The sequence below is a fragment of the Haloplanus rubicundus genome, from assembly GCF_003342675.1.
GTDB lineage: Archaea > Halobacteriota > Halobacteria > Halobacteriales > Haloferacaceae > Haloplanus > Haloplanus rubicundus.
In genome coordinates this window covers 3,314,343-3,368,116 of sequence record NZ_CP031148.1, presented here as the reverse complement: position 1 = coordinate 3,368,116, position 53,774 = coordinate 3,314,343, and the positions used below count along the sequence as shown (strand labels likewise).

Below are 53,774 nucleotides of genomic sequence, written 5' to 3'. Positions count from 1 at the left end.
AGTTCCTGCCCCCCGAGGAGACCGCCGACTTCTACGACGTCCTCCCCGAACCGTTCAGGCCTGGCGACTACACCATCACGGCCACGATCAACTACCTCGAAGACACCTTCGAGTCGAGCGAGGACGACGAGGTGGTCGTCTACGTCGAGGCACCGATGGAACGCGACACCGCGCTGGAGGCGATATGGCGGGCGGGCGAGAATCCCCCCGAGACGTTCGTGCGGGACGGCCGGCACGCCCGGGAAACGTCCATCGTGACGATAGTGCGTGCCTATCGGACGCAGGACCCCGAGTTCGACGCGCTCGTCGCCCGCAACGACCGGAACGCCAACGGCGTTCCCGACCAAAACCTCGATCAGGTGTACGACCACCTGCTCGCCTCGCCCGCCCGGGAACGGACGCTGGAGTACCTCTCCGAGGACCGCCGGAGCGCCCGCGTGGTGTACGCGGTCAAGGGCGACCGGACCGACGCCGCGATCACCGCGGACGCGCGAATCGTCGCGGAGCGCTACCGGATGGGCGCGACGGCGACGGGCAACATCGTCGTGTTCGAGGCCATCTCCGATATCATCTTCGCGTCCGCCCTCCTCAGTCTCGGGCTGGCACTCGCCGGGACCGCCGTCTTCCTCCTGTTCGTCTACTGGGTGCTCGAGGGACGGGCGTCGCTCGGCCTGGCGAACCTCGCTCCCATCGTCGTCACCGTCGCGTTCGTCGGCGGATCGATGCGCTATCTCGGCTTCTCGTTGAACGCCTTCACCGCCACCGTCCTCGCGATGACCATCGGTCTCGGCATCGACTACTCGGTCCACCTCACCCACCGCTACATCGACGAGCGACGCCTCCAGCCGACGGTCCTCGACGCCCTCTCTCGGAGCGTCTACGGCACCGGCGGCGCCCTCCTCGGGAGCGTCCTCACCACCGTCTTCGGCATCGGCGTCCTCGTCCTCTCGGTCTTCCCCGCTATCGGCGATTTCGGGCTCCTCACCGCGCTGTCCGTGATCTACGCGTTCCTGAGTTCGCTTCTCGTGTTGCCGGCCGCGCTCGTCGTCTGGGAACGGGTCTTCGGCGAGATGTTGCCACCCGAATCCCCGGCGGTGACGAACAGTTAACTGCGTCGCGCGGCTCTGTGGGTGCATGCCCGACCCACGCGTCGCGGCTGTCGGCACCTCACCGCTCGGCCGCACCGAGTTGACGGGGCGGGACCTCTTCAGCGCCGCCGTCGCGGAGGCGTTCGCGGACGGTCCCGACCCGGCCGAGGTGGTCGACGCCGTCTACGTCGGCAACCAGTCCGAGTCCTACGAACACCAGATCATGTACGGCACGCTCCTCGCCGAGTGGTGCGGGCTGCGCCACGTCCCCGCCGAACGCGTCGAGGGCTGTGCCGCCGCCGGCGCCCTCGCCCTGCGCCACGCCGTCGAGGACGTCCGCTCCGGCCGGCGTGATGCGGTGCTCGCCTGCGGCGTCGAGAAGATGACCGCGGGCGGCACCGCGGGGGCGACGAACGCGCTCTCGGCCGCCTTCGACCGGGCGCTCGAACAGCGCACCGGCGTCACGGCGCCGAGCCAGTACGCCCTCCTCGCCCAGCGCTACCTCCACGACACCGACGCGACGGAGCGGGACCTGGCCCGCATCGCGGTGAAGAACCACGCGAACGGCGCCGCCAACCCGCGCGCGCAGTTCCAGCGGGAGACGGACGTGGAGACGGTGCTCGACTCCGACTACGTGGCGCCGCCGCTGAAACTGTTCGACTGTGCACCGGTGACCGACGGCGCGGCCGTCGCCCTCGTCGCGAGCGAAGAGGTTGCGGCGAAGTTCGGGACCGACGGCCCCGCGGTTCGGGTCGCCGGCGTCGGCGCCGGCGCCAACAACATCGGCGTCGCCGACCGGGACCTCACGTTCGTCGAGGGTGCCCACGAGGCGGCGAAGACGGCCTACGACGAGGCCGGCGTCGCCCCCGCCGACATCGACGTGGCCGAGGTCCACGACGCCTTCACCAGCTGCGAGGCGATGCTCGCCGAGGCCGCCGGGTTCGCGCCCCGCGGCCGCGGCTACGAGAGCGCGCTCCCGCCCGCCGAGCGTTCGGACGGCTGGACCGACACGCACCTCAGCACGAGCGGCGGCCTCAAGGCCCGCGGCCACCCCATCGGCGCCACCGGCATCGCGCAGGCCGTCGAGGTGTACGAACAACTGACCGGCACGGCGACGCCGGAGCGACAGGTCGACGACGCGACGACCGGCCTGCTGATCAACGAGGGCGGCGTCGCCGACGCCGTCACCGTCGCCCACGTCCTCACCACATGACCGACCACGATTCATCTACGACCGCACCGCTCACCCGCGACGAGGTGACCGCCGACAGCCCCTTCACCCTCCCCGGCTTCTTCGCCGCGCTTTCCGACGGGGACCTGCTCGCCGCCGTCTGCGAGGACTGCGGGAAGCGACTGATCCCACCCCGCCCGGCGTGTTACGCCTGCGGCGGGCGACACCTCCACGTCGAGCCACAGCCGAAAACCGGGACCGTCGTCTCCTACACCGAGGTGCGGACACCGCCGTCGGCGCTGGCGGATCGGGCGCCCTACACCGTCGCCGTCGTCGAACTCGACTCCGGCGCGCGGCTGACGGGGCGCGTGACCGTCCCCTACGCCGAGACCGACATCGGGATGCCCGTTCGGCTGACGACCCGACCGCTCGACGACGACGAGCGGGAGCTGGCGCTCGATCACGAGAACGAGTGGCCGATTCACGAGTTCGAACCGGCCTGACGGGCGTCGCCGCCGCGGCGACGACGCCTCCGAACGCGGGGACGTGCGCTCAGTCGTCGTTCAGGATCCCCAACTCGTCGGCTTCTTCCTTGCCGGCCGACACGTAGCCGTCCGGACAGGGGTCGCTCGGAGTCTGATCCTCCTCGCTGAACTGACTCGTCGTCTCGACGGAGCTCCCGTTCTCCCCGGTTATTGCCTCCCCGGACGTGACCGGATCCTCGTAGAAGTACGTCGTGAAGTACGTGCTGTACTTCGCGACGAAGACGTCGATCCCCTCGAAGTCGTCGGTCCCGTTCTCCTCGGTGACCTCCCACTTGACCGCCGTCGCGTCGCCGTCATCGTCGGTGCCGGTGACTTCCGTCACGGTGATGTCGACGTCGACGTCTCGTCCCTCCTCGACGCAGGCCGCGAGGAAGCTGATCGCCTGTGATCCGTCGCCGGGCTCTCCGGTACCGTCGCCGGGATCCCCACCGGGATCGCCGGTCGGTTCGTCGTTCATGCCGGAGCCGTCGTTGTGGCGGCACTGCTCGGCGTAGAGCCCCAGGTCGAACGTCGCGGAGTCGGACTGGATCTCGTTGCCGTGGTCGACCGGCACCCACCACGCGAACACGACGGAGTGTTGGGTTCCGCCGGAGAAGCAGTTCCGGGCCCCGGCCGCGCCGCCGCCCTCCTCGGCGGGGATGTCGCCGTTAAGCGCGGTTCCGAGGCTCCCCTCGTTCAGCATGCCGAGGACGTCGCGGATAGAGCCGACGGTGATCGGTGACTCCGTGCCGTTCTGGTAGTTGTTGCCGTCGTCGATCCAGACCGCCGCCTGCACGACGTCGAGCAGTTCGACGACGCCCTCCTCCTCGTCGGGGTCGTCGGCCTCGGGTTCGGTCAGGCCGTTCTCGGCCGCAGCTCGAAGCGTGCCGTCCAGCCAGACGAAGCCGGGATTGTCACAGAGGACGAAGTCGAAGGTGATCTCGCCGAAGTCGCCGGGTTTCACGTCGTCGAGTTCGATCACGGGGCGGTCGATGCCATCGGCCTGACTGTTCGCCTCGCCGTCCACGCAGTCGAGCGATCCGTCGTTGTACGAGTCGTACTGCGTGTTTTCGAGGAACTGTTCCGCGTCGGTCTGGCTCTCGACGGCGATCAGCCACGCGTCGTTGGCCGGGAGGCCGACCTCGCCCGGTTCGAGGTCACCCGACCCGCCGACCTGTCCCTCGGGCATCCGAATGTCTCCCGCCAAGTCGTCGTCCTCGTCGGCGCTCCAGTCGGAGTAGTGCGCCGAATAGGCGACGCCCACGTCGAGCGTACCGGCGACGAGGGAGTTGTTGTCGAACGTCTCCTGATCGCTGAAGTACGCGCTCGTCCCGAGTCCCGCGCCGGCCGACGCCACCCCGATGGTGCCGAGGGCCGCGAGGGCCTTCCGCCGTGAGATGTCGAATTGATCGTCCATTGTGGTAGTCCTCGCTGGGTTCGCCGGGGGCGAACACCTTGGCACAGTTACACAGTCTTGCTGGATAAGTAACCGCTACCTTCGGGTGTCAAAACGGGTCGTTATACGGTGTATTGGGTCCCTAACGTTGGGGCCGTTGCGGACGAATTTCGGACGTTCGGGCGCTCAAACCCGCGAGTAGCGGGTTTGAACGTCTACGGCTCACTACCCTGTGCCGAACGCCGCCAGCCGCCGTTACTGCCGCCGCTCGTCCGCGACGGCGACGCCCTACTGCTTGCAGCCCGCGGTGGACGTGATCTCTCTGACCTGTCCCTTCTTGTCCAGTTTGACCGTGGTCGTGGCTTCCGGCTTGCAGCCGCCACCACCACCCCCTCCTCCACCGCCACCGATGACCCCGATCAGCCCTTTGACCGCACTCTTCGCCTTGTCCCAGAGCCCGCCGAGGAAACCCTTCTCGGCCGTCGTGACGGTGTCCGAGTCGCCGACGACGACCACGTCGTCCAACACCCCGTCCGACTCCCCGGCGCTCGTGAGAATGACGTTGTCGCGGACGGTCACGATGGCCCGAATCTCGTCTCCCCCGGGTGTCTCGAATCGCTTCGACAGTTGCAGGTCCCTGCGGGCCGGCACCGATTCGAACTCCAGCGTCGACGTGCCGTGACTTTCGCGTTCGACCATAAGTGACAATTGATCAAGTATACGCGGTCACTTATTGCGCGTCTGTCACTCGGATGATAAAAACGGGGAGACGCTCGTCGCGAGCGGTATCACTGCGTCTCGACTCGTACGAGCTTCGTCACGAAGCTGATACGCCCGGAGCGGGAATTACACCACAGGTTTAACTCCCCAACATTTGAAGTATAAGATACGTCATGGTCACTAACCCCGACCGCCGCCTCGAAATGCTCCGCGAACAGCTCGAAGGCGGCGAGCGTGAGGTGGCCGACGAGGATCGCGAACTCCTCCTCGCCTTCGACGACCGGATGGCGCTCCTCCCCTCCGAATACGGGAAGCAGCGCCGTGAAAAGCTCCTCCGGCACTGCACCGTCATGGCCGAGGGGGAGGGAAACACCCTCGCCGATGCCCTTACCGACAAAGAGGCGGCCGAGGGCATCGTCCGCTGGATTCACGACGAGCACGACCCCGAGGAGACCCCCGAGACGAACAAGGACTTCCGGATCGCCCTCCGAATGTTCGGGAAGCGCGTCGTCGAGCACGGCGCCGAGGCGCCGACCGACGACGACGGATTCCCCGAAAGTATGGGGTGGATTCCGACGACGACGAGTCGGAACTACGACCCGACGCCCGATCCGGCGAAGATGCTCGACTGGGATGATGACGTGCTCCCGATGATCGACGCCACGATGAACGCCCGCGACGCGGCGCTCATCGCGGTCGCCTTCGACGCCGGCCCTCGTGCCGGCGAACTCCTCGACCTTCGCGTCGGCGACGTATCTGACCACACCCACGGTTTCCGAATCAGCGTCGACGGGAAGAAGGGACAGCGCTCGGTCACGCTGATTACGTCCGTCCCGTTCTTGGAGCGGTGGCTCGCCGACCACCCGCGGAGCGACGACAGTACGGCGCCGCTGTGGTGTAAGCTCCGGAGCGGTGAGGAAATCAGTTACCAGATGGCCCGAAAGATCCCGCGACAGGCGGCCGACCACGCCGGCGTCGAGAAACCCGTCACCTTCACGAACTTCCGGAAGTCCTCGGCGTCGTTCCTCGCCAGTCGCGGCGTGAATCAGCCGGTCCTCGAAGATCATCACGGATGGACCCGCGGCTCGAAGGCTGCGGCGCGGTATATCTCGGTGTTCTCCGAAGCGAGCGATCGGGAGGTCGCCCGCGCCCACGGCGTCGACGTGAGTGAAGAGGAGCCCGACCCGATCGCCGCCGTCACCTGTCCGCGGTGTGGCCGCGACACCCCTCGAAGCGAGGAGTTCTGTATGTGGTGCCACCAGGCGATCGAGCACGGCGCCGTCGACGAGCTCGAAGAGGTTCAGGAAAGCCAGCGCCGGCAGCTCCTCGGCTTGGCGAAAGACCACCCCGAACTCCTCGACCGGCTTGAAGAGATGGAGCCGCTCGTCGAAGCCCTCGGCGGCGATCCCGACGTGATCAAGACGGCGCGGCGGTTCGTCGACGAGACCGACGAGTGAACTCACGTCTACCCCTCCGATTCGAGGCGGTCGAGTTCTCGCCGTAGCGTCTGAATCTCCGGGTCGCCGCCGTATTCCACGATCGCCGCGAGAGCGAGCGCACGAACGAAGTCGTCGTTTCCGTGCTTGATGATTCGCACCAGCGTCTCGCGGTTCTCGCGGACGTAGCGGTCGGGGTCGGTGTCGGCCGAGGCCATCTATCGACTCACCTCCCTGGCGGCCATACGACGACGGCGTTCGATTCCGAAGCGGCTCAGTCGATCCATGCTGTGGGTGGTCGTGCATCGTAGACTGACGACCGCGGTGAGCCGCCGGCGGTCACGGCGTCGACTCTGCCGAGGCGTTACCTCTAAGAGCCGCCGTGAGAGAGAAGCATGTGGTTCGTGTTGGGGCTTCCCTCCCCGACTCGTTTCTGATCGGTTAGCGTGTTGTGTGTCTGTATCTTGTCGATCCTTTTCAGTAGCGCTCGGCAAAAGCGTGCCGCCGGTCGGACCGATCACTCTCAACGCACCTCCTGGGGAGGGAGTACGGTCACAACCGTTGAGTCCGCTACGTCGTAGACGTAAAGCGCACCCGACTCCGGATGCTGCACGATTTGTCGATGCTCGCCGCGGGCTTCGAGCTGCACCGGCACCGCCTCGCTCACCTCACGGGCGATCCGCTCAGCCGGGTACAGGTCGGTGGCGTCGACGCGTTCGAGGAACCGATTTTCGGCGTGCAGCGTCACGTCGACACGCTCGGAACCGGATCCGGGAGCCTGCACGCTCACGCGAAATCCCTCCCGACGTGTTCGGCTTCATCGTCGTCGTCGTTCCCGTTATCAATCTTGTAGAGCTCGTAGCCGTAGGCCCTCACGACCCATTTGACACCATTCGGAACGTCTTCGAAAACGCTGCTATCAAGCTGCTGCTCCTCGTTCCGGATCGCCTCTACGTGGCGAAAGATCGCCCGCTCGTCGTCGAGTTCGAACACGGCCCGATAGTGCTCGTCGCCAACCCACTCGGCGAAAAGGAACTCCTCGCCGATGTAAACCTGCGTTCGCGGGATTGTGAACGTCCGCACTACGCACCACCTCCACTGTCGACGATTAGCCCCTCGGCACGGGCGCGAGCGTACCACTTCGCAACGCGGCGAGGGTGAGCCGGCGGACACTTCCAGAGGAAGCGTGCAACGCCTTCCTTGGCGTGCTTGGGCGGTTGGCCACGACGACAGGCGTCGACGGCCATGTCGCCAGCCAGCGTCGTCTCTTCGCCCGCTGTCGGACGCTGTGCACTCATCCCATTCGCCCCCGCTTACTGTCGGTAGTCGTTACTTGAGACGATCTTGACCGACTGCCTCGTTTACACCAAAATGCTATGAGGCAGGGGTGGGAACAACAGACCGACGACATCGCCTGGTATGCATTCCTCGGTGGCGCCCACGACCGCCGTCCGAGGTCGTCGTCGGCCCGGTGTTCCTTCACCGGGTTTCGTTTCATAATTCTTAGCGTAGCATCGCCTATGACCTCCGCTTCCGGTCTGATAAACTCCTACGACCTTTCACGTTACAAAATATCAATCTTTAGAGTCGTACCAATTTTCATTGAGGACATTCGGATCCCCATCCAAATCATCAATCGTCGATAAAACGGCTTTCAGGCGTTGTTCAACCGAAACATCCTCAGCATCAACAGTCATTACTTGGTCGGCTCTCATTGTCAGTTCATCGATGATTTTTTCATCAATGTTCGGGCGCATAGTCGGTACTTGTCATGTACTGGTATAGTTCTTATCCTGTTCTAAAGTAGGACTTATTCAGTACAACGGAGTACCCAGTTAGGACAGAACAGATGGTGTGAACGGAAAACCACAGGACGGCGGACATTCGACCCAACCCCTCGCCACAGTAGTCGCGACAGAGGGCACGACCATCGAAAGCACGGGCAAAAGCGCCGATACGGATAGACAGGAGGCCAATAACACACACAGAGAGGCAGAAATCTCACACAGAACGCACACACCCTATACCCTAAAGCCATATTTGCGCTCTCGCGTCGACCGCGCGGGCGGGCGCGGGACCCGGAAAGATGATCGGCAGTTCGATTTCGATTCCATTCGAGGTCGAGAGAGAACGCGCGAAGCTCCGATCGTGCTCACTCACCTGCTTCGCCGAGGCAAACCTCGACGATAACTCGAACATCGGTGAGACGAGGCGAGTGCTGTCCTTTCTCCCAGCGCCGCACCGAGTCAGGTGACACGTCGATCCGGTGAGCCACCTCACGAATCGTCAGCCCCGAGAGGATACGGAGCTCGCGCAACTCCTCGGGCGTCGGTAACTTCCACTCCGATGGATGAGGTTCAAGATCGCCGAACTCCGGGTCCGGCTCGTCGCGAGGATACCGGTTTCTGGTTTTCGACATTTTACTACAGGAACCCGCTGTCGTCACTGCCGCCGTCGGAGGTGACACTGAGGCCGCTGAACCCGAACGTGTCGTAGGCCGCTTCGAGGGCATCACGGCGATCGCCCTCGGCTTCGAGCTCGCGGAGCGTAGGTAGCTGCTCCGTGAACGCCGCCGCACCACCGAAGTCCGCCAGCGTCTCCTGACTCGGGGCCTGGGTCGGCGCGGCGCCGAACGCGAAGTCGGCGATGAACTCGTTGTAGTAGCCGACGCTGAGGGGGCGGTCGTCCTCAGCCGTCGCTCCTCCGAACCGGTCGGTGTCGATCTCGAAGTCGAACCCTGGATCGCGGTCGCGATCACGGTCGCGGCGGTTCGGAACGGTCGGCGGCGTGAATGGAGTGTAGGGAGTGCCACCTGTCGGGCCGGGGGGCGAGCCGGGTCCACTCCCACCCGACGGGGAGCCGGGCGACCCCGGTCCGCTCCCACCCGTCGGCGTCCCCGGCGATCCAGGGAGCGACAGTCCGGAGCCGAACCACGATCCGCCACTTCCACCCGACCCGCCGAGCGTCGACGTAAGCGACGGCATGAAATAGCCGTCGTCGCGGCCACTCGCGGCGCCCGATCCGGTTCCACCGCCGGCGGGCGCGCTGTCTTCGCTGCGCGGGGTCGGGTCGAGGAACCCGTCGTCCGCACCATCGGTCGGCGAGCTGACGCCCAGGAGGCTGTCGTCTTGGCTCGGAGTGTCCGACGCGCTGCCGTTACTCCCCTCGTCATCGCGAGGTGTCACGCCGAGTAGATCGTCGCCACCGTCGTCACGACGCGTCGAGTCGGTGAGGCCGTCGCCGGACTCGTCAGCCCCGTCGCCACCTCTGTCGTCGCTTCCACCGCCGTCGCGTGGCGTCACGCTGAGGAGGCCGTCGTCGCCCGCGTCGGTGCGGGGCGTGGCGTCGAGGAGGCCGTCGCTCGGCTCATCAGTAGTCTCGCCACCGCCGTCCGGGCCGTCGGCGCCACCACTCTTTTCAACATCCGGCAGCTCCGTCTCGGCGCCGGTCCCCGTACTTCCCCCGAGACCGAGCGGCGGCGTCACGGGGGTGCCCGACTCGTCGAGTTCCGACGAGTAGCGCGCGGAAATCTCCTCCCCGGTCTGCCGAGCGGTGTCGGCCGTCCGGGCATCCTCCGTATCCAGGTCGGTGCGTCCGGCCCGCTCGAACAGGTCAAGCGGGACGGCCCGCCCGCTCGGCAGCTCGACCGCGAGCCGGTTCCGCATTTGGAACCCACTTCCAGGTGGGTAGATCGCCTCTAACTCTTCGGTGCGACTCCCTGGCGGGCGGACGTAAGCCGTCCCTTCCTCAGCCGCCTCGTCGAGGAACTGCGCGCCGGATGTCCGCGGGTCGGGCCGTGTCCCTCCGTCGGGGTCGGGGATACGACGCGCTCCGGTCGCATCATCGGGCATCCCTTCGATTCGATCACCGCGGAAGCCGGCGAACCGGTCGCTGCCACCGGTGAAATCCGACGCCCTCGGGAAGCGGATTTCAGGCCGAGAGAGCCACGAACTCTCCGAATCCTGAATCCGGAGGGGTGAGGCATCCGGTGACGTGAACAACCCCGGAAGCTCCGACGACCCGCGGGCCGCCTCGAACTCGTCACCGAGATCCGCCTCGGTCGAGTGGAAGAGAACGCGGTCGGCATCGCCGTAGAGGGCGTCGAGCACGGTATCCGGGTTGTCCGCGGCGCGTTCACGCACCTCGGCGACAGCCTGTTCGGTGGGGGCGTCAGTGTCAGTATCGAAATATGGCAATGCGCCCTCGACACCCCGCTCGCTCGTAGTGTCCTCAAGCTGGACCGTCTCATCGGCCTGCCGACGCACTCGCGCCGAGCGAATCCGTGTCCCCAGGCCGCCCCCAGCGCGGACCGCCGCCGTTCCCACCACCGCCTCGCCGAGGAGGTTCCCCCCGGTCTGATACGGGCGGCGGCGGGCGCTGCGCGTCGTCCCTTGGAGGATCGCCCCGGAGGTATCGAGCGCGGTGTCGGCGACCGTTCCGGCACCGTACTCGTCGACAGTCTCGGGAAGATTCCGCCCGACCTGCCAGGCTGTATTGTAGATGAGCACGCCCTGCGACGGAGCGGCGGCGATGTTGCCGGGAACATTCCCGAGACCGCGGGCAAAGTTGCCCGCCTCGGCGTTCCCGGTGAGTTCGGTCACGAGGCGATCGGCCTCGGCACCGACGCCGAAGAACTCCTGGTAGCCCTCAGCACGTCGACGAACGTCGGCGACCGTCTCCTCGCTGAAGCGCCCTCGCCCCTCGGTGAGCGCGTCCGTCACGTCGGTGTTCACTGGATCGCGTGCGCCTGGATCAAGCCCCAGGGTTGGCCCGCCGAGGTCCACGGTGTCCCGGCGTGCAGCGGCGCCGGTGATGCCGAAGTACGGTGCCACCTCCTCGCTGTCCTGAAAGAGAGCATCGACCGCGAAGTCGACGGGTCCGACCGGTTCGTAAGGGCTCTCGACCGGCGTCGGCCGGCCGAGTTGGCGCTGTCCGAACCGCGTCACGGCCGCTCGAATCTCGCCGTCACTCAACCTCCGCTGCAGGTCGCGTTGCTGGTTCGGGCCGAGCGCCGCCACGTCCGTCGGCTGCGCCGGCGTCGACATCGGGAGTTCGCCTTCGTTTTCACCCCCACGACCGGGCGCGCTGTCGCCCGGGGCCGGGACGACGGTCTCGATCCCCTCGGGATTCCGCGTGACCCCGACGCCGCGGTCGGTCGTGTCGCCGACTTGGACGTTGCCGTCGCCCGTGTTCGCGACGGTGTCACCGTCCGGCGTCTCGGTCACGGAGGTGCCGCGATCCGGGTCGGTGTCAGGATCGTCGGTGCCGGTGTCACCCTGAGGAGCCTGGGTTTGGTTCTGGTCGCTGTCGCCACCCTCAAACGTCGTGTCCGAGCCGTCGTCGCCCGTGACGCCGCTGCCGGCGTCCGTGTCGCTGCCGCCGCCCGAATAGGTCGTGTCCGAATCCGATCCTCGACGGTCACCGCCACCGCCGACGACGCCCGACGTGTCGTCGTCGCTGCCACCGCCGTCACCCCATGAATCTGGCTGGTCGCTATCGCTATCGCCTCCACCGACACCACCTCCGGTATCGCCGCCGCCAGTATCCGAGCCGCCGGTGTTGCTGCTGTCGTTGCCCCCGCCGCCGCCGGAGAACGACGTATCCGAGCCGTCGTCGCCCGTGACGCCGCTGCCGGTGTCGGTGTCGGATCCGCCACCGACGCCGGAGAAGTCGTTGTCGCTGTCGTCGCCGGTCGAGCCACGACGCGCCATCTACTCCTCACCTCCGAACAGGCGAACTCCGGGGAACGGATCGTCGTCGCCCCCGTCGTCGCGGTTGTCCGCGGTGCCAGTAAGGCCGAACGGATCGGCGACGCTCAACCCCTCGCCAGCAACCGGATCGTCCCCGCCTTCCATCCCGAATCCGGCACTCACGCCGACGAAGGCTGGGTCGCTGGCTGCTCGCTCCGGTCGGTCGGATGCCTCGCCCTCGAACGTCAGCCCGGCACCCGTGGCCAACCCGTCGCCCTCAGCAGCCGCGGCGCGAGCCATGTCCGTGACGACCCGTTCATCACCGATGGTGCGCAGCGAGCCACCCATCGGCGACCGGACTTTGGCCGCGTCGGTCGCGCGCTTCGCGATCGAGTCCGTTTCCGTCCCGGTCGTCCCGTAGTCGCCGTCCGGTGCGCCTTCGTCGGCCTCGAGTGCGCGGAGGGTTTCTCGAGCTGCTGCTTTCACCGCGTCCGCATCCGCGCGCTCCTGAATCTCGGCCTCGGCGCGATCTTGTGCGCTCCGTGACGCCGATCCCGCCCGTTCCCTCAGCGCTCCGACGGTGCGTTGTTTCACCCGCGCGAGACGGCTTCCGCGGTCGTCTCTCGAATCTTGCCTTGCCATGTATCCAAATACTATGAACTGTAAAAAAGGGGTGTCGCGTAAATTTCGAGAGCGGGGAAACCAGCAGGCGAGGCCGAATCAGTTGCCGCCGGCGCTGCCGGATAGACGCACCTCTCGCCGGCAAATCGGGCATCGGAGGAGTTCGTTCGCCTTCGCGATAGACATGACCGTCTCGGCGTGCTCGAAGCGGTCGCCGGTGCAGGTCTGTCGACACACGGCAGTCATAATCCGATATCCGAGATCGCGCCTCTTCTTCGCGAAAGATCCTGTTCGAGATCCGGTTTGTCGTAGTACCGCCGAATCGTCTCGGGGATCGCGTCGACACGTCCCGAGACGACCTTGATATCGCACCCTCGATTCCGCATGTCAGTGATGCGCCCGGTCCGGATCGCGTGCGGGCTCACACTCGACGGGCATTTACTCTCGTGGCCGTGGCCTCGATACTCGCAGGATTGAGGGTCCTCGTCGTGCGGGCAACCGCCCCGAAGGCAGGGCTGGGTCAGCTCGTAGACGAGTCGCCGCACCGTCGTCGTCGCGTGCCGGCCGAACTTCGTCGTCAGTAACGGCTCGCGGCCGTAGTCGTCGGTCCGGTCGTTGCGGTGGAGTCGAATGTACGACGCGACGACGTCGACGGTTGACTCGTCGAGGACGTTTATCCGCTCGCTCGACTGCCCGTTCTTCAGGCGTGTGTCCGATTCCGGGCGGCTTCGGAACGTCACGGTCCCCTGACCAACGTCGAAGTCTTCCAAGTCGAGCGCCCGCAGGCCGCTGATCCGACAGCCCGTGTCCCACAGTAGGAGGAACAGGGCGTGCTCGCGGCTCGCCTTGTGGTACTCGTCGAGATAGTCGATGATCGCGTGAGCGCGCTCACGGCCGAGCATCACGTCGCTTGAATCGTCTCCTTTGGAAAGCGACGGGATGATTTGGCCCATCGACTCCGGGAGCGCCGGCTCGACGGCCTCCACCGCGACGCCGAACTGAAGGAATTGTCGAACCGTGCGGAGTTCGTTCTGCAGCGTCGAAGTCTCACACTTCGGGTGTCGGTGATCCCGATACGCTTTGATGTGCCGGCCGGTCACGTCGTTGAGGTTGAGGATGCCCTCGTCCTCACACCACGCGATGAACCGGCTGACTCGGCGCCGGTAGCTGTCGGCTGTGCTGCCTTTCGTCGAGTCAGCGACCACGTCGAGCCATTCATCGAGAGCCCTCTGTGGAATCATCGGTTCCAAGTCGTTACGATCCTGCTTCTGTGGGTTTTCGAGCGACATACGACGTTGGTCTATATCTGAGCCAGTGGCCTTCATCGGTCGGCGGCCTCCCGAGCGTCCTTGAGCTCGTCGACGCGACCGTACCAGCCACAGTCGTCGCACTCGTAGCGGTCGGTGTCTGTCTGTGTCGATCGCCGGTTCATCTGCGGTCCCGAACAGTCCGGGCACCGCCACCGCCACGGATTGGACGGGTCGCGACGGGCGGCGTACGCCGGCGTGATCGACGCGCTCATGGCTCCGCTCCTGCCCGTTGTTGTCGATCCAGTTCGTCGACGGCCGCCTCGATCTCGTTGACGACGCGCCGCGCGTCGTCTCTATCGAGGACCACGCACTGACTGAGAGCGTCCGACCGGATCGAGACAACCACCAAGTCCTCAGCTGCCTCAGCCGCGACGGTCGCCTCGTGAACCGGTGCCTGCAGCTCAACGTGCGTAGCCGGCGTCCCACAGTCGTCGGTCATCGGCCGCCGCCCTCCTCAGCGAAGCGGGCGGCCTCGACGATTTGCTCGGCGAACGCTCGCGCGCGGTCGGGCTCGAACGCCAGCGTGAGGTGGGCGCCGTCGAGCTTCGCCTCGATTTCGACGGTTCCCGGTTCGTCGTCGAGCCACTGACCGCGCACCTTCACGGGACCGCGGCCGTCGATCCCTTGTAGGTCGAGATACTTCCAGGCCGGCGCCGTGCCGACGGTCGTCAGCGCGGCGCCGGTGTTCGCAGCGGGTTGTGCGTCCGTCTCAGTCGCCGGCTCTTTGGTGTCCGGCGGCGTATCCTTTTCTGCCATCGTTAGGGTGGCACCGGTCGAGCGGCGTGTCCGCGCCGCCGGCCTTTGATGACGCCGTCGTATCTTATTCCACCAAACATGGTGGTGAAATCAGAGTGGACGCCGTCCGACCGTTTCCGGTGCGTAAAGGTTGGTCTATTCGCCAACGTCTTAATGATTGGCCTATCTATCCAACCTTGGACAAATGCACCAACCTATTTGTGCCTCCGGTTGGTCAATATATACAATGTCGGCGGAAGGCGAGTATAGCATGGCCCGTGGCCGTGCAATGATGACAGAACACGAGCGAGAACAGATAGCCGGTGAAGGCGACGATCCTCAGCGCCGATACGAAGCGGTCTCACGCGTTCGAGCGCGAATACGTGATGAACTCACGACCGACGTGGAACTTCTTAAGGAGAACCACCCGGAGCTCCTCGACGATCTCCGCGAGGTGGTCTGCGAAGATGATTGAATCGCTTGGAAGGGCGATCTCGGCGCGACCCCGTGGGGTTCGAGACGAATGTCACGGCCCGACGCAATGTATGCACCTGGCGCCGTCGACGCCGATGGTCGCGTGTATAGATTCGGCCGCTCGGCGCGGCCGCCCACACACGGGAGGCCGTCATCGCGAACAGGCGTTTAAGTCAATCACCCCGTCGTTCACTCGCCAGCGACGCGAACTGACCTCCCGTATGCACACCACTACTTAATGACCGACCGAACGACCTTGCGACTCTCCGACGAGCGGAAGCGGCTTCTCGACGAAGCGGCGGCGATCATCGGGAGCGGCGAACACGATGACCCGCCGCGTTCCGACGTGATCGACGCCGCGCTCACCCACCTAATTCAGTCCAAGCAAAACATCGACGACGCCCGCGGGGAAGTAGATCCAGTGACGATTCAGAAGATCGCGAACACCGACGTGCTGGCGTTGCACTACCGGACGAGCGTGGATAGCCGCTGGCGGTGATTACGCGTACCCAAGGCGGCGATCAAGCACCGCTCGAACGGCCTTCCCCGCAGCGAGGAGAACGGTCCACAGGATGACACCACCCACAACGTAGCCGGCGAAGTGGTATGGTTCGGTCCACGCGCCGGAGAGCAGCGACATAGCGAGCGTGATAATCACCGCCCACTTCAACAATCGCCGGGTGAACAGGCCTCTAACGTCCATACCCCTCTTTCGGCCACTCGGGGCTTAGTTCCCAGGGACAGCTCGAACAGTCACCTCAACGAAGGCTGGCGCCCTCGACGCCGCTGCGAAACATCGACGTTGAGGCGTCCGATACCGAATAGCCTAACCTCCCTTTCTCGTGCATCAGGTGGAACAGCCGATGCTGTGCGGTGTATTTTCTCTATCTGCGCCCTTAGGCGCACTTCCTAAGGGGATCCTCCCACCCACCGGGAACTATCACACCCGGTCGACGCTGTTCGAGGCCAAAACGGACCGCTCTCGGTGGTTGCGACACTCCAGCCGAAACAAGGGTTTTCGGATGCTACTTATAAAATAAGGAGTCGAACGACGGTGTTGCCACTCACCAGTCGGCGACTCAGTCGGCGGTCGATCGCCTCGGCGAGCCGTCCGGCTGGAGCAGTGACGACACGGAAACGGTGTGCTCCTGGCGCCCGTTGGTCCAGCGAACCTGCGCGTTCCAGAAATCGCCGCGCGGGCCGCCGGAATCCGACCACGCCTCCAGCGCCTTCGCGACTATCTCGTCGACCAGGGGCCGGTCCGTTGCGCGAATCCGGTCCATCATCGTCTGGATCTTGATGAGCATCCGGTCCTCTTCGGCGCCGTGTTCGAGGATCTCCGCACCCCACTTCGCGGCCCAGCGCTGCCACGCGCTGCCGTCCTGTTCGAGCTGTCGCGGGTCGACATCGAGCAACCGACAGAGTCGACGAACCCCCGACTCCAGGGCGCTCTCTGTCTCGTCGAGGACGCGCTGCAGGTCTTGGCGTATCTTCTCGGAGATGAAGGACAGCGTCCCGTTCTCGTTGCGGAGTAGATCACCGAGCCGATCCTGCGCCCGGTAGATCGTCGACAGCGAGCGGTCGGTTTCGGCGGCGGCCTCGTGGACGTCAACCTCGCCACCGTCGGCGACGACCTGGAGGATTTCCTCGTCGGACTCAGTCAACTCGCCGAGCGTCTTCATCAGCAAACTCTCCTGCTCGGCCTCGACCTGCGGCAGCGGATCGTCGACGAGTCGTGCGGGCTCCTCGGCTTCCTCGACGCTGAAGGCGTCGTCGTCGACGTAGGTGGTCGGATCGGGGCGTGTCTCGATACCGCTCCACGACAGGAGGTTCAGGAGCGTCTCGTGGACCTCGCGATACGCTCGGTCGCGGTCGTGCCACGGGACCGACGCCGTCGCCAGCTTCTCCTTGTGACTGGAGTACAGGACGCCGAACTTCGGATTGTACAGGGTCTCCTCGGGATCGTCGCGAACCTTCTCCGGGTGATACAGCTTCAATTGCTTCCCCAGGCGATGCCCGGTGACGAACTCCGAGGCCTGCTCGCGATGGAGCATGAACCGGTGTCGGTAGCCCTCCACGTCCTTGTTCGGTCCCGAGTTCGAGAAGAAGTACGCGCCCTCGGCGCCGAGCTTATCGGACAGCAGGTTTGCCGCCCGGAGGAACGGGCCGTCGGCCTCGATCAGCTGCATCGCGATCTCGCGACGGATGCGGACGTACAGTTCGAGTTCCTGTATCGTACTCATCCGGTGCGGCGTTCGGAAGTACCGCGGATTGACCGTCTCGCCAGTCTCTTTGGCGAGCGCCTGCACCGCTCGACGCAGCAGGTCGAGATAACGATCGACCTCGACGTTGCTCCCCTGGGCGTGGATGTTCACGCCCTCCGAAGCGTCGATGTGGTCGAACGGCGTGCTGATCTCCTCGCCACTCGTCGAGACCATGCCCTCGTAGCGTGGTCGTATGTGGAAGTTGATCGACCTGCGCCCGGGGCCACTGATGGTCAGGCGGAGTTCGTACAGCGCGTCCCCACCGACGGTGTCACTCGGCGCCGGCGCGATACCGCCCTTGTCGTACCGAAGTTTCTCGATCTCCCACGCCTCGCCGTCGACGGAGAACGGAATCTGCTCGGCGTAGCCGTCGAACCACTGGATCAGGAGCTTCGTGAGGATCCAGTAGGGCTTCCGCCCATACTCCACGAAGTTGAACTGTATGTCGGCTTCGTGGGTCTGCGGCTCGATCTGGCTCATTGCGGCCCCTCGTCAGAGTAAAGCGTTTCTCGAACGGCACGCTCCAGGTCGCCGTCCGGGACTTCAACTTCGTCAAGCACTCGGATCGCTGCGGCGTGAGACTCGGATTCTCTAATCCGGATCCAGCCAGTGTCTGGATGGTCGTACTCTTCAGGGACGTACAGCAGCGCGTGATGATTGCCCGCAGCCGTACTCAATGCCAGCGCGACGACGGCGTTCCCAATATCAAGGTGGCCGAACGCGCGGACTGGCGTCACAGCAGCGGTCGCGTCGGAGTGCCGAAGCGCGTTGATCTCGGCGTCGGTGAGCGGCCGGTCGGGGAGCGCTTCTACGACCGGCACAATACCACCCCTCCATTACCCGAATCAAAAGCCTGGAATTGGACAAATCCGGCTTTATGATCGGGAACTAAACCTAAAATTGGACGCCCGGAGCGGGATTTGAACCCGCGTCACGACCGTGACAGGGTCGTATGATGGGCCACTACACCATCCGGGCTTTCGCATTTAATCCGAGCGGCGACTGGGAAATAAGACTTGCCATCTGGAGTCGCCGTGGGTCGCGGTATCGCGGCACGTCGCCGAAACGGCTTTGTACCGGCAGAGCGCATGGCAACGCGTACCGAGCCTCGCTCGCCGGCGCCCGCCGGTGGGCCGATTAGCCCCGCTTCGCGGTTCTTTGACAAGCGTTAAATGGGTGGATCGACAAAGGCGCCGTAGTATCTCGTGACAACTTCTCCACCCACTCACCCATGGTAGACGTAAGCCAACACAAGCTGGTCCCGGAGCATACAGTCCTCGACGACCCCGACCGCGTCGACGAGGTACTCGCGGAGTACAACGTGAGCAAGACCAACCTGCCGAAGATAAAGACGAGTGATCCCGCGTTGCCCGACGAGGCCGAGGTGGGCGACGTGGTCGAAATCGTTCGCGACTCTCGAACCACTGATCAAGCGACCGTATACCGACTGGTGGTCGAATGAATCGACAGAGCCGACGCACGATTTCACGAGAGTATTTCTCACAGGAACGGCTCGCCGAACACCACTTCCGCTCCTTCAACGCCTTCCTCGACCGGGGGATGCAGGAAGTCGTCGACGAGAAAGAGCGGATCGAGACGGACATCGGCGACAAGGAGGGACAGGAGCCGGTCTTCGTCGAACTCGGCGACGTGCGCGTCGAGACGCCGCGGGTCCGTGAGGCCGACGGGAGCGAGGAACTCCTCTACCCGCAGGAGGCCCGCCTGCGCAACATCACCTACGCCGCGCCGGTGTTCATGGAGATGGCCATCGTCCGCGGCGGCGAGGAAGAGGAGGAAGTCGTCGTCGACTCCACCGAGACGAAGGTGGGACGCATGCCGATCATGGTCGGCTCCCGCCGCTGCAACATCGCCGAACTCACGCGCGAGGAACTGATCGACATCGGCGAGGACCCGGTCGACCCCGGAGGATATTTCATCGTCAACGGCTCCGAGCGGGTGCTGATGACGAGCGAGGACCTCGCGCCCAACAAGATCCTCGCGGAGTACGACACGAAGTACGGCGACGAGATTCAGGTCGCCAAGACCTTCTCCCAGCGCCGTGGCTACCGCGCGCTGGTGCTCTGTGAGCGCAACCGCGAGGGGATTCTCGAAGTCTCCTTCCCCTCCGTCTCGGGGAGCGTCAACTTCGTCACGCTGGTGCGCGCGCTCGGGCTGGAGTCGGACGAGGAGATCGTCCACCGCGTCAGCGACGACCCCGAGATCGTGAAGTTCATGCTGGAGAACCTGGAGATGGCCGAGGTTCAAAGCGAGGAAGAGGCCATCGAGACGCTCGGCAAGCGGGTCGCCGGCGGGCAGGGGAAGAACTACCAGCTGAAACGCGCCAACTACGTCATCGACCGCTACCTCCTGCCGCACCTCCACGAGGAGGGCGTCGACGAGGAGGAGGTCCGCATCAACAAGGCGTACTACCTCTGCCGAATGGCGGAGGCGTGTTTCGAACTCGCCCTGGAACGGCGCGAGGCCGACGACAAGGACCACTACGCGAACAAGCGCCTGAAGGTCAGCGGCGACCTGATGCGTGACCTGTTCCGGACGGCGCTGAACAAGCTGGCCCGCGACGTGAAGTACCAGCTCGAACGCGCGAACATGCGCAACCGGCAGCTGACGGTCAACACCGTCGTCCGCTCGGACGTGCTGACCGAGCGGCTGGAACACCCGATCGCGACGGGCAACTGGGTGGGCGGTCGCTCGGGCGTCTCCCAGCTGGTCGACCGCACGGACTACATGGGCGTGCTCTCGCACCTCCGTCGGCTGCGCTCGCCGCTCTCGCGGTCCCAGCCGCACTTCGAGGCACGTGACCTGCACGCGACCCAGTGGGGTCGCATCTGTCCCTCCGAGACGCCGGAGGGGCCGAACTGTGGGCTGGTGAAGAACTTCGCGCAGGCGATGGAGCTCTCCCAGAACGTGGAGGACGAACAGGAACTCAAACGCGAACTGGCGTCGATGGGGGTCGAGGGAATCCCCGGAATCGAAGGCGTCGACTCGATGGCGGATTAACATGGCTCAAGCACGCGAGGCGAAAGTATACGTCAACGGCAGTCTGGTCGGTACGCATCCCGACCCCGAACAGCTCGCAGAACAGATCCGCGAAGCGCGCCGGCGCGGGGACGTCAGCGACATGGTCAACGTCTCCATCAAGGAGCGCACGCGCGAGGTCATCATCAACGCGGACGCGGGACGGGCTCGCCGCCCGCTGATCGTCGTCGAGGACGGCGACCCGCTTCTCACCGACGAGGAAATCGAGGCGGTCGAGAACGGCGAACTCAGCTTCGAACAGCTCGTCGAGCGCGGCTACATCGAGTTCATCGACGCCGAGGAGGAGGAGGACATCTACGTCGCCGTCGACGAGGACGAACTCAACGAGCGTCACACCCACCTCGAAATCGACCCACAGCTCATCTTCGGCATCGGCGCCGGGATGATTCCCTACCCCGAACACAACGCGTCGCCACGGATTACGATGGGTGCGGGGATGATGAAGCAGTCGCTCGGGCTGCCGGCGGCGAACTACCGGATTCGACCGGACACGCGCCAGCACCTGATGCATTACCCGCAGCTGGCCATGGTCAAAACGCAGACCACGGAACAGATCGGGTTCGACGAGCGCCCGGCGGCTCAGAACTTCGTCGTCGCCGTCATGAGCTACGAGGGGTTCAACATCGAGGACGCGCTCGTGATGAACAAGGGGTCGGTCGACCGCGCGCTCGCCCGGTCGCACTTCTTCCGGACCTACGAGGGCGAGGAGCGCCGGTATCCGGGCGGTCAGGAGGACCGCTTCGAGGTGCCGAGTCAGGACGTCCGCGGCGCCCGCGGTGAGGACGCCTACACGCATCTGGACGAGGACGGCCTCGTCAACCCCGAGACGCAGGTCGACGAGAACTCGGTCCTGCTGGGGAAGACCAGTCCCCCGCGCTTCTTGGAGGAGCCGGACGACATGGGCGGCCTGTCCCCCCAGAAACGTCGCGAGACGAGCGTCACGATGCGGAGCGGCGAGGACGGCGTCGTCGACACGGTCACGCTGATGGAGGGCGAGGACGGCTCGAAGCTCTCGAAGGTCTCGGTGCGGGACGAACGCATCCCCGAACTCGGGGACAAGTTCGCATCCCGCCACGGCCAGAAGGGCGTCGTCGGCCACCTCGCACCCCAGGAGGACATGCCCTTCACGCAGGAGGGCGTCGTCCCCGACCTGGTGCTCAACCCGCACGCCCTGCCGTCGCGGATGACGGTCGGCCACGTGCTGGAGATGCTGGGCGGCAAGGTCGGCTCGCTCGAAGGTCGTCGCGTCGACGGGACGGCGTTCCAGGGCGAAGACGAGTCGGAACTCCGGGGGGCGCTCGAAGAGCACGGCTTCGAGTCCTCGGGCAAGGAGGTCATGTACTCCGGCGTCACGGGGGAGAAGATCGAGGCCGAGATTTTCGTCGGCACCATCTTCTACCACAAGCTGTACCACATGGTGAGCAACAAGCTGCACGCCCGCTCGCGCGGGCCGGTGCAGGTGCTCACCCGCCAGCCCACCGAGGGTCGCGCCCGCGAGGGTGGCCTGCGCGTGGGCGAGATGGAGCGTGAGGTGCTGATCGGTCACGGGGCGGCGATGGCGCTCAAGGAGCGCCTGCTCGACTCCTCGGACCGCGAGAACGTCTACATCAGCGCCGAGACGGGGATGGTCGCCGTCGAGGACGTGGAGCAGCGCCGGGTGTACGACCCCGTCACTGGCGACGAGGACGACATCCACGAGATCGAGGTGAGCTACGCGTTCAAGCTCCTCCTCGACGAGATGATCGCGCTCGGCATTCGACCGCGGCTGGAACTCGAGGACGCAGTGTAACAATGTCAATGCAGACACCAAAGGAGATCGGCGGCATTCAGTTCGGGCTGATGGACCCGGAGACGTATCGCGACATGTCCGCGACGAAGGTCATCACGGCGGACACCTACGACGACGACGGCTACCCCATCGACATGGGGTTGATGGACCCGCGTCTGGGCGTCATCGACCCCGGACTGGAGTGTCGGACCTGCGGCCAGCACTCGGGGTCGTGTAACGGGCACTTCGGCCACATCGAACTCGCGGCGCCCGTCATCCACGTCGGCTTCACGAAGCTCATCCGGCGGCTCCTGCGCTCGACGTGTCGGGAGTGCGGTCGGCTGGCGCTCACCGAGGAGGAACGCGAGGAGTACGAGGGGAACCTCGCCCGGGCCGAGGAGCTCGGCAAGGACCCCAACGACGTGCTGAAGGCGGCGGTCCGGCAGGCGCGCAAGCAGAGCTACTGCCCGTTCCCGGACTGCGACGGCGTGATGCACGACATCAAACACGAGAAGCCGACCACCTACTACGAGGTGCAGGACGTGCTCGCCGGGGACTATTCGGAGCGCATCGCCGAGGCGATGCAGCCCGACCCGGACGACGAGGACGACGAGGGGACGAGTCCCCGAGAACTCGCGGAGGGTCTCGGTATCGATCTGGAGCGCGTCAACGACATCATGGCCGGCGAGTTCCGGCCGAAAAGCGACACGCGGAAGCAGTTGGAGAAGGCCCTCGGTGTGGACCTGACCGAGGAGGACATGAACAAGCTGATGCCCTCCGACATCCGGGACTGGTTCGAGGACATCCCGGACGAGGACATCGAGGTGCTGGGCATCGATCCCAGCCGGTCGCGGCCGGAGTGGATGATCCTCACCGTCCTGCCGGTGCCGCCGGTGACGGCCCGTCCCTCCATCACGCTGGACAACGGCCAGCGCTCCGAGGACGACCTGACCCACAAGCTGGTGGACATCATCCGCATCAACCAGCGGTTCATGGAGAACCGCGAGGCCGGTGCGCCCCAGCTCATCATCGAGGACCTCTGGGAACTGCTCCAGTACCACGTCACCACGTTCATCGACAACGAGATTTCGGGGACGCCGCCGGCGCGCCACCGCTCCGGTCGACCGCTGAAGACGCTCTCCCAGCGCCTCAAGGGCAAGGAGGGCCGCTTCCGTGGCTCGCTGTCCGGGAAGCGCGTCAACTTCTCGGCCCGGACGGTCATCAGTCCGGACCCGACCCTGTCGCTCAACGAGGTCGGGGTGCCCGAACGGGTCGCCACGGAGATGACACAGACGCTGAACGTGACCGAGCGCAACGTCGACAACGCGCGACAGTACGTCGCCAACGGGCCGGAGGGGCATCCGGGCGCGAACTACGTGCGCCGGCCCGACGGCCGCCGACTGAAGGTCACCGAGAAGAACTGTGAGGAACTCGCCACCAAGGTGGAGGAAGGGTGGGAGGTCAACCGCCACCTCGTCGACGGCGACATCGTGATCTTCAACCGACAGCCATCGCTGCATCGGATGTCGATCATGGCCCACGAGGTGGTCGTGATGCCGTACAAGACGTTCCGGCTGAACACCACTGTCTGCCCGCCGTACAACGCCGACTTCGACGGCGACGAGATGAACATGCACGCCCTCCAGAACGAGGAGGCGCGGGCGGAGGCTCGGGTGCTGATGCGGGTTCAGGAGCAGATCCTCTCCCCTCGCTTCGGCGAGAACATCATCGGCGCGATTCAGGACCACATCAGCGGGACCTACCTGCTGACCCACGAGAACCCCCACTTCTCGGAGACGCAGGCGCTCGACCTGCTCCGCGCGACGAGCGTGGACGAACTCCCGCCGGCGGACGGGGAGGAGGACGGCGAGCCCTACTGGACGGGCCGCACCGTCTTCTCCGAACTCCTGCCCGACGACCTGAACCTCGAGTTCACGTCGTCGGCCGGTGACACCGTCCGCATCGAGGACGGCCAGTTGGTCGAGGGCACCATCGACGAGGACGCGGTCGGCGCGTTCGGCGGCGAAATCGTCGACACCCTGACCAAGGTGTACTCCGAGACGCGCGCCCGCGTGTTCATCAACGAGGTGGCCGCGCTGGCGATGCGGGCGATCATGCACTTCGGGTTCTCGCTCGGCATCGACGACGAGTCGATCCCGGAGGAGGCGAACGAGATGGTCGACGAGGCCATCGGGAACGCCTACGAGCGGATCGAGGACCTGATCGACTCCTACGAGGCGGGTGACCTCGAGTCCCTCCCCGGTCGGACTATCGACGAGACGCTGGAGATGAAGATCATGCAGACGCTCGGCAAGGCCCGCGACAGCGCGGGCGAGATCGCCGAGGACCACTTCGACGAGGACAACCCGGCGGTCATCATGGCCCGGTCGGGCGCCCGTGGGTCGATGCTCAACCTCACCCAGATGGCCGGCTGTGTGGGCCAGCAGGCAGTCCGCGGCGAGCGGATCAACCGCGGCTACGAGGACCGCACCCTCAGCCACTACGAGCCGAACGACCTCTCCGCGGAGGCCCACGGCTTCGTCGAGAACTCCTACCGTGGCGGGCTGACGCCGCGGGAGTTCTTCTTCCACGCCATGGGTGGCCGCGAGGGGCTGGTCGACACGGCAGTCCGGACCTCGAAGTCCGGCTACCTGCAGCGCCGCCTCATCAACGCCCTGTCCGAACTCGAGTCGCAGTACGACGGCACCGTCCGCGACACCTCCGACACCATCGTCCAGTTCGAATTCGGCGAGGACGGCACCAGTCCGGTGAAGGTGTCTTCCACCGACGACAACCCCATCGACGTCGAAGGGATCGCGGATCGGGTCATCGAGGCGGAGTTCGACTCCGACCAGGAGAAAGAGCGGTTCCTCGGCGAGCGCGAGCCGCCGACGAACCTCTCCGAATACGCCGGCCCCGGTCTGAACAAGGCCCAGGGCATGGAGGTGGAGTCCGATGACTGAGTACGAACACGTCACCGAGGACATCGAGGCGGTCGTCGAGGACACGGAGTTGCCCCGGCGGCTCAAGACCCAGATCTACGAGACCATCGAGGACCGCGGGACGGTCACGGTCGAGCAGGCGAACGAGATCGCGCAGGCGACCGAGTCGCGCTACGTCGACACGCGGGTCGACCCGCTCGACCCCGTCGGCACGGTGTCGGCACAGTCCATCGGCGAGCCCGGGACGCAGATGACGATGAACACGTTCCACTACGCGGGCGTCGCGGAGATCGACGTGACCCAGGGGCTCCCGCGGCTGATCGAACTCGTCGACGCGCGGAAGACGCCGGACACGCCGATGATGACGGTGTATCTCGACGAGGAGTACGCGACCGACCGCGAACGCGCCCACGAGGTGGTGTGGTCCATCGAGTCGACCAAGATCCTCTCGCTGGGTGACGTGTCGACGAACGTCGCGGACATGCTGGTGCAGGTCGACCTCAACGAGGAGACGCTGCTGGAGCGGTGGCCGACCGTCGGCGACGTGGGTGAGATCGCCGCGGAGATCGCCGAGACCATCGAGGACGCCCTCGGCGTCCAGACCCGGCGCTCGGGGACGCTCATCGAGTTCGGCCCCTCCGAACCCAGCTACCGCGAACTGCTCCAGTTGGTCGAGGAGCTTCGCGACGTGGTGTTCAAGGGGATCGAGGAGGTTTCCCGGGTCGTCATCCGGAAGGAGACCCTCGACGACGGCGAGGAGTTCGTCCTCTACACCGAGGGGTCGGCCTTCGGCGACGTGATCGAAATCGAGGGCGTCGACGCCTCGCGGACGACCTGTAACAACATCCACGAGATCTACCGCAACCTCGGCGTCGAGGCGGCCCGTGAGGCCATCATCAACGAGACGATGGACACGCTCGAAGAGCAGGGGCTGGACGACGTGAACGTCCGCCACCTGATGCTCGTCGCGGACATCATGACCAACCGCGGCACCATCGAGTCCATCGGCCGGCACGGCATCTCGGGATCGAAGGAGTCGGTGCTCGCCCGCGCCGCCTTCGAGGTGACGGTCAACCACCTGCTCGACGCGGCGATCCACGGCGAGCGCGACCGCCTCGACGGCGTCATCGAGAACGTCATCGTCGGCAAGCCGGTCGCCATCGGCACCGGCGACGTGGACCTGCGGATGGGCTCGTTCAGCGCGAAGCAGCCGTCGGACGACTAGGCTCGCACGATGCGGGTCACCCTCTCGGATCGCGACCGCCGGTACATCGCCCGGTTCGAGGACGAAACCGGCGCGACCGCCCGTGACTGCCTGGTTTACGACGACGCCGACCGCGTCGTCTTCCTCGTCGCGGCCGGCGAGATGGCACAGGCGGTCGGTCCCGGCGGCCGAAACGTCCGGCGCGTCGAGGAGGCGCTCGGCCGGACGGTCGAACTCGTCGAGGACGCGGACACGCCGGAGGCGTTCGTCGCCAACGTGCTCTCCCCGGCGGCGGTGACGCACGTCACGATCAGCGAACAGGGCGACCGGGTGGCCTACGCGGAGGTCCCGGACGCCGACCGCGGCGCCGCCATCGGGCGCGACGGGCGCAACATCGAGACGGCGCGGCGACTGGCGCGCCGACATTACGAGTTGGACGACGTGCAGTTGACGTGACGGCGGTCACGCGGCTCACTTAGCCGTCGTCGAGCGCGTACACGTCGCCGGCCTGCGTCGCGACGACGACGGTCCCGTCGACGACGACGGGCGATCCGGTCACGCCGCTCAGGAACACGTCCGTGTAACTCCGTTCTCGCGTCTCGACCCGCCAGCGCTCCGCCCCGTCGGAGCGGGCGAGCGCGACCACGTCCCGCCCCGCGCCGACGACGACGGCGTCGTCGGTCAGAATCGGGGCGGTCGGGTCGGCGTCGAGGTCGGTCGTCCATCGTCGTTCGCCACCCGCCAGTGCGAGCGCCGTCAGGCCCCCGTCGTGTGCGACGACGGCCACGTCGTCGACGGCCACCGAGCGGTCGACGCGGCCGTCGACGGTCGCGTGCCACTTCTCCTCGCCCGTCGTGGCGTCGAGACGGCGGACCGTCCCCGTCTCGTCGGCGACGACGACCGACTCCCCGACGACGGCCGGCGCGGCCGTGGTTCGGCCGTCGACCGACCGCTCCCAGACCGTCTCCCCCGTCTCCGTATCGAGGGCGACGACCGACCCAGACTCGCCGGTCGCGTAGACGGCGAGAGCGTCGACGACGGCGGGGGCGGCAGCGTACACGCCGAGGTCGCGGCGCCACCTGACGGTCCCGTCGTGTTCCACGGCGGCCACCGCCGAGTTCTCGAACCCGCCGCCGACGAAGACAGCGTCGTCGGTCGGGGTGGGCGACGCGTTGACGTCGTTGTCGGTGAGGGCGCGCCAGCGTTCGGTGCCGTCGGCGGCGTCGACGGCGACGAGGCCGCGAGGAACGGATTCGCCGCCGTTCCAGACGGTCAGATACACGGTGCCGTCGTGGACGGCCGGCGCGGCCGCCGAGGCGTGGCCCGCGTCGACGGTCCACGACTCGTCGCCGTCGCCGATGGCGAGGCTCACCAGAGCGCCGTCGAAGGCGACGTAGATGGCGTCGCCGTCGACGACGGGTTGGGCGGCGTCGTACCGGTTCGGCGTGCGGCGCCACGCGATAGACGGGTCCGTGGGCGCGGCGCCGGGGAGGACACCGGCGTTGTCGGCGTCGACCTGATACTGTGGAACCGACCCCGCCGTCTCGACGCGGCGGTTCGAGACGGTCGGCGGCGGGCCGGACTCGCCGGCGCCGAAGCCGCCGAACAGACAGCCGCTCAGACCGACCGTCGCGGTGCTTCCGAGGAGGGCGAGGGCGTGTCGGCGGGAGCCCATGGCCGCGTGTGGCGGTACCGCCGAAATAAGGCTTCTGGGGGGGCCGGCTCTCACGCCCTCTCGGCGCTCTTTCGACGCTGAGCGTCGTTCTCCGGGCGCGGCTCGGGCGAGAGGACCGGCTCAGATCGGAGTAGCGGGTGCCCTAACGCGTTCTGAGCCGGTTTCGTCGATCCGGAAAAGGGAGGCTTAAGTAGCTCCGTCGGCAACTGAGTTGCACTATGGCGAACGGCAAGTACGCGGCCCGCAAACTCAAGAAGGACCGCCAGACGCGACGGTGGTCCGACTCGGAGTACGCGCGACGCGAGCGCGGCCTCCGGAAGAAATCGGACCCGCTCGAGGGTGCGCCCCAGGCCCGGGGCATCGTCCTCGAGAAGGTCGGCATCGAGGCGAAACAGCCCAACTCCGCGATCCGGAAGTGCGTCCGGGTCCAGCTCATCAAGAACGGGAAGCAGGTGACGGCCTTCTGTCCCGGCGACGGCGCCATCTCCTTCATCGACGAACACGACGAGGTCACCATCGCCGGCATCGGCGGCGCGAAGGGTCGTGCGATGGGCGACCTCTCCGGCGTGAACTACAAAGTCGAGAAGGTCAACGGCGTGTCGATGATCGAACTCGTCCGCGGGAACGCGGAGAAACCGGTCCGATAATGTCCGAGAGCGACACCCCCGAGCCGGACGCCCCGGCCGGGAGCGAGGACCAGGAGACGGACGCGCTGCTCTTCGGCGTCTGGGAGACGGACGACATCGCGTACAACGACCCCAGCACGCAGCGCTACATCAACGTGACCCCCATTGCGCACACGATGGGTCGCCACGCCTCCAAGCAGTTCCAGAAGAGCGAAATCTCGGTCGTCGAGCGGTTGATCAACCGCCTGATGCAGACCGAGGAGAACACGGGGAAAAAGCAGCAGGCGATGCGTATCGTCCGCGACGCCTTCGAGATCGTCCACGAGGACACGGAGGAGAACCCGGTGCAGGTGCTCGTCACGGCCGTCGAGAACGCCGCGCCGCGTGAGGAGACGGTCCGCCTGAAATACGGCGGCATCTCCGTCCCGCAGGCCGTCGACGTGGCGCCCCAGCGCCGGGTCGACCAGGCGCTGAAGTTCCTCGCGGAGGGGACCTACCGCGGGTCCTACAAGACGCCGACGAGCGCCGCGCAGGCGCTCGCCACGCAGTTGATGGGCGCCGCGGACTACGACGTCGGGACCTACGCCATCAATCAAAAAGAGGAAGCCGAGCGGGTCGCCGCCGCCGCCCGGTAATCTACACCTTTCTTTCGTTTCGACGACGGCCGACAGCCGACAGTATATGTAGCCCCCGCCCGACGGGGTTGGCATGTCACTCGGTTCGCTCACCGAATCCCACTCGATCCGGAGTCCCGACCACGTCGAGTACGGCGCGGGCGCCGTCGACGCCCTCGAAGCCTTCGCGGCGGAGCGGGGGATCGAATCGGCGCTCGTCGTCACCGACGACTTCCTGGCCGACAGCGGCGTCATCGACGCGCCGGTCGCCCGCCTCGACGCCGCGGGCGTCGACGTGGCGGTGTACGACGGCGTGGCGCCCGAGCCGAAGCTGTCGATGGTCGAGGACGCGGCCGAACGGGTGGCCGACCGCGACCTGGTCGTGGGCGTCGGCGGCGGCAGTTCGATGGATACGGCGAAGCTCGCGGCGGCGCTCGCCGAACACGGCGGCCCGGTGCGTGACATGCTCGGCATGGACAACGTGCCGGGCGAGACGGGGCCGCTGGCGCTCGTCCCGACGACGGCGGGGACGGGCAGCGAGGTGACCCACATCGGCGTCTTCGCCGACGAGCGTGAGGGCGGCGTGAAACGGGTCGTCTTCTCGCCGCATCTCTTCGCGGACCTCGCGGCGGTCGATCCGGACCTGACGGAGACGATGCCGCCGGGCGTCGCGGCGGCGACGGGGCTGGACGCGCTGACCCACGCGATAGAGAGCTACGTCTCCCTGCTCCGGACGCCCTACACCGACACGCTGGCGCGCCGGGCGGTCGAACTCGTCGCGGCGAACCTGCGGCCCGCCGTCGCGCAGGGGCCGGAAAACGACGCGGCCCGCGCCAACATGAGCCTCGCGGCGACGCTCGCGGGGCAGGCGTTCGTCAACTCCGGACTGGGCGCCGTCCACGCGCTCACCTACCCGCTCGGGATGGAGTGTGGGCTGGGCCACGGGCTGGCCAACGGCGTCCTCCTCCCACACGTGATGCGGTACAACGTCCCCGCCGAAGTCGGTCGATTCGCCGATCTGGCCGGCCTGCTCGGTGAGGAGCGTCGGCCCGGCGAGTCGGAGCGGGCCTTCGCCGACCGGAGCGTCGAGGCGGTCTTCGACCTGCTGGAAGACGTGGACGTGCCGACGAGCATCGCGACGTACGGCGACTTCGACCGCGAGACGTTCGCGGCGTTCGCGGACGTGGCGTTCGAACACTCCGAGCACAACATCGACCGCAACCCCCGTGACATGGACCGCGAGGACGTGATCGCGGTGTTCGAGGCGGCGGCCGAGGGGCGCGAGTCGGCCCGTGGCCGCTAGTCCGCCGCCCGGCCGCCGCCGAGGGCGTACTCCTTCGTCACCGCCACGAGGTCACGCCGGAAGTCGCTCTCGCTGGGGTCGTCGACGAGGTTGCGGAATCGGCGTTTGAACGCCTCCATCCCGACGGTGGGGGCGTCGGCGGCGGCGGCGCGGGCGAGGTCGTAGAGTCGGTGGTCGGGGTCGATCAGCCCGTGGCGCTCGACGAGGGCGAGGGCGAACGCGGCGTTGACGGCGGTGATGTCGGGGTCGGCGCCGTCGCGGGCCGGTCCGGCGCCGGCCGGCCGCGTCCCGGCGGGTCCGGGGGCGTCGGCGACGGCGGCCGCGAGCTGGGATTCGAGGAACTGCACCAGCTTGGCCGCGGGCGCGACGTCGAGGGTGATGTCGTCGGCGTAGATGTCGCGCATGTGGTTGGCGATCTGATAGCAGTGGGCGAGTTTGCGGCGCTCGACGGTCCGGCCGGAGAGGGCGAGAAAGAGCGCCTCGTCGGTCGACTGGGTGTGGGAGGCGTGGCCCTGTTCGTGGCGGGCCATGTGCGCGAGTTCGTGGAGTGCGAGCTCTCGGGCCATCGCGCTGGTGGCGGCCTGCCGGGAGATGTTGAGGACGTGGTAGTCGTCGTAGTGGGCGGCCCAGGTCCGTTCGTCGGGGTCGTCCCGGACCTGCACGTGGACCGGGCGGTCGAGGTCGTGTTCCGTCGCCAGCAGGTCGGCGGCGCCGAGAAACGGGTCCGGCGAGGCGCCACCCTGTACGCGTACGTCCATGCTGATTGGTACCACGGGTCAGAACGATAAGACGATTGTGGTGCCCCTCCGTATCGTGGTATCGCGTGACACGCCCGATCAGCCGCCGGAAATCGGGCGTTTCGTTGTCGGCAAAACACTACCCTTTTGACCCTCCTGACGGTATGGGCCTGTAATGGGCCGACGAAAGAAGATCGTACAAGAATGTGAACGGCTGATGGACAAACCGGAGAACATCCGGAACATCGCCATCGCCGCTCACGTCGACCACGGTAAGACGACTCTGACGGACAACCTGCTCGCCGGTGCGGGCATGATCTCGCAGGACACTGCGGGCCAGCAGCTCGCGATGGACACGGAGGAAGACGAGCAGGAACGCGGCATCACCATCGACGCCGCGAACGTCTCGATGACCCACGAGTACGAGGACAAGAACCACCTCATCAACCTGATCGACACGCCGGGCCACGTCGACTTCGGTGGCGACGTGACGCGGGCGATGCGTGCCGTCGACGGCGCGCTCGTGGTGGTCGACGCCGTCGAGGGCGCGATGCCCCAGACGGAGACGGTGCTCCGGCAGGCGCTCCGCGAGGGCGTCAAGCCGACCCTCTTCATCAACAAGGTCGACCGCCTCATCTCCGAGCTCCAGGAGGGCCCCCAGGAGATGCAGGAGCGGCTCCTGTCGGTCATCCGCGACGTGAACGAGCTCATCCGGGGCATGACCGAGGAGATGGACGACATCGACGACGACTGGACCGTCGGCGTCGAGGACGGCACCGTCGGCTTCGGGTCCGCCCTCTACAAGTGGGGCGTCTCGATGCCCTCGATGCAGCGGACGGGCATGGACTTCGGCGACATCATCGACCTCGAACGCGCCGACAAGCGCCAGGAGCTCCACGAGCGGACGCCGCTCTCCGACGTGGTGCTCGACATGGTCTGTGAGCACTTCCCGAACCCGCTGGACGCCCAGCCCCGTCGTATCCCGCGCATCTGGCGCGGCGACGACACCTCCGACATCGCGGAGTCGATGCGGCTGGTCGACGAGGACGGCGACCTCGTGCTCATGGTCACCGACATCGGCATCGACCCCCACGCGGGCGAAATCGCGGCCGGTCGCGTCTTCTCGGGCACCATCGAGAAGGGCCAGGAGCTCTACGTCTCCGGGACGGCGGGCAAGAACCGCGTCCAGAGCGTCGGCATCTACATGGGCGGCGAGCGCGAGGAAGTGGAGCGCGTCCCCGCGGGCAACATCGCCGCCGTCACGGGCCTCAAGGACGCCATCGCCGGTTCCACGGTGTCGAGCGTCGAGATGACGCCGTTCGAGTCCATCGAGCACATCAGCGAGCCCGTCATCACGAAAAGCGTCGAGGCGAAGAACATGGACGACCTGCCGAAGCTCATCGAGACGCTCCAGCAGGTCGCCAAGGAAGACCCGACGATCCAGATCGAGATCAACGAGGAGACGGGCGAACACCTCATCTCCGGACAGGGTGAGCTCCACCTCGAAGTCATCGGCCAGCGCATCGAGCGCAACCAGGGCATCCCGATCAACACCGGCGAACCCATCGTCGTCTTTCGCGAGTCGCCACAGCAGCCCTCCGGAGAAGTCGAGGGCGTCTCGCCGAACCGCCACAACAAGTTCTACATCACGGTCGAGCCCCTGAGCGACGACATCGTCGACGAGATCCAGCTCGGCAACGTCTCGATGGACATGCCCGAACTGGAGCGCCGCGAGGCCCTCCAGGAGGCCGGCATGGACAAGGACACCTCCCAGAACGTCGAGCACATCCACGGCACGAACATCCTCATCGACGACACGAAGGGGATTCAGCACCTCAACGAGACGATGGAACTCGTCGTCGAGGGGCTGGAGGAGGCGCTGGACGACGGCCCGCTCGCCGCGGAACCCGTCTCCGGCGCGCTCATCCGCCTGCACGACGCGAAGCTCCACGAGGACACCATCCACCGCGGTCCGGCGCAGGTCATCCCCGCCGTCCGCGAGGCGGTCCACCGCGCGCTGATCGACGGCGAGATTCGCCTGCTCGAACCCATCCAGAACGTCCGCATCGACGTTCCCTCGGAGCACATGGGGTCGGCCTCGGGCGAGATTCAGGGTCGGCGTGGCCGCGTCGACGACATGTATCAGGAGGGTGACCTCATGGTCATCGAGGGCATCGCGCCCGTCGAGGAGATGATCGGCTTCTCCTCCGACATCCGCAGCGCCACCGAGGGTCGCGCGTCGTGGAACACGGAGAACGCCGGCTTCCGCGTGCTCGCCGACAACCTCCAGCCGGACATCATCACGGAGATTCGCGAGCGCAAGGGAATGAAGCTCGAACTCCCGCCGTCGGTCGACTACATCTAACCGCCGGCCCGACTCGGCCCTTTCCTCTCAACCGCGATAATTCGACGGATAGTTTCATCACTCCCGTTTGGCAACGTCCCGTCCATGTCTGGCCTCCTCTCCCGGGTCGACCGGGCGCTCGTCCGGATGTTCGAGGCGGGGCCGACCGACGGGAGCCGTCGTCGGGAACGCCTCGCCAGATTCGGCGCGTGCATCGCGATCAGTGTGACCGGCGTCGGCCTCGTGATTCCCAACGTGGCGCCGTATCTCGTCCCCGGCCAGCCGCCGGTCGGGCTCGGACTGGGCGCGCTCGGGGCGGTCGTCTGTCTCGGCTTAGTCGCCGCCGGGGCCCTCCTGTACCGGAGCGGGTTCTCGACCCCGAACGCGGTGCGGATCGCGGTCTGGAACTTCCTCGGCCTCGTCGTCCTCGGCGCCGTCCTCCTCGCCCACGGCGCCTACCGGGGCGCACTCGGGACGGTGACGACGGCCGACGCGCTGGCGGCGGGGAACGTCCTCGCCATCAGCGCCGCCGCCCACGTCATCATCGGCGTCCACGACGCCCGTCGGGTTCGCGCGGAACAACTGGCTCGCGAGCGCGAGAAGTTCGCCGTCCTCAGTCGCGTCCTCAGACACAACCTCCGCAACGACGCGACGGTGTTGATCGGGCAGTCCGAACGGCTGGCGTCGGAACTCGACGGGTCGCTCGCCGACACGGCCGAGACGCTCCACGGCCGCTCCAGGGAGGTCGGTGACCTCGCGACCAAGACCAAGGTGATGGTCGAGGCGCTGGATCGGCGATCGACGCCGAACGCCCGGCTGAACGTCCACGACGTCGTCACCGACGCCGTCGACGGGGTTCGCGAGGACGCGAACGGCGTCGACGTCTCGGTCGACGTGCCGCGGAACCTGTGGATCTGGGCGGACGACAGCGTCGAGACGGCCCTGGCCGAACTGGTCGAGAACGCGGTCGAACACGGCGGCTCGGACATCCGCGTCGAGGCTGCCGACGACGACGGACGGGTCGACGTCCGCGTCGTGGACGACGGGCCGGGCATCCCGGCGGACGAGCGGGCCATCCTCTCGGGCGACGCGGAGATAACGCAACTCAAACACGGGAGCGGTCTCGGGCTCTGGGTCGCACGATCCGTCGCGGAGGCCGCGGACGGACGGTTGACCTTCGACACCGACGGCGAGCGGACGGTCGTCCGTCTCGCGCACGATCGGGCCGAGCCGCCGGTGGAGGCCTCGGGTGACACGACATTCACCCCCACGGCGGCGTAGTCCGCGACCGATGCAATCTTATACCCCACCGGCACAGTGTGTACCATGCCCAGCGGCATGACTACCGGCAGTCGACGTGTCGGCACGGAGCTACCCCGCGGCCCCTCCCCGTCGCCGATTACAATTATTACGTCGACGGGTCGTGCCGCGGGGGTGACGGCCTGAATGAGCGACGAGGCCGCGTCCACCCCTGACTCCGACACCGACGTGACCGACCCCGAAACCGACGGCGGCGAGCGTCCCCAGACCCACACCATCCGGCTGGAGCTCGTGGACAAGCCGGGCGAACTGCTGTCGGCGCTTCGCCCCATCGCCGAGAACGGCGGCAACCTGCTCTCCATCTTCCACGAGCGCGGCAACCTCACCCCGCGGGGTCACATCCCCGTCGAGGTGGACGTGGAGTGTCCGCCGGACCGCTTCGAGGTTATCGTGCAGGCACTTCGCGACGAGGGCGTCAACGTCATCCAGGCGGGCGCGGAGCGCTACGGGGAGCAGTTGACGATCCTGCTCGTCGGCGACATCGTCGACACCGACCTCTCCGATACCCTGCGACGGATCGAGTCGAGTACGGACGCGACGCTCGCCGATCTGTCGCTCTCGGCCCCGGAGGGCCGCGGGAGCGCGTCGAGCGCGCGCCTCCGACTCGCGACCCGGACCGGCCGGACCGACGAGGTGTTCGACCACGTGCGAGCGATTGCTGACGAGAAGGAACTGAACGTGATCGAACCGCTCGTGGAGGTGGCGGAATGACGCTCCGGCTCGCCGTCGTCGGGGTCGGCGCCGTCGGCCGCTCGGTCGTCGAACTCGCCCCGGACTACGGCCACGTCGTGACCGCCGTCGCGGACTCGCGGTCGTCGGCCGTCGATCCGGACGGCATCGATGCGGACGCGGTGTTCGAGCGCAAGGAGCGCGAAGGCGTGGTCGGCGACGGCGACCCGGACGACGCGCTCGCCGCCGAGTACGACGTCCTCGTCGAGGCGACGCCGACGACGCTCGGCGACGCCGAACCCGGCTTCTCGCACGTCCGTGCCGCGCTGGAACGCGACCGGCACGTCGTGTTGGCGAACAAGGGACCGGTGGCGGAACGGTACGCCGACCTGCGCGCGCTCGAACGCGAGAGCGCCGGGACGGTGCAGTTCGAGGCGGCCGTCGGCGGCGCCATCCCCATCCTCTCGACCATCGCGGACTTCGGGCCGAATCAGATCACCGCGGCCCGCGGCGTGCTCAACGGGACGGCCAACTTCATCCTCTCGCGGATGGCCGCCGAGGGACTCGGCTACGAACACGTCCTCGCGGAGGCCCAGGACCTCGGCGTCGCCGAGGCCGACCCCGCCTTCGACGTGGAGGGGACGGACGCGGCGCTGAAGTTCGTCATCCTCGCGAACGTGCTGAGCGACGGGGCCGAGGTGTACACCCTCGACGACGCCGAGGTGGAGGGCATCCGCTCGATTCCGTCGAGCGCCCTCGACCTGGCGGCCGAAGACGGGCGGACGGTCCGGCTGATCGGCGAGGCGACGGCCGACGGCGTGCGGGTCGGCCCGCGACTCGTCCCCCAACACGACGCGCTGGCGGTGACCGGCACGCGCAACATCGTCCAGTTCGAGACGGTTCACGCCGGGCAACTCCATCTGAGTGGCCGTGGTGCCGGCGGCCCGGAGACGGCGACGGCGATTCTCTCGGACGTGAGCCGGCTGGAGTGACGGCGACGCCCGCTCCCCGTCGGTCGTAATCGTCCGACCCTTCGCTACCGTCCCCGCGCCGGCGTGCGGTATGGCATCACAAACCGCAAGACGGCGCCGAGGATTTCTGTAACGTGTATCGAAATGGTTTTAGGTGATTCGGGGCAAATAGTCGTCACCAAGCGCCTTAGCGCGTGATTCCACCATGAGTGACAAACCGCACCAGAATCTGGCCATCATCGGCCACGTCGACCACGGCAAGAGCACGCTCGTCGGGCGACTCCTGTTCGAGACAGGGTCGGTCCCGGAGCACGTAATCGAGCAGTACCGCGAGGAAGCCGAGGAGAAGGGCAAGGGCGGCTTCGAGTTCGCCTACGTCATGGACAACCTCGCCGAGGAGCGCGAGCGCGGCGTGACCATCGACATCGCCCACCAGGAGTTCGACACGGACGAGTACTTCTTCACCATCGTCGACTGTCCGGGTCACCGTGACTTCGTGAAGAACATGATCACGGGTGCCTCGCAGGCCGACAACGCGGTGCTCGTCGTCGCGGCCGACGACGGCGTCGCGCCCCAGACCCGCGAGCACGTCTTCCTCGCCCGCACGCTCGGGATCAACGAACTGATCATCGGCGTGAACAAGATGGACATCGTCGACTACTCCGAGGACACCTTCAAGGAGGTCGTCGAGGAGGTCAAGCAGCTCCTCAAACAGGTCCGCTTCGGCACGGAGGACGCCTCCTTCATCCCGATTTCGGCCTTCGAGGGCGACAACGTCGCCGAGAAGTCCGGGAACATGGACTGGTTCGACGGCCCGACGCTGCTCGAAGCCCTGAACAACCTGCCGGAGACGGAGCCGCCGACGGACGCGCCGCTTCGCCTCCCGATCCAGGACGTCTACACGATTTCGGGCATCGGGACGGTCCCGGTCGGCCGCGTCGAGACGGGTGTCATGAACGTCGGCGACAACGTGTCGTTCCAGCCCTCGGACGTCGGTGGCGAGGTCAAGACCATCGAGATGCACCACGAAGAGGTGCCCGAGGCCGGCCCCGGCGACAACGTCGGGTTCAACGTCCGTGGCATCGGCAAGGACGACATCCGCCGTGGCGACGTCTGTGGCCCGGCCGACGACCCGCCGTCGGTCGCCGAGACGTTCCAGGCGCAGGTCGTCGTCATGCAGCACCCGTCGGTGATCACGGCTGGGTACACGCCGGTCTTCCACGCCCACACGGCGCAGGTCGCGTGTACCATCGAGTCCATCGACCAGAAGCTCGACCCCGCGAGCGGCGAGGTCGCCGAGGAGAACCCGGACTTCATCAAGTCCGGCGACGCCGCGGTCGTCACCGTCCGCCCGCAGAAGCCCCTCAGCATCGAGCCGTCCTCGGAGATCCCCGAGCTCGGTAGCTTCGCCATCCGCGACATGGGTCAGACCATCGCGGCCGGCAAAGTGCTCTCGGTCAACGAGCGATAGATGCAGCAAGCACGCGTTCGCCTGGCGGGTACGAGCCCGGAGGACCTCGACGGCATCTGCGACGAAGTCCGCGAGATCGCGAGCAAGACGGGCGTCAGTCTCAGCGGCCCGATCCCGCTGCCGACGAAGACGCTGGAAGTCCCGTCCCGGAAGTCCCCCGACGGCGAGGGGACGGCGACCTGGGAGCACTGGGAGATGCGCGTCCACAAGCGCCTCATCGACATCGACGCGGACGAACGCGCGCTGCGCCAGCTCATGCGCATCCAGGTGCCCAACGACGTCAGCATCGAGATCGTCCTCGAGGACTGACGTAGGGCATCGCGCTAAGGCGTTTTCACGTCCAAAGGGAAGCATACAAGTACGCCGGACGGTTCCCTCACGTTGCGGGCTCGTAGATCAGTGGCAGATCGCTTCCTTCGCAAGGAAGAGGCCCCGGGTTCAAATCCCGGCGAGTCCATCAAAATTTTACTCGGTCGCTAAGGAAACAAAAGCGACGCGTCGAGTCTTCTCTCCACCGATCACGCTCAGACTATATGAGTGTCTGAGTACCCCCGAAAAACGATTCCACCGCGGAGTGCGGTGCATGTCGACGCAGTCGGGTCATCGACAGAAGGAAATCAGGGGGTGGGCGGCGTGAGACGCCACTGTCCGACCTGTGGCGCCCGTCTCGTCACGACCACCTCACGGGGTGGCATCCCCCGTCGAACCTGTCCCGAATGTCAAGGAGGTGGGAACCGATGACGCCGCTCGATTTCGCTACCGAGCGCGACGACCGAACCGCCTCGTGGCGTCGCGCCGATCCGCGGGTCGCCTTGATCGAACGAACGGCGTGGAACCGCTGGGTCGTCACCCTGCCCGACGGCGAGCACGCCCACGACGTCCGCCTCGAACGCGATCACGGTGCCTACGTCGGCGAGTGCTACACGCTCGACGGTGACGAGCGCGAGCCCTGTCCGGGGAACGCCTACCACGACGGCCCGTGTGCCCACCTCTGTACCGTTCGGAAGGCGGCGTTCGGTGACGTCACCGACACGCACGACCGACACGTCGACATCTTCGACGTCGAGGACGTGGCCGACGCGAGGGCCGACCACGCCGTCGAGAAGCTTCGCGCCGACGGCGGCCGATGGAGGTGGCCCTGATGAACTACCTCGCCATCATGGAGCGCGCCGACCGCGCGATCCACTCGGTCGCGCAGACCCACCTCACCGAGTTCGAGGGAACGGTCGACCTGTACCCCGCCGTCGGCGAGAGTGACGGGTCGCGCGCACACGCCCCCGCACGCGAGTCCGCTCCGCACGCCTCCCCACCCCCCTTGCATACGGACTCCGAATCGCCGAGCCGTCCGGGTATTCACGCCGTATGCACGCAGGGGGTGAGTGAATAAGATGCCCCGGATGGATCACAACCCGACGGGTCGCGTCTCCTTCGGGATCGACGACGACGTCCTCGACAAGTTCGATGCCATCTGTGACGACGAGGACGTGAGCCGGAGCGAGCGCCTGCGTGCGCTCGTCAAGCAGGACGTGGCCCGTCACTCCGATGACGATCAAGACGGGATGACGCTCCCGGAGACCGACCGTCTCACCGACGCGTATCTGACGCTCCTCGATGCCGCCGAGCCGCTGCACGATGCGGGCCTCCGGGTCTCCCGTGAGGCAGCGATGAATCGGCTCTACTCGAACGACACTCCGAAGAGTGCGGTGATGGACGAACTCATCCGGCCGCTGAAGAAACAGGGCTTCGTGAAGATCGATCCAGCCATGTCGACCGTCTGGATCACCGTCCGGCCGCCCGAGTAGCGATCACCGTCACCGCGACGGCGCTCCTTTTTCGAGATCGTCGACGAGATCGTCGGCGACCATGTCCGAGCGGATCACCTCGCCGCCGTCGGGATCATCGAGGACGACCGCGCCCGGTTCGTACCGGCGCTGGAGGATCGGATCGGGCCACCGGTAGTGGACGGGCACCCGCTCCCATTCACGGGGTAGGTCACCCATCGTCGCCCTCCCGGCGGTAGATGACTTCGGGCTTCAGCGACTCGACGGCGCGCTCGTCGACGTCGAGTTCGTGTGCGAGCCGATCATCGTCGACGTCGTCGGCCTCGGCGAGGCGGGTCACTGCGGCCATCTGCCGGGCCTCGATGTTCGAAATGGAGTCAGCGAGGACCTTCGCGATAGGCGTCTCCGAGGGAGTGATCTGACCCATCGCTTCTTGCATCATCCGCTCTTTCATCCCGTCAAGCATCCTCGCCCACCTCCGAGAGGGCCTGGGCCGGCAGGTCGGTCTTCGAGAGGACCACCGTGCCGGCGAGGATGAGCGTCCCCATCAGTAGCTCTTGTTCCGGGGGCATGTCGGCCCGGCCGCGCTTCTCCATCACTTCCTCGAACGCCTCGTCGAGGTGGAGGTCGCGGGCCATCTGCTCGTCGAGCGGCTCGGCACCGTCCTTGCCGTGCTCGTCGATCACCGCGTTCAGTCCCGAGGTGACCGACGCGACGTACATGTCGCCCCACCCTCGACCGCGAGGGCTTCCTCGAGTGTGGTCCTCACTGCTCGCCTCCTGCTCGGCGCTGTCCTCCTGGTCGTCGACGTCCTCCTCGTCGTCCTCGGAACCGGCGCCGGCGGACTCCTCGATCTCGTCGGCGACGGCGCTCAGATCCGCGAACTCCTCGTCTTCGATGGGGGGCTTCTCCTCTTCGTCGTCCCCTTCGTCCGGTGCGTCCTGCTCGTCGATCTCGTCGGTCTCGGCAGCCATTTAGATCTCCTCCAGTTCGGTCGCGTCGAAGTTCGGCAGTTCCTCGACGTCCTCGTCCTCCTGGTCGTCGACGTCTTCGTCGGCCCCGTCGGCCCCTTCGGCACCCCCGCCGCCCCCGCTGTCGGACACGAGGCGATAGAGGATGAGGGCCACCGCCAGGAGGGCGACCAGCATGATGATCGTCGACGTGTCGATGGCAGGGAGCAGACCAGCCGCGCTACCCCCCTCGTTACCCCCCTTTGAGGGGGTGGTACTGCTGGTCTCTTGGCTGGTCGTTTCGTCACTACCCAATTCGTCTGGTTGAGCGCCCTGAACACGGCGCTGACGCTGGAGTTCGGTGTCCGTTGGCATGGGGGTATCTTGCTGGTCGTTCTGGTCGTTTGGCTGGTCGTCGTCCTCACTACCAGCGTCAGAGGGGGCGCTCCCCCCCTCGTTCCCCCCTTCATCGGCCCCTTCAGGGAGGTCGTCCGGCTGGTCGTCGTCCTCGTTCTCATCGGGCGATTTACTCCCCTTGGAGGGGGTGGTCTCTGCCTGGTCGTTCTGGTCTACCAGTTCGCTACCAGCGCCGAGGCCCCCCTTGACGTCCCCCCACGAGGGGTGGTCAGGGGACCCGTTGATGTGCCCTCGAAGCTGGTCGATCTGGTCGGCTTGGTAGTCGCACCCCTCTACGGGGCAGTCGTATCCGGTCATGAGAATCGTTCCATCAGTTCGACGTGGCCCTCGGCGTCGTGGGCGACGTCACCGACGCCTTCGAGGCGGTCGGACAGCTCTTCGAGGCGCTCGAACTCCATCGGCTCTTGACCGTGGTCGCGACGGATCGCGTTGATCGCCGCGGCGGCGCCCTCGGCCTCGCGTTTGCTCTCGACGACGTCCTCGATCTCCCGGTCGAGGCGCGTGATCGCACCCTTGTATCCGCCCCACGCTCGCCCGAGCGCTCCCGCGGCCTTCCCGGTGATTTCCTCGTCGTCGCCGGCGTCGTCCTCGTCGAGGATCGACGCGACTTCGTCCTCGCCGTACCCGCAGGCGTTCTTCAGGAACTCGCAGGCCTCGGGATCGCCGTGTTCGCAGTGGTCAGCAGCGTGGTCGCACTCGCTTGACTGCTGGGCGCGGGCGGCGTCGCGGGCACGGGCGGCTTGCCGGCCCTCGTTGGCGTCGAGACGTTGGCCGCCCCCTTCCTCTCGTGCCTGCTCCATCACGCCACGGTGTTCGTCGACGGTGAGGGTGGGATCGTAGTAGGCGAGCCAGTCGTCGACGCCGTGATCGGCGGCGATGCCCTTCACGGCGCGAGCGTGGGGAACGTTCGCCCGCCCCTTCGAGAAGTCGATCCGGTCGCGTTCGCCGTCGGTGAGTTCTGCCTGTCCGGCGCTGGCGGCTCGCTCGGCGCGGCCCTCCTCGGCGTCGAGGCGGGCTTGGTCGAGCAGCCACTCGGGCGTGTCGCTCACGAACGCGACGGTCTTGAGTCGGGCGTCGTCGTCGACGGGACAGATGTACTCTTCGTAGTCGTCGCGGTACTGGTCGGCCGCAGCTTTCGATCCAAACTCGACGGTGATGCTCATCGGAAGGTCTCGAAGGTATCACCGTCCTCAAACACCGCCACCAGGACGGCGCCGGCCATGAGTGCGATCAGGATGCCCGTTTGGAGGTCGAAGTTGTAGGAGGCGAACGAGGCCGCCCGCGCCGTCCGGCCTTCGGACTCCGCGCGGTGGTGATCGAGGTACTGGTCGTAGTCCTCGAACACCTCCGACGCGGCCGAATGCTCGAACTCCGGCGGCGTCATCGGGTCCATCAGAATCGCGCCTCCAGGGCGTCGTGGGCGCGCTGGTCGGGATCGCCGTCGCCGAGGTACTCGTGCTCGCCGTCGACGACTTCGAACGTCTCGACGATTTCCTCCTCGCCCGTGTCGAGCAGCACCGACCGCTCGGTGATCTGGTCGACACCGTCCTTCCGGTGGACGGTCGTCACCTCGACGTCCTTGACCTCGCCGCTCGCCTCCTGGTCGCCGTCGACAGCGTCACCAGGAGCGTCCGGCTCGTCGGCGTTCATGCCGATCCCTCCGTGGTCGCCTCGACGGATTCGCGGATCGCCTCGGCGCGGGCACTCTCGGCGTGGTAGTTCTCCACCTCACGGAGATCGACGATGTGAGCGGGACTGGTTGCGTCCCGAGCGCCGCGGAGGTACGCGGCGTACAGTGTCGAGGTGGTGACTCCGGTGATTGCTACACCTGCGATTGCTGAAATAGGATCCAGCATACGGCCGGTCGCAAGGGGGTGAGGGGGATAACCCGGTTGTCGTTCACCATCTATTTGGTGAACTACTTGGTGAATCGCTTGGGTATTTAATTACCTGTGCGATCGAACAACCAGTGAGATGAGTGGAAGTAGTGCCCGCCGCCGGGCGTTGAGAGAACTGTCGGACCCGGACGCGCCGATTACCCCACTCGGCGACTGCACAGCCAACGAGCGCAACGAGAGCCTCTACGCGTTACTCCCTCGAACACAAGCAGTTGCCGACGGTATTGAGGGCGGGACGACCTTAGTACTCGGATACGACGCGGAAACGAATACGTACCTAGTGTCTCCGAAACACGCTGTCGAAGAGGCCGACGACCACTGGGCGAGCAACTTCTACGAGGGCAATCTCTGATGACGTACTGTCCATTCTGCCGAATCGAATGGTCAGCCGCCGACAGCGAAGACGAGTGTCCCGTCTGTGGCCGCCCGCCGCGTAGAGGAGGTGCGTTGCCAGCGTGACAGTCGGTGCGTTCCTTCGCTGGCTCCCGTCGCGGCTGTGGTGTTCGGTCGTTGGTCATCGCTTCGAGTCGGCCCAAGTGCCGTCACGCTATGGTCTCGTTGACGGGTACGAATGTATTCGATGCGGAGAATCAACACCTGGTCCACTATTCGTCTGGCAGAATCTCATAGACTGATCGCAAATGAAATTCTATTCACTCTCATCGACATAATCAATAAATTCTTCTGCCAATTCCACACAAAAAGCTGCATCGTTAAGCGCTCGTTCGCCGTCGTCAATCTCGAAAATCACGGAAGGGCCGACATTCAATTCCGGAGCACCGTATTTCGCAAGTTCATAGAATCTTTCCCACAGTTGTGTTAGGAAGATCGCGCGAACGATATCTTCACGTCTTGGAAAGTCGGCTGGAACTTTTCTATTGAAATCTTGCGTATTATGTGACTCAAACCCAATACCATGGGAGTAATCAAATTCTTGATCTACTGCCTTGAACATCGATTTAACAGACAATTCAATCGACATTTGACAGTCGATAATAATATTTTGAATATGTGGTTCGATGTTCACCACCTCCTTGTCACGTCGAGAGAGAGTTACGTATTGTCGATGCTTTTCCGGTATTTTCTCGATGTCTTCACCCTCAGCAATCTTAATGTTCTCTCCTACAGCGAGTTCGTTGTCCCGTTGATCAACAGCTCCGACCACTTCTTGTCTTTCTATATCGGATATTCTCTCACGAACGGACGCTAGACGCCGACGAGCCTCGCTTAATTGGGTTCTAGCGTAGCTGATGTTGTCGGTGTCAGCATTCATATTTTCAGTTAGACTATATCTCTAGTCTTATTTATTGTGTGCGGCTATCCACGTCCGAGAATATTCTCAAATCTGGATACAGTAGCGGTCAATCTCCCTAAGGTATATACAACTAATCTGATATCATTTGGATACAATCAACTGCTCAAATCTTCAGTTCCCGATCGCACAGACCGTGCGTGTTCTGGATGGTGAGTACCAACTTGATCCAGTAGATTCGCGGCGTCCTGCACGTAATAAGTGGCTGGGACGACTTGTTCGGACGGTTGCTGCGAATTTTAGCGAAATCGCTGAGCATCTGTATGCGAGCGGTGGTGCGTACGTGACTGACCGGCATATGTATCAATTGACTACGTTCCACCGGGCAGGGAACGCACTTCGAGCACTTTCTATTTTGGTGGAAAATCAGGCGTGGGACGGAGCTTATGGACGCATCCGTTATCTGATGGACTGCTATCTACTGTTGAAAGGGCTTAACAGAAATAAGCAGAAGGCCGCAGAGTTGTGGGAAAAGACTCGGTACGAAATTCGGGCGAGGGGACAACCTGGGCCAGAGTATCGATTAGAAGAGGAGGATGATTTAGGAGATCTTCTTGGTAATGAGCGTGGAAAACTCGGTGAGCGTGACAAAAGGCTGTATGACCATCTGAGTAATAGAGCGATGCACCCCCACACGACCAGTTCGGCACTAGTCCCCGGCCGATATTCTTCAACTGTAGAAAAGGACTGCTTACAGTTTGCGGCGTTCTTTGGGTTTGGAATTCTCGCACAACTAGTGCGAACATTTAGTGATACTCAGGCAGCGAAAGAAATTCGGCTGTCTGTAGAACCAATTATAGTAGATATTTGGTCGTTCACTAACCACCCCCCACCAACATTACTTAGAGAAGATATGGACCTATATCAGCCGTCCTCGTTCCTATAAATTGCATTTGGATTGCTGGACGCTGTTGTGGCTCCGATAAGATGCCGTCCGAGAATCATAGAGAGTCGACTATCTCCTCTATAGCAACAGCTAATACCTGGTACGGCATGGATAGTGTTGACTGGTAGCGCGGTATCCGTTCATGTGAACGGACGATTAGTAGCCCCCTCTATCTCAGAGGGATTCCACGGTGGTCACTGCCGAATCGACAGTGGGGGTGGAGTTTTGACCCTCGTGTCCGATTCTACACTCAAGCAACCACTTGTTTTCGAGAAGACCGGATAATCAGAGATTGGCGGAGAGTGGGTTTTGGCGCGTGTTGATTGGTGTTGATAGAAAACCCTTATTACTCAATATCAATGACACAAAAGTATGACAGCGTGGAAGGATTCGGGCTGTTGTAGATGCCACCACCCGTTCGATTGGGATACACAGATTGTTTGTCCTGACTGTGGATGGAACTCACTCGATCACGTACAATCTTGGCGACAGGGCATGGGCCTAGTTCCAGATGCTCGACTCGCGCTTTTGCGTTTTCGCATGTAGTGACCGAGAAGGAGCGTGAAGTCGGAGGTTGGCGTCCGAGAATCAGTGAATGGGTTACAAAAGGTCGCCAGAACGGCTAGCGGAACCTGATCCGCCTTTCGACCCATCCTCAATACGACCCGAATTTAGGCCTTTCTTTCGGGTCTTTTCTTTACACTTCTCGCATTGCTTCCTGTGGTATCCCCTGTCAGGGAGATCGTCTTTGTCGACTTTGGGTCCGTGCCTTTTCCCACAGGTCTTCTTCACTACCTCCTTAGTCCCGCCGTACATACTCATCTTATTATTCCTCTTAGTGACCTCACATTTGTACTTCTTTTTCTTTTTATTTGAGCTACTGAAGAGTCCCATCTCGGAAGCAGGTATAGTCGTGAAACCTGTTAAAAGTTAGTGTATTTATATGATAGCGCAATAGCCTTGAATTCGATAGATCTCCGATACGCATCCAAGGATAATAAAAATAACAACACTCGTGTGGATTACGGCGATATGGTGAAACTATATTATGCGGTGTAGTTTCGGTTTCCACGGAGAATCAGAGATTGGCGTCCGAGAAGGATGGAAAGTCAGACACGATCCGCCTCGACGCCGGCGCGATCACGGTCGAAAGTACTAGATGCTCACGGTTCTTTGGCTGATTTGTGAGGTAATCGGACGCGATGAAGATGGAGGATCACGACGACCACGACGGTAGGAAGGTATGGCTCCGCCCCGAGGAGGTCGACGCCCTGCTCGACGAGGCGGACGGGACGACACAGACAGTAGCGCTCGGGCTACTCGCTCGGTGCGGACTCCGCGTCGCCGAGGCGGCCGACGTGACACCCGCCGACGTTGTCGACACGCCCGTCGGCCCGTTCGTCCGCGTGCAGGACGGGAAGGGCTCGAAGTACCGAGAGACGCCCGTGCCGACCGATCTCGCGGCGTCCATGCGGGCGCTCGCCGACGTGCGCGACGAGGCGGCCGACACGCCGCTCGTCGACCGCTCGACGCGGACGATCCGGCGGTGGGTCACTACAGCGGGCGAGCGGCTGTACGCCGACACCGGTGACGACGGCTGGACCTACCTCGGTCCGCACGATCTCCGGCGTACTTGGGGGACGCTACTCGTCGAGCGCGAAGTCGAGCCGGGACTGGTGATGGAGTGGGGCGGCTGGGAGGACTGGGAGACGTTTCGAGAGCACTACCTCGGGGCGTACAGTCTGGATGCGCAGCAGCGGGGAAGGGAGAAGGTTGGGTGGCTCTAATCGGTTGGCCTCACAAAGAAAGAGTTTTTCACCGAGTCGGCTCTACTTACAGGTGCTTCAGTACTGGCGGGCCCGGCTGATTGCTCGGGCCTCCGTACCTACTCACCGACAGTGATGCGTAGGTCCTTGGCCTGACGGATCAGGACCACAAGCACGAGCATCGTTGTCGGGTCTGCTGAGACGCTTAACTCGATGACGGTAATCACCTCCGTTTGGCTGTCACTGATTGTCTTGAGGGCGATCCTCACCCACTCGCGTGAGTGCGGAAGAACGGAATCCGCAGTGCTTCAGTACTGGCGGGCCGTTCTTCACTCAATTCTTGAGTGCTGGGCGTTAAAAATACCCGCTGTTCGCCGTGAGCGCTTCACAAGGCTAAGAAACGTATCGACAGGCGTATCTTGGTCCTGACTCAAGGAAAGTGAAGGTCCGCGCTCGGGCAAAAGTCGACTGGCCCTAATCAGTCTTCTTCCCTTGTCCCACCGTCTGCAAGCCGCGGTTTACGTGGTCGAATGCCAGGAAGAAGCTCACCGTACAGTCTGAGGAGCGTCCGCTCGTCACCGGCATAGAACGCAAGCCGCTCCGGATGCTCGACCTTGTGTGTCCGTCGTCGAATCCACGCATAGACGATTGCCGGCGGTAGAACCATCGTGACCGCTAACACGGCCGACACCCACCGGATCGGCGCGAGGGCGACCCGGTCGAGTACCATATCTGCCGCCGAAATCCCAGCCGCCGAAACGACGATCATCCCGAGCACGGATAGGCCTCCGATACTGACGCCGTTCGACAAGAGAACGACCGCAGTCAGGACCGAAAGTCCGGTGAGGATTATGGCAGAAATGACCCTCATCAACAGCCCCGCAACTAACACGACGTTCCGAACGAACGGGTCCTCGTCGATCCACTCGGAAGAGTCGTCGACGAACTCGCCGTTCTTCACGCCGGCTTCCGGCCAGTGAAGCACCCATTCTGTCATTCTTCTTCGATCCCCCGAAACTCGGGATTCCCTTGCATGTATATATCGGCCGCACCACGGAAAATCTCTACGGCGATTATCGCCTGAACAGCCGCGAAAACTGGGATTCTGAACCCCCGGATCGTCATGACGAACGACAGACCGACGATGTGATCCAGAAACGCCGCTAGACCCAGTGCGATCCATAGCGTGATCGTTTCACCGAGGAACGCACCGAATACCGCGCCCAACTTGAACATCTGCAAGACGAACGCGGTTCGGTACTTCTCTATCGAATCCTCTTCGTCGTCGCTCATATCATCCCACCGTCCTCCGTGGCAGACTGTCGGCATCGAGTTCCCCCGCGAGATACAGATAGCCGAGCGTCGTCAATTCGTACATCGATGCGCCGCGATAGATCGGGGCGAGAAGCCCCGCGTCGCGTAGTTCCTCACACCGCTCTTCGATCCGATCCTCCGACGCGGTAAACCGAAAGTGGCGGCTCATCGTTCCGGGCGACGCCCATCCGTCATCGGCAAGATGTTCGAGGATGCGCTCGTCGAGTTGGTGCATCCACTTCGCCGGTCGACGCACGAGTTAGCCCTCCTGTTCCTCACCCGCGTCGCCGACACCGTTCGCCGCCGCGCCACCGTTCTCGTCGAGGCGGACCCAGTTCTGCGTGTCGAGTTTGCCGTCGAGGTACGCCTCGCCGTCGTCGGTGAGGACGTAGACGCCGTTTCCAAGGTGATTGAGGAGTCCCTCATCGGCGAGTTTCCGGCACCTGCGGGCGATGTGCTGTCGGGAGTAGTGAATCGGTCCCTCCTTCATCATCTCTGTTGGAGACCCCGATTCGTTCTCTCGAATGTATTCCAAGACTCTGTCATCAACCAATGTCATCCAGTCACCGGAGTGGCGCATTTGTTCTTAACTACCACAAATCTTCCCCACCCACTTGTCAACAGTCTCATTAGCGTTGGTGGCACGTTAGGATACTCATACGTCGTCGTAACATTCATGTTCCGAACGCTCAACAGTAGACCTGCGGAACCGACGCGAGACTCTGTAGGCACTTCGAGGTTGGTCGGTAGCGCGGACGGTGCTGAGACCACCGCCCGCGTTACGGTTCCGTGCTTAAGCCGATGCTGTCGGAACCTACCACGGGACGAATGTCCCGCACGACCGGAAACGGACCGAGCGGAAATCAACCTGACGACGGCGACTGCGTGGTCTGTGGTGACCCGGCCGACGGGATCGACGCGCCGACGCGCCAGCCTATCTGTCGCAAGTGCGCGACGATCCGGACCGACGGCGGCGAGGACGAGTTTTCGATCCGCGTGGACGAGATGGTCGAGGAGATCGAGGCGGAAGTCGACGACTCGACACCGGCCGAGGCGATGCTCTACGCGCGCTGTTCGGCCGCCTTCGAGGACGCGGTGAACAACACCGGCCTGCCAGCGGAGAACGCGCTCGGCGTCGTGACGGCCGCGCTGTTCGAGGCGGCCGACACGGTCGGATACGCGCGCTCCGACGTGATCGAGACGGCGCGCGAGCACTACGTCGACGGTGACGACGTGGACCGCGGCGACGGCGTCGAGACCGACGGCGGCCGCGACGTGTCGGCCGGCCGGCGGCGCGTCACGTCGTCGATCAACTTCGGCGGCGCTTCGGGGAATCAGATCCTGACGCCCGGCGACGGCATGAACCACCTCAGCGGCGAGGTGAGCATCGAGGTGTCGGGCGCGTCGACGGACTACCCGCACCCGACGCGGCTCCAGCGGGAGATCGAGGCCGCCGTCGCCGACGTGCTCGACGACTACGCCGAACGCGTGGCCGACGACGTCGACCGCGGCGACGGCGTCGAGACCGACGGCGGACGTATCCCCGAGGGACAGCCCATCGACCCGCTGGTGTGCCCGCGTGGCCACCACTCGGTCGACGTGGACGCGACTCGATTCGGCTGTGAGACGTGTCGGGCCAACGACCTCGAACCGGCGCGGTGGGACAAGTCCGAACTCGTCGACCTGCGTAGCGAGGAGCCGCCGCTCGCCGACGACGGTGACGAACGCGGCCGACTCGTGACCGACGGCGGTGGTCGCTACCACGTCGTCTGTCCGGACTGTCCGTTCGAGGCGCTGACGCGGCACCGGCACCGGGCCGCCCGCGCCGTCGACGCCCACGGGCGCGTCGAGCCGAGTCACGACGCGCGATTCGAGGAGGTGGCTGGACAGTGAGCGACGACCTCGAACCACTGTCGCCCGAAGAGGGCGTCGAGTGGTATCTCGAAAGCCGCGTCGGCGAGGACGCGGAGCACACCGTCGAGAACAAGAAGTACCGTCTCGCGCCGTTCGTCGAGTTCTGCGAGGACCGCGGGATCGACAACCTGAACGACCTCGGCGGCCGCGAGATATTCCGGTTCTACAAGCGCCGGAAGGGGACCGTGAAGGACGTGACGCTGAAGAACCACCTCGCCACGCTCCGCGTCGCGCTCGACTTCTGGGCGGGGATCGACGCCGTCGAGGAGGGGCTTCGGGAGGACGTTCCGATGCCCGACCTCTCCGACGACGACGAGACGAACGAGACGGTTCTCCGTGGAGAGCGCGGCGCGAAGGTTCTCAACCGCCTCGACACGTTCCGGTACGCGTCGCGGGATCACGTCGTCTTCCTGCTGCTGTGGGAGACGGGATGCCGCATGGGTGCCCTGTACGGTCTCGACGTCGAGGACTTCGACGCGGACGAGCCGTGTGTGAAGTTCCGGCATCGTCCAGAGTCGGGGACGCCGCTGAAGAACGAAGAGCGCGGCGAGCGCGACGTGTGGCTCGGGACGCCGGTCGCGGCCGTCGTCGAGGACTACGTCGCCCACACCCGCGAGCTGACCGACGGAGATCGGGACCCACTCGTCACCTCGAAGAAGGGCAACCGCCTCAGTAAGACGAGCATCCGAGAGACGGTGTATCGGGTGACCCGCCCCTGCGTGTGGAACGGGTGCCCGCACGACCGTGATCCCGCGGAGTGCGACGCCGCTCGCTACCAGAAGAAGGCGAGTCAGTGTCCGTCGAGCGTGTCGTCGCATCCGCTCCGGAAGGGTGCTATCTCGCGTGACCTGAACGAAGGCGTCCCCCGCGAAGTCGTCAGCGAGCGGATGGACGTGACGGAGAAGATTCTTGAAAAGCACTACGACAAGCGGACGGAGCGCGAGAAGATGGAGGTTCGTCGCCGCCTCATGCGGGAGGTGAGCGACCGATGATGCGCTTCAACGCGGTGGGTCGGAGCGCGCCGGTCGGTCAACCCCCGGCGAGTCCATTTCCTTTCGCTCACTTCGTTCGCTCCAGTCAATGGACTCGCCTGAGTCCCCCTCGTTCGCTTCGCTCACTCGCGGGACTCCCGGCGAGTCAGCGTCGTTCGCTCCAGTCAATGGACTCGCCTGAGTCCCCCTCGTTCGCTTCGCTCACTCGCGGGACTCCCGGCGAGTCAGCGTCGTTCGCTCCAGTCAATGGACTCGCCTGAGTCCCCCTCGTTCGCTTCGCTCACTCGCGGGACTCCCGGCGAGTCAGCGTCGTTCGCTCCAGTCAATGGACTCGCCTGAGTCCCCCTCGTTCGCTTCGCTCACTCGCGGGACTCCCGGCGAGTCAGCGTCGTTCGCTCCAGTCAATGGACTCGCCTGAGTCCCCCTCGTTCGCTCCAGTCGATACCCGCTCGTTCATCCGCATTTTTGTCGGGACATACTCGAGAACCCCCGGCCACGAGATACTCAAGGCTGCCCGTCGATTTCCGGATTGGGTTCCGAGGCACCCCACCCTCTGAGACGGAACCCCTCCCCTTTCCTCCATCCGGGAACCACGGAGAGTCGACAACTCCCCCACAACGGCTAGTAGCTCGCTCTTCTGGTGCCAGCCCGGTAGCGTGGCACCCGTTCCTGTGAACGGGCGATCCGTAGCCTTCTCGGTGGGTGTCAGGGCGTCACTGCCGAATCGGTGACGAGGGTTGTCGGAACCGAGGCTTACAATTGAACAGCAATCGAGGGAGCACCGAGAATTTTACAAGCAAATGAATCCGTTCACCGGCCAGGTGCCGAGTCTCGGGTACGTGCCACCCCCTTCCGGCATCCTTCCCTCAGTCCTATAGCGCCAAGTAGTCGAAGAGTGGCGTCCGAAAATACTCCACGGTCGGACGGAATCACCGTTCGCTCTCACGGAGACGTGGCCCCCGACCCCGTCGTCGACACCGAATCGGGGACGGATGCTCCACGTTCACCACGGGACGGGCGTCTCGCGGTACTCGTCGACCGTCTCGCAGAAGCTAGCGGCGATCATCCGGACCGTCGACGACGTGCGCGGCGGCTCCGACGACGGCCGGAAAGGCGGCCGCGAGTGGTGGTGCCTCTGTGGTTTGTTTCGGGTCCCGCGGCACCCACTCTCACACCGCATCTCAACTCCTTAATACTATTGGTTCACTATCACTTCTGACGGCGATGCAGAAAATATTGTGATTGTCCCTTATATATTCAAACCTCCAGGACATCGTCTCGGTGGGGCCTCGAACACTCCCTGTACCATCGTCCCATACGAGGCCCCACCGCTTCGGTCACGACGCTCCCGAAACGGAAGCGGCAGGTGCCACCATCTGGTCCCGGACGGGTGCGGCCTTCACGGCTCTCACGACCTATAGCTTCAGGTCCACGAATTCCTCTTACACGAGACCGGGATCGCGCCACGTGTTCCGAAACCCGCGAGGCGGGGGGAGAGCCGCCTCGTTCGCGGTACGAAAGGAGCGCCGAGGTGGAGTCGATGCATGGTCGATCCGACTCGGCGGCCCCACGATGGGGCAAGAACAACAGGATCGGTTCACTATACAAACGTACCGCCCCAGTTCTCAACGGCTAAAACTGCAGCGGCTCGTAGGGATTCTCGGAAGTCAGCAGCGATTCTCGCCTGGACGATCCGACGAGAATTCTTCGACAGTGACGACAACCCCTATCATACGGGTTACTGTAACTGCGTACCGGTGGTTCGCCGAGACAGTCCGGCGAATAACCGGTACTGACGTACAAGACTCCGTCTCAGTCCTCTTCGGGCGGCAGCCCCTCGTCGTTTACCACCTCGCCGTCTTCGTCGACGGTGACGACGCCGCGGTTGTTCACCGCGTACGGGTCGAGGCCGATTTCCTCCATGAACCCCTTGTAGAGTCGTTCGACCGTCTCGCCGTCCTTCTGCCGGTCGGAGGCCCGGTCACAGAGTTCGATCAGATCCTCGGGCACGTCGTTCTCGTGGACGATCCAGTGGTTGATCAGGTCGGAGAGTCGGCGGATGGGGGAGGTGAAGTGGCCGTAGATGTCGAAGTTGAGGGCGTGGTGGCCGCCGAAGGGGTCGTTCATGTACTTCGCGCGGGGCATCACCTTCAGGACCGCACGCTGAATCTTCGAGAGCATCCGGTCGGGCGCGGTTTCGAGGGCGCCGTTGACCGCCTTCCGGGGGTCGTCCCACTTGTCGGAGGGGATGGAGACGCCGTTCAGTTCCTGAATCTCGCGGAGGGCGTCGTTCCACTGGTCCGGCGTCGGCTGGGGGTGGACGCGGTACATCGCCTCGACGCCGCGGTTCCACATCAGTTCGTGGGTCACCGCCTTGTTCGCTTTCAGCATGCACTCCTCGATGATGGTGTGCG

The 53,774-nt window shown here is 65.0% G+C and carries 64 protein-coding genes and 2 tRNA genes (2 of these 66 cut by a window edge); 31 read left to right on the top strand and 35 right to left on the bottom strand.

Annotated elements, in window-relative coordinates; translation table 11 throughout:
- The 3 genes in view from DU484_RS18420 to DU484_RS18410 are tightly spaced (at most 25 nt apart) and all read left to right on the top strand, a layout consistent with a single transcriptional unit that may run on beyond the window.
- On the top strand, positions 1 to 1,109 hold the final stretch of the coding sequence (locus DU484_RS18420; protein ID WP_114606669.1) for an efflux RND transporter permease subunit. The gene continues 1,387 nt to the left of window position 1, outside the view; only the last 1,109 of its 2,496 coding nucleotides appear in the window; its start codon lies off the left edge, out of view; its stop codon occupies positions 1,107 to 1,109.
- Between the two features lie 25 nt (positions 1,110 to 1,134).
- Complete coding sequence (locus DU484_RS18415) at positions 1,135 to 2,301, top strand: thiolase C-terminal domain-containing protein (protein ID WP_114606668.1); 1,167 nt, start codon at positions 1,135 to 1,137, stop codon at positions 2,299 to 2,301.
- On the top strand, positions 2,298 to 2,762 hold the full coding sequence (locus DU484_RS18410) for a Zn-ribbon domain-containing OB-fold protein (protein WP_114606667.1): 465 nt from the start codon (positions 2,298 to 2,300) through the stop codon (positions 2,760 to 2,762). Before DU484_RS18415 ends, DU484_RS18410 begins: the two co-directional genes overlap by 4 nt.
- 49 nt (positions 2,763 to 2,811) lie before the next feature.
- Here DU484_RS18410 and DU484_RS20530 read toward each other — a convergent pair whose 3' ends face one another.
- Both DU484_RS20530 and DU484_RS18400 read right to left on the bottom strand, forming a co-directional pair.
- The gene (locus DU484_RS20530) at positions 2,812 to 4,200 is read right to left on the bottom strand and encodes a CalY family protein (protein WP_262342813.1); all 1,389 of its coding nucleotides are present in this window, start codon (positions 4,198 to 4,200) and stop codon (positions 2,812 to 2,814) included.
- Positions 4,201 to 4,467: 267 nt separating this feature from the next.
- The gene (locus tag DU484_RS18400; protein ID WP_114606666.1) at positions 4,468 to 4,878 is read right to left on the bottom strand and encodes a hypothetical protein; all 411 of its coding nucleotides are present in this window, start codon (positions 4,876 to 4,878) and stop codon (positions 4,468 to 4,470) included.
- 194 nt (positions 4,879 to 5,072) lie between these two features.
- On the opposite strand from DU484_RS18400, the gene DU484_RS18395 reads away from it, so the two are divergent.
- Positions 5,073 to 6,356 carry a tyrosine-type recombinase/integrase gene (locus tag DU484_RS18395; RefSeq protein WP_114606665.1) on the top strand — a complete coding sequence of 428 codons (1,284 nt, stop codon included), beginning with the start codon at positions 5,073 to 5,075 and terminating at the stop codon, positions 6,354 to 6,356.
- An 8-nt stretch (positions 6,357 to 6,364) separates the two neighbouring features.
- Here DU484_RS18395 and DU484_RS18390 read toward each other — a convergent pair whose 3' ends face one another.
- From DU484_RS18390 to DU484_RS18345, 12 genes are all read right to left on the bottom strand, one after another.
- On the bottom strand, positions 6,365 to 6,553 hold the full coding sequence (locus DU484_RS18390) for a hypothetical protein (protein WP_114606664.1): 189 nt from the start codon (positions 6,551 to 6,553) through the stop codon (positions 6,365 to 6,367).
- Between the two features lie 305 nt (positions 6,554 to 6,858).
- Complete coding sequence (locus DU484_RS18385) at positions 6,859 to 7,125, bottom strand: hypothetical protein (RefSeq protein ID WP_114606663.1); 267 nt, start codon at positions 7,123 to 7,125, stop codon at positions 6,859 to 6,861.
- Positions 7,122 to 7,418 carry a hypothetical protein gene (locus tag DU484_RS18380; RefSeq protein WP_114606662.1) on the bottom strand — a complete coding sequence of 99 codons (297 nt, stop codon included), beginning with the start codon at positions 7,416 to 7,418 and terminating at the stop codon, positions 7,122 to 7,124. The genes DU484_RS18385 and DU484_RS18380 overlap by 4 nt, the downstream gene beginning before the upstream one ends.
- Positions 7,419 to 7,909: 491 nt before the next feature.
- The gene (locus tag DU484_RS19725) at positions 7,910 to 8,092 is read right to left on the bottom strand and encodes a hypothetical protein (protein ID WP_157969604.1); all 183 of its coding nucleotides are present in this window, start codon (positions 8,090 to 8,092) and stop codon (positions 7,910 to 7,912) included.
- A gap of 395 nt (positions 8,093 to 8,487) precedes the next feature.
- Complete coding sequence (locus tag DU484_RS20775; RefSeq protein ID WP_157969603.1) at positions 8,488 to 8,754, bottom strand: helix-turn-helix domain-containing protein; 267 nt, start codon at positions 8,752 to 8,754, stop codon at positions 8,488 to 8,490.
- A 4-nt stretch (positions 8,755 to 8,758) separates the two neighbouring features.
- On the bottom strand, positions 8,759 to 12,046 hold the full coding sequence (locus tag DU484_RS18370; RefSeq protein WP_114606660.1) for a hypothetical protein: 3,288 nt from the start codon (positions 12,044 to 12,046) through the stop codon (positions 8,759 to 8,761).
- The gene (locus tag DU484_RS18365) at positions 12,047 to 12,667 is read right to left on the bottom strand and encodes a hypothetical protein (RefSeq protein ID WP_157969602.1); all 621 of its coding nucleotides are present in this window, start codon (positions 12,665 to 12,667) and stop codon (positions 12,047 to 12,049) included.
- Positions 12,668 to 12,745: 78 nt separating this feature from the next.
- Positions 12,746 to 12,892 (bottom strand): hypothetical protein, encoded by a 147-nt coding sequence (locus DU484_RS19720; RefSeq protein ID WP_157969601.1) that lies wholly within the window; start codon positions 12,890 to 12,892, stop codon positions 12,746 to 12,748.
- On the bottom strand, positions 12,889 to 13,935 hold the full coding sequence (locus DU484_RS18360; protein WP_187347730.1) for a tyrosine-type recombinase/integrase: 1,047 nt from the start codon (positions 13,933 to 13,935) through the stop codon (positions 12,889 to 12,891). Before DU484_RS18360 ends, DU484_RS19720 begins: the two co-directional genes overlap by 4 nt.
- 32 nt (positions 13,936 to 13,967) lie before the next feature.
- The gene (locus DU484_RS18355; RefSeq protein WP_114606657.1) at positions 13,968 to 14,168 is read right to left on the bottom strand and encodes a hypothetical protein; all 201 of its coding nucleotides are present in this window, start codon (positions 14,166 to 14,168) and stop codon (positions 13,968 to 13,970) included.
- A complete protein-coding gene (locus DU484_RS18350; protein ID WP_114606656.1) occupies positions 14,165 to 14,395 on the bottom strand; it encodes a hypothetical protein in 231 nt (76 codons plus the stop codon). Before DU484_RS18350 ends, DU484_RS18355 begins: the two co-directional genes overlap by 4 nt.
- On the bottom strand, positions 14,392 to 14,712 hold the full coding sequence (locus DU484_RS18345; protein WP_114606655.1) for a hypothetical protein: 321 nt from the start codon (positions 14,710 to 14,712) through the stop codon (positions 14,392 to 14,394). Before DU484_RS18345 ends, DU484_RS18350 begins: the two co-directional genes overlap by 4 nt.
- A 250-nt stretch (positions 14,713 to 14,962) precedes the next feature.
- Here DU484_RS18345 and DU484_RS18340 point away from each other — a divergent pair, with 250 nt between their 5' ends.
- Complete coding sequence (locus DU484_RS18340; protein WP_114606831.1) at positions 14,963 to 15,166, top strand: hypothetical protein; 204 nt, start codon at positions 14,963 to 14,965, stop codon at positions 15,164 to 15,166.
- Positions 15,167 to 15,403: 237 nt separating this feature from the next.
- Positions 15,404 to 15,664: a DUF7386 family protein gene (locus DU484_RS18335; RefSeq protein ID WP_114606654.1), complete on the top strand. Its 261-nt coding sequence runs from the start codon at positions 15,404 to 15,406 to the stop codon at positions 15,662 to 15,664.
- Here the strand turns inward: DU484_RS18335 and DU484_RS18330 are convergent, their stop codons facing one another.
- From DU484_RS18330 to DU484_RS18315, 4 genes are all read right to left on the bottom strand, one after another.
- Positions 15,665 to 15,868 (bottom strand): hypothetical protein, encoded by a 204-nt coding sequence (locus tag DU484_RS18330; protein WP_114606653.1) that lies wholly within the window; start codon positions 15,866 to 15,868, stop codon positions 15,665 to 15,667. It lies immediately after the preceding gene.
- 376 nt (positions 15,869 to 16,244) lie between these two features.
- Complete coding sequence (locus tag DU484_RS18325) at positions 16,245 to 17,909, bottom strand: DUF7845 domain-containing protein (protein ID WP_114606652.1); 1,665 nt, start codon at positions 17,907 to 17,909, stop codon at positions 16,245 to 16,247.
- Positions 17,906 to 18,250 carry a hypothetical protein gene (locus DU484_RS18320; RefSeq protein WP_114606651.1) on the bottom strand — a complete coding sequence of 115 codons (345 nt, stop codon included), beginning with the start codon at positions 18,248 to 18,250 and terminating at the stop codon, positions 17,906 to 17,908. The genes DU484_RS18325 and DU484_RS18320 overlap by 4 nt, the downstream gene beginning before the upstream one ends.
- Before the next feature lie 84 nt (positions 18,251 to 18,334).
- Positions 18,335 to 18,407: transfer RNA gene (locus DU484_RS18315), tRNA-Asp, on the bottom strand.
- A 253-nt stretch (positions 18,408 to 18,660) separates the two neighbouring features.
- On the opposite strand from DU484_RS18315, the gene DU484_RS18310 reads away from it, so the two are divergent.
- From DU484_RS18310 to DU484_RS18285, 6 genes are read left to right on the top strand one after another with little or no spacing between them, the layout of a single operon-like run.
- Positions 18,661 to 18,891 (top strand): DNA-directed RNA polymerase subunit H, encoded by a 231-nt coding sequence (locus tag DU484_RS18310; protein ID WP_114584312.1) that lies wholly within the window; start codon positions 18,661 to 18,663, stop codon positions 18,889 to 18,891.
- The gene (locus tag DU484_RS18305) at positions 18,888 to 20,447 is read left to right on the top strand and encodes a DNA-directed RNA polymerase subunit B'' (protein WP_114449037.1); all 1,560 of its coding nucleotides are present in this window, start codon (positions 18,888 to 18,890) and stop codon (positions 20,445 to 20,447) included. Before DU484_RS18310 ends, DU484_RS18305 begins: the two co-directional genes overlap by 4 nt.
- A 1-nt stretch (position 20,448) precedes the next feature.
- Positions 20,449 to 22,275, top strand: coding sequence for a DNA-directed RNA polymerase subunit B (gene rpoB / locus DU484_RS18300; protein WP_114584311.1), 1,827 nt, complete (start codon positions 20,449 to 20,451; stop codon positions 22,273 to 22,275).
- Positions 22,276 to 22,283: 8 nt separating this feature from the next.
- On the top strand, positions 22,284 to 25,217 hold the full coding sequence (locus tag DU484_RS18295) for a DNA-directed RNA polymerase subunit A' (RefSeq protein WP_114587126.1): 2,934 nt from the start codon (positions 22,284 to 22,286) through the stop codon (positions 25,215 to 25,217).
- Positions 25,210 to 26,421: a DNA-directed RNA polymerase subunit A'' gene (gene rpoA2, locus DU484_RS18290; protein WP_114606650.1), complete on the top strand. Its 1,212-nt coding sequence runs from the start codon at positions 25,210 to 25,212 to the stop codon at positions 26,419 to 26,421. The genes DU484_RS18295 and rpoA2 overlap by 8 nt, the downstream gene beginning before the upstream one ends.
- Before the next feature lie 9 nt (positions 26,422 to 26,430).
- Entirely contained in the window at positions 26,431 to 26,856 is a 426-nt protein-coding gene (locus tag DU484_RS18285; RefSeq protein ID WP_114606649.1) for a NusA-like transcription termination signal-binding factor, read from the top strand.
- 19 nt (positions 26,857 to 26,875) lie between these two features.
- On the opposite strand, the gene DU484_RS18280 is transcribed toward DU484_RS18285, so the two are convergent.
- Positions 26,876 to 28,075 carry an outer membrane protein assembly factor BamB family protein gene (locus tag DU484_RS18280; RefSeq protein ID WP_114606648.1) on the bottom strand — a complete coding sequence of 400 codons (1,200 nt, stop codon included), beginning with the start codon at positions 28,073 to 28,075 and terminating at the stop codon, positions 26,876 to 26,878.
- Positions 28,076 to 28,293: 218 nt separating this feature from the next.
- Here DU484_RS18280 and DU484_RS18275 point away from each other — a divergent pair, with 218 nt between their 5' ends.
- The 3 genes from DU484_RS18275 to DU484_RS18265 all read left to right on the top strand — a co-directional run bounded on the left by DU484_RS18275 (position 28,294) and on the right by DU484_RS18265 (position 30,618).
- Entirely contained in the window at positions 28,294 to 28,722 is a 429-nt protein-coding gene (locus DU484_RS18275) for a 30S ribosomal protein S12 (RefSeq protein ID WP_049937453.1), read from the top strand.
- Entirely contained in the window at positions 28,722 to 29,336 is a 615-nt protein-coding gene (locus DU484_RS18270) for a 30S ribosomal protein S7 (RefSeq protein WP_114584307.1), read from the top strand. Before DU484_RS18275 ends, DU484_RS18270 begins: the two co-directional genes overlap by 1 nt.
- Positions 29,337 to 29,409: 73 nt before the next feature.
- Positions 29,410 to 30,618 (top strand): iron-containing alcohol dehydrogenase, encoded by a 1,209-nt coding sequence (locus DU484_RS18265; protein ID WP_114606647.1) that lies wholly within the window; start codon positions 29,410 to 29,412, stop codon positions 30,616 to 30,618.
- Here DU484_RS18265 and DU484_RS18260 read toward each other — a convergent pair.
- On the bottom strand, positions 30,615 to 31,376 hold the full coding sequence (locus tag DU484_RS18260) for a DUF5781 family protein (RefSeq protein WP_114584305.1): 762 nt from the start codon (positions 31,374 to 31,376) through the stop codon (positions 30,615 to 30,617). The genes DU484_RS18265 and DU484_RS18260 overlap by 4 nt on opposite strands.
- Positions 31,377 to 31,530: 154 nt before the next feature.
- Between DU484_RS18260 and DU484_RS18255 the strand changes: the two genes are divergently transcribed.
- The 11 genes from DU484_RS18255 (at position 31,531) to DU484_RS18205 (ending at position 39,932) form a co-directional block, all read left to right on the top strand.
- Positions 31,531 to 33,720 carry an elongation factor EF-2 gene (locus DU484_RS18255; protein ID WP_114584304.1) on the top strand — a complete coding sequence of 730 codons (2,190 nt, stop codon included), beginning with the start codon at positions 31,531 to 31,533 and terminating at the stop codon, positions 33,718 to 33,720.
- 84 nt (positions 33,721 to 33,804) lie between these two features.
- The gene (locus DU484_RS18250; RefSeq protein WP_114606646.1) at positions 33,805 to 34,980 is read left to right on the top strand and encodes a sensor histidine kinase; all 1,176 of its coding nucleotides are present in this window, start codon (positions 33,805 to 33,807) and stop codon (positions 34,978 to 34,980) included.
- Between the two features lie 165 nt (positions 34,981 to 35,145).
- Complete coding sequence (locus DU484_RS18245; RefSeq protein WP_114606645.1) at positions 35,146 to 35,730, top strand: amino acid-binding protein; 585 nt, start codon at positions 35,146 to 35,148, stop codon at positions 35,728 to 35,730.
- Positions 35,727 to 36,680, top strand: coding sequence for a homoserine dehydrogenase (locus tag DU484_RS18240; protein WP_114606644.1), 954 nt, complete (start codon positions 35,727 to 35,729; stop codon positions 36,678 to 36,680). Before DU484_RS18245 ends, DU484_RS18240 begins: the two co-directional genes overlap by 4 nt.
- A gap of 184 nt (positions 36,681 to 36,864) precedes the next feature.
- Complete coding sequence (tuf, locus tag DU484_RS18235) at positions 36,865 to 38,130, top strand: translation elongation factor EF-1 subunit alpha (protein WP_114584300.1); 1,266 nt, start codon at positions 36,865 to 36,867, stop codon at positions 38,128 to 38,130.
- Positions 38,131 to 38,439 carry a 30S ribosomal protein S10 gene (gene rpsJ / locus DU484_RS18230; RefSeq protein WP_114584299.1) on the top strand — a complete coding sequence of 103 codons (309 nt, stop codon included), beginning with the start codon at positions 38,131 to 38,133 and terminating at the stop codon, positions 38,437 to 38,439.
- Positions 38,440 to 38,515: 76 nt separating this feature from the next.
- Positions 38,516 to 38,587 (top strand) — tRNA-Ala (locus DU484_RS18225).
- Positions 38,588 to 38,667: 80 nt separating this feature from the next.
- Complete coding sequence (locus DU484_RS20770) at positions 38,668 to 38,871, top strand: TFIIB-type zinc ribbon-containing protein (RefSeq protein ID WP_114606643.1); 204 nt, start codon at positions 38,668 to 38,670, stop codon at positions 38,869 to 38,871.
- On the top strand, positions 38,868 to 39,272 hold the full coding sequence (locus DU484_RS18215; RefSeq protein WP_187347816.1) for a hypothetical protein: 405 nt from the start codon (positions 38,868 to 38,870) through the stop codon (positions 39,270 to 39,272). Before DU484_RS20770 ends, DU484_RS18215 begins: the two co-directional genes overlap by 4 nt.
- Complete coding sequence (locus DU484_RS18210; protein ID WP_157969599.1) at positions 39,272 to 39,517, top strand: hypothetical protein; 246 nt, start codon at positions 39,272 to 39,274, stop codon at positions 39,515 to 39,517. The genes DU484_RS18215 and DU484_RS18210 overlap by 1 nt, the downstream gene beginning before the upstream one ends.
- A gap of 1 nt (position 39,518) precedes the next feature.
- Positions 39,519 to 39,932, top strand: coding sequence for a CopG family ribbon-helix-helix protein (locus tag DU484_RS18205; protein WP_114606640.1), 414 nt, complete (start codon positions 39,519 to 39,521; stop codon positions 39,930 to 39,932).
- Between the two features lie 9 nt (positions 39,933 to 39,941).
- On the opposite strand, the gene DU484_RS19710 is transcribed toward DU484_RS18205, so the two are convergent.
- The 8 genes from DU484_RS19710 to DU484_RS18170 are packed head-to-tail and all read right to left on the bottom strand — an operon-like array spanning position 39,942 to position 43,134.
- Positions 39,942 to 40,130, bottom strand: coding sequence for a hypothetical protein (locus tag DU484_RS19710; protein ID WP_157969598.1), 189 nt, complete (start codon positions 40,128 to 40,130; stop codon positions 39,942 to 39,944).
- On the bottom strand, positions 40,123 to 40,377 hold the full coding sequence (locus DU484_RS18200) for a hypothetical protein (RefSeq protein ID WP_157969597.1): 255 nt from the start codon (positions 40,375 to 40,377) through the stop codon (positions 40,123 to 40,125). The genes DU484_RS19710 and DU484_RS18200 overlap by 8 nt, the downstream gene beginning before the upstream one ends.
- On the bottom strand, positions 40,370 to 40,885 hold the full coding sequence (locus DU484_RS18195; RefSeq protein ID WP_114606638.1) for a hypothetical protein: 516 nt from the start codon (positions 40,883 to 40,885) through the stop codon (positions 40,370 to 40,372). Before DU484_RS18195 ends, DU484_RS18200 begins: the two co-directional genes overlap by 8 nt.
- Positions 40,886 to 41,575, bottom strand: a complete 690-nt coding sequence (locus DU484_RS18190) for a hypothetical protein (RefSeq protein WP_114606637.1) — start codon at positions 41,573 to 41,575, stop codon at positions 40,886 to 40,888.
- A complete protein-coding gene (locus tag DU484_RS18185) occupies positions 41,572 to 42,441 on the bottom strand; it encodes a hypothetical protein (protein ID WP_114606636.1) in 870 nt (289 codons plus the stop codon). The genes DU484_RS18190 and DU484_RS18185 overlap by 4 nt, the downstream gene beginning before the upstream one ends.
- Complete coding sequence (locus DU484_RS18180) at positions 42,438 to 42,671, bottom strand: hypothetical protein (RefSeq protein ID WP_114606635.1); 234 nt, start codon at positions 42,669 to 42,671, stop codon at positions 42,438 to 42,440. Before DU484_RS18180 ends, DU484_RS18185 begins: the two co-directional genes overlap by 4 nt.
- Positions 42,671 to 42,928: a hypothetical protein gene (locus tag DU484_RS18175; protein WP_114606634.1), complete on the bottom strand. Its 258-nt coding sequence runs from the start codon at positions 42,926 to 42,928 to the stop codon at positions 42,671 to 42,673. The genes DU484_RS18180 and DU484_RS18175 overlap by 1 nt, the downstream gene beginning before the upstream one ends.
- Entirely contained in the window at positions 42,925 to 43,134 is a 210-nt protein-coding gene (locus DU484_RS18170) for a hypothetical protein (RefSeq protein WP_114606633.1), read from the bottom strand. The genes DU484_RS18175 and DU484_RS18170 overlap by 4 nt, the downstream gene beginning before the upstream one ends.
- Positions 43,135 to 43,252: 118 nt before the next feature.
- Here DU484_RS18170 and DU484_RS18165 point away from each other — a divergent pair, with 118 nt between their 5' ends.
- On the top strand, positions 43,253 to 43,528 hold the full coding sequence (locus tag DU484_RS18165; protein ID WP_114606632.1) for a hypothetical protein: 276 nt from the start codon (positions 43,253 to 43,255) through the stop codon (positions 43,526 to 43,528).
- Positions 43,529 to 43,825: 297 nt separating this feature from the next.
- Here the strand turns inward: DU484_RS18165 and DU484_RS19705 are convergent, their stop codons facing one another.
- Complete coding sequence (locus DU484_RS19705) at positions 43,826 to 44,449, bottom strand: HEPN domain-containing protein (protein ID WP_157969596.1); 624 nt, start codon at positions 44,447 to 44,449, stop codon at positions 43,826 to 43,828.
- Positions 44,450 to 45,974: 1,525 nt separating this feature from the next.
- Positions 45,975 to 46,268 (bottom strand): hypothetical protein, encoded by a 294-nt coding sequence (locus DU484_RS19700; protein ID WP_157969595.1) that lies wholly within the window; start codon positions 46,266 to 46,268, stop codon positions 45,975 to 45,977.
- 314 nt (positions 46,269 to 46,582) lie between these two features.
- Between DU484_RS19700 and DU484_RS18155 the strand changes: the two genes are divergently transcribed.
- Positions 46,583 to 47,161, top strand: a complete 579-nt coding sequence (locus DU484_RS18155) for a tyrosine-type recombinase/integrase (protein ID WP_262342812.1) — start codon at positions 46,583 to 46,585, stop codon at positions 47,159 to 47,161.
- Positions 47,162 to 47,618: 457 nt separating this feature from the next.
- Here DU484_RS18155 and DU484_RS18150 read toward each other — a convergent pair whose 3' ends face one another.
- From DU484_RS18150 to DU484_RS18135, 4 genes are read right to left on the bottom strand one after another with little or no spacing between them, the layout of a single operon-like run.
- A complete protein-coding gene (locus DU484_RS18150; RefSeq protein ID WP_114606629.1) occupies positions 47,619 to 48,137 on the bottom strand; it encodes a hypothetical protein in 519 nt (172 codons plus the stop codon).
- The gene (locus tag DU484_RS18145; protein ID WP_114606628.1) at positions 48,134 to 48,433 is read right to left on the bottom strand and encodes a hypothetical protein; all 300 of its coding nucleotides are present in this window, start codon (positions 48,431 to 48,433) and stop codon (positions 48,134 to 48,136) included. Before DU484_RS18145 ends, DU484_RS18150 begins: the two co-directional genes overlap by 4 nt.
- A gap of 1 nt (position 48,434) precedes the next feature.
- Positions 48,435 to 48,689, bottom strand: a complete 255-nt coding sequence (locus DU484_RS18140) for a hypothetical protein (RefSeq protein WP_114606627.1) — start codon at positions 48,687 to 48,689, stop codon at positions 48,435 to 48,437.
- A gap of 24 nt (positions 48,690 to 48,713) precedes the next feature.
- Positions 48,714 to 49,034 carry a helix-turn-helix domain-containing protein gene (locus DU484_RS18135; RefSeq protein ID WP_114606626.1) on the bottom strand — a complete coding sequence of 107 codons (321 nt, stop codon included), beginning with the start codon at positions 49,032 to 49,034 and terminating at the stop codon, positions 48,714 to 48,716.
- Positions 49,035 to 49,282: 248 nt separating this feature from the next.
- Here DU484_RS18135 and DU484_RS18130 point away from each other — a divergent pair, with 248 nt between their 5' ends.
- From DU484_RS18130 to DU484_RS18120, 3 genes are all read left to right on the top strand, one after another.
- Entirely contained in the window at positions 49,283 to 50,347 is a 1,065-nt protein-coding gene (locus tag DU484_RS18130) for a hypothetical protein (protein WP_114606625.1), read from the top strand.
- Positions 50,344 to 51,360 carry a tyrosine-type recombinase/integrase gene (locus DU484_RS18125; RefSeq protein ID WP_114606624.1) on the top strand — a complete coding sequence of 339 codons (1,017 nt, stop codon included), beginning with the start codon at positions 50,344 to 50,346 and terminating at the stop codon, positions 51,358 to 51,360. Before DU484_RS18130 ends, DU484_RS18125 begins: the two co-directional genes overlap by 4 nt.
- A 992-nt stretch (positions 51,361 to 52,352) precedes the next feature.
- Entirely contained in the window at positions 52,353 to 52,553 is a 201-nt protein-coding gene (locus tag DU484_RS18120; protein WP_114584298.1) for a hypothetical protein, read from the top strand.
- A gap of 619 nt (positions 52,554 to 53,172) precedes the next feature.
- Here DU484_RS18120 and DU484_RS18115 read toward each other — a convergent pair.
- A protein-coding gene (locus DU484_RS18115) for a ribonuclease catalytic domain-containing protein (protein ID WP_114584297.1) crosses the window boundary here: on the bottom strand, positions 53,173 to 53,774 show its end. Its footprint extends 727 nt past the window's final position; the window shows 602 of its 1,329 coding nt (coding positions 728–1,329); its start codon lies off the right edge, out of view; its stop codon occupies positions 53,173 to 53,175.

Bases quoted from the DNA above. Each gene is read 5' to 3' on its own strand.
- DU484_RS18415 (WP_114606668.1), top strand. From the start codon at position 1,135: ATGCCCGACCCACGCGTCGCGGCTGTCGGCACCTCACCGCTCGGCCGC.
- DU484_RS18410 (WP_114606667.1), top strand. From the start codon at position 2,298: ATGACCGACCACGATTCATCTACGACCGCACCGCTCACCCGCGACGAG.
- DU484_RS20530 (WP_262342813.1), bottom strand. From the start codon at position 4,200: ATGGACGATCAATTCGACATCTCACGGCGGAAGGCCCTCGCGGCCCTC.
- DU484_RS18400 (WP_114606666.1), bottom strand. From the start codon at position 4,878: ATGGTCGAACGCGAAAGTCACGGCACGTCGACGCTGGAGTTCGAATCG.
- DU484_RS18395 (WP_114606665.1), top strand. From the start codon at position 5,073: ATGGTCACTAACCCCGACCGCCGCCTCGAAATGCTCCGCGAACAGCTC.
- DU484_RS18390 (WP_114606664.1), bottom strand. From the start codon at position 6,553: ATGGCCTCGGCCGACACCGACCCCGACCGCTACGTCCGCGAGAACCGC.
- DU484_RS19725 (WP_157969604.1), bottom strand. From the start codon at position 8,092: ATGCGCCCGAACATTGATGAAAAAATCATCGATGAACTGACAATGAGA.
- DU484_RS20775 (WP_157969603.1), bottom strand. From the start codon at position 8,754: ATGTCGAAAACCAGAAACCGGTATCCTCGCGACGAGCCGGACCCGGAG.
- DU484_RS18370 (WP_114606660.1), bottom strand. From the start codon at position 12,046: ATGGCGCGTCGTGGCTCGACCGGCGACGACAGCGACAACGACTTCTCC.
- DU484_RS18365 (WP_157969602.1), bottom strand. From the start codon at position 12,667: ATGGCAAGGCAAGATTCGAGAGACGACCGCGGAAGCCGTCTCGCGCGG.
- DU484_RS19720 (WP_157969601.1), bottom strand. From the start codon at position 12,892: ATGACTGCCGTGTGTCGACAGACCTGCACCGGCGACCGCTTCGAGCAC.
- DU484_RS18360 (WP_187347730.1), bottom strand. From the start codon at position 13,935: ATGTCGCTCGAAAACCCACAGAAGCAGGATCGTAACGACTTGGAACCG.
- DU484_RS18355 (WP_114606657.1), bottom strand. From the start codon at position 14,168: ATGAGCGCGTCGATCACGCCGGCGTACGCCGCCCGTCGCGACCCGTCC.
- DU484_RS18350 (WP_114606656.1), bottom strand. From the start codon at position 14,395: ATGACCGACGACTGTGGGACGCCGGCTACGCACGTTGAGCTGCAGGCA.
- DU484_RS18345 (WP_114606655.1), bottom strand. From the start codon at position 14,712: ATGGCAGAAAAGGATACGCCGCCGGACACCAAAGAGCCGGCGACTGAG.
- DU484_RS18340 (WP_114606831.1), top strand. From the start codon at position 14,963: ATGGCCCGTGGCCGTGCAATGATGACAGAACACGAGCGAGAACAGATA.
- DU484_RS18335 (WP_114606654.1), top strand. From the start codon at position 15,404: ATGACCGACCGAACGACCTTGCGACTCTCCGACGAGCGGAAGCGGCTT.
- DU484_RS18330 (WP_114606653.1), bottom strand. From the start codon at position 15,868: ATGGACGTTAGAGGCCTGTTCACCCGGCGATTGTTGAAGTGGGCGGTG.
- DU484_RS18325 (WP_114606652.1), bottom strand. From the start codon at position 17,909: ATGAGCCAGATCGAGCCGCAGACCCACGAAGCCGACATACAGTTCAAC.
- DU484_RS18310 (WP_114584312.1), top strand. From the start codon at position 18,661: ATGGTAGACGTAAGCCAACACAAGCTGGTCCCGGAGCATACAGTCCTC.
- DU484_RS18305 (WP_114449037.1), top strand. From the start codon at position 18,888: ATGAATCGACAGAGCCGACGCACGATTTCACGAGAGTATTTCTCACAG.
- rpoB (WP_114584311.1), top strand. From the start codon at position 20,449: ATGGCTCAAGCACGCGAGGCGAAAGTATACGTCAACGGCAGTCTGGTC.
- DU484_RS18295 (WP_114587126.1), top strand. From the start codon at position 22,284: ATGCAGACACCAAAGGAGATCGGCGGCATTCAGTTCGGGCTGATGGAC.
- rpoA2 (WP_114606650.1), top strand. From the start codon at position 25,210: ATGACTGAGTACGAACACGTCACCGAGGACATCGAGGCGGTCGTCGAG.
- DU484_RS18285 (WP_114606649.1), top strand. From the start codon at position 26,431: ATGCGGGTCACCCTCTCGGATCGCGACCGCCGGTACATCGCCCGGTTC.
- DU484_RS18280 (WP_114606648.1), bottom strand. From the start codon at position 28,075: ATGGGCTCCCGCCGACACGCCCTCGCCCTCCTCGGAAGCACCGCGACG.
- DU484_RS18275 (WP_049937453.1), top strand. From the start codon at position 28,294: ATGGCGAACGGCAAGTACGCGGCCCGCAAACTCAAGAAGGACCGCCAG.
- DU484_RS18270 (WP_114584307.1), top strand. From the start codon at position 28,722: ATGTCCGAGAGCGACACCCCCGAGCCGGACGCCCCGGCCGGGAGCGAG.
- DU484_RS18265 (WP_114606647.1), top strand. From the start codon at position 29,410: ATGTCACTCGGTTCGCTCACCGAATCCCACTCGATCCGGAGTCCCGAC.
- DU484_RS18260 (WP_114584305.1), bottom strand. From the start codon at position 31,376: ATGGACGTACGCGTACAGGGTGGCGCCTCGCCGGACCCGTTTCTCGGC.
- DU484_RS18255 (WP_114584304.1), top strand. From the start codon at position 31,531: ATGGGCCGACGAAAGAAGATCGTACAAGAATGTGAACGGCTGATGGAC.
- DU484_RS18250 (WP_114606646.1), top strand. From the start codon at position 33,805: ATGTCTGGCCTCCTCTCCCGGGTCGACCGGGCGCTCGTCCGGATGTTC.
- DU484_RS18245 (WP_114606645.1), top strand. From the start codon at position 35,146: ATGAGCGACGAGGCCGCGTCCACCCCTGACTCCGACACCGACGTGACC.
- DU484_RS18240 (WP_114606644.1), top strand. From the start codon at position 35,727: ATGACGCTCCGGCTCGCCGTCGTCGGGGTCGGCGCCGTCGGCCGCTCG.
- tuf (WP_114584300.1), top strand. From the start codon at position 36,865: ATGAGTGACAAACCGCACCAGAATCTGGCCATCATCGGCCACGTCGAC.
- rpsJ (WP_114584299.1), top strand. From the start codon at position 38,131: ATGCAGCAAGCACGCGTTCGCCTGGCGGGTACGAGCCCGGAGGACCTC.
- DU484_RS18215 (WP_187347816.1), top strand. From the start codon at position 38,868: ATGACGCCGCTCGATTTCGCTACCGAGCGCGACGACCGAACCGCCTCG.
- DU484_RS18210 (WP_157969599.1), top strand. From the start codon at position 39,272: ATGAACTACCTCGCCATCATGGAGCGCGCCGACCGCGCGATCCACTCG.
- DU484_RS18205 (WP_114606640.1), top strand. From the start codon at position 39,519: ATGCCCCGGATGGATCACAACCCGACGGGTCGCGTCTCCTTCGGGATC.
- DU484_RS19710 (WP_157969598.1), bottom strand. From the start codon at position 40,130: ATGGGTGACCTACCCCGTGAATGGGAGCGGGTGCCCGTCCACTACCGG.
- DU484_RS18200 (WP_157969597.1), bottom strand. From the start codon at position 40,377: ATGCTTGACGGGATGAAAGAGCGGATGATGCAAGAAGCGATGGGTCAG.
- DU484_RS18195 (WP_114606638.1), bottom strand. From the start codon at position 40,885: ATGGCTGCCGAGACCGACGAGATCGACGAGCAGGACGCACCGGACGAA.
- DU484_RS18190 (WP_114606637.1), bottom strand. From the start codon at position 41,575: ATGACCGGATACGACTGCCCCGTAGAGGGGTGCGACTACCAAGCCGAC.
- DU484_RS18185 (WP_114606636.1), bottom strand. From the start codon at position 42,441: ATGAGCATCACCGTCGAGTTTGGATCGAAAGCTGCGGCCGACCAGTAC.
- DU484_RS18180 (WP_114606635.1), bottom strand. From the start codon at position 42,671: ATGGACCCGATGACGCCGCCGGAGTTCGAGCATTCGGCCGCGTCGGAG.
- DU484_RS18175 (WP_114606634.1), bottom strand. From the start codon at position 42,928: ATGAACGCCGACGAGCCGGACGCTCCTGGTGACGCTGTCGACGGCGAC.
- DU484_RS18170 (WP_114606633.1), bottom strand. From the start codon at position 43,134: ATGCTGGATCCTATTTCAGCAATCGCAGGTGTAGCAATCACCGGAGTC.
- DU484_RS18165 (WP_114606632.1), top strand. From the start codon at position 43,253: ATGAGTGGAAGTAGTGCCCGCCGCCGGGCGTTGAGAGAACTGTCGGAC.
- DU484_RS19705 (WP_157969596.1), bottom strand. From the start codon at position 44,449: ATGAATGCTGACACCGACAACATCAGCTACGCTAGAACCCAATTAAGC.
- DU484_RS19700 (WP_157969595.1), bottom strand. From the start codon at position 46,268: ATGGGACTCTTCAGTAGCTCAAATAAAAAGAAAAAGAAGTACAAATGT.
- DU484_RS18155 (WP_262342812.1), top strand. From the start codon at position 46,583: ATGGAGGATCACGACGACCACGACGGTAGGAAGGTATGGCTCCGCCCC.
- DU484_RS18150 (WP_114606629.1), bottom strand. From the start codon at position 48,137: ATGACAGAATGGGTGCTTCACTGGCCGGAAGCCGGCGTGAAGAACGGC.
- DU484_RS18145 (WP_114606628.1), bottom strand. From the start codon at position 48,433: ATGAGCGACGACGAAGAGGATTCGATAGAGAAGTACCGAACCGCGTTC.
- DU484_RS18140 (WP_114606627.1), bottom strand. From the start codon at position 48,689: ATGCACCAACTCGACGAGCGCATCCTCGAACATCTTGCCGATGACGGA.
- DU484_RS18135 (WP_114606626.1), bottom strand. From the start codon at position 49,034: ATGCGCCACTCCGGTGACTGGATGACATTGGTTGATGACAGAGTCTTG.
- DU484_RS18130 (WP_114606625.1), top strand. From the start codon at position 49,283: ATGTCCCGCACGACCGGAAACGGACCGAGCGGAAATCAACCTGACGAC.
- DU484_RS18120 (WP_114584298.1), top strand. From the start codon at position 52,353: ATGCTCCACGTTCACCACGGGACGGGCGTCTCGCGGTACTCGTCGACC.